The following is a 57671-nucleotide window of genomic DNA, read 5'->3' as shown; positions in this document are numbered from 1 at the left end:
GGCCATATCGTTAACATTGGTAGTATGGGAGGCTTTCAGGGCAGCGCTAAGTTCAAGGGGCTATCTGCCTACTCGGCAAGTAAGGCAGCTTTGCACAACTTTACAGAAACGCTGGCTATGGAACTTGCCGACCTTAAGATCAGCGTAAATTGCCTGGCATTAGGTTCGGCACAAACAGAAATGTTAGAGGCCGCCTTCCCGGGTTATCAATCGCCGGTAATGGCTTTTGAAATGGGTAAATATATCGCCGATTTCGCGGTAACCGGCCACAAATTCTTTAATGGTAAGATCCTACCTGTGGCTGTCACTACTCCTTAACCCGTCTTAATTAAAATCCAGGTTGAAGCTTTTTTGTAGTTCCAACAAATGCGGGTTACGCGATGCCATATGCTGAAATTTTTCCTGGTCTGTGTAAGGGCGCTTGGTAACAATAGTTTCGTCTATACGAGTAAAGATCTGTATATCGAAATTCTTAAGTTGAACCCTTAAAAAGTTAAGCAGGTCTGGCTTCTCGTCCCTAAAATTATTATCCTGTGCCTTATTGCTTACAACCACTTCAAAGTCATAGGGCTTTAGCATTACCGGGGCTTCCGTTGTAAAAATTGTGAACAAGCTCATCTTACTTTCCTTTTTGAGCTTGATGGCATACTCGTTCCATTTTTTCAGAAAATCGTCCATCGTAAACGGATTTTTATCTGTTCCCTTAATATAAGGGTCTTCTTCGTCCACAACATTAGAGTTACCTGTCGAAAGATCCTTTAATGAGGGAATAAATGTCGTTTTAGCCGGAATAACGATCTTAGGTTTCTCTGCCTGAGGCCGGGCCGGAGCAGGTGGACTGTCAACAGGCGCCGTTATTATAGCTTGCGGCTTTGATGGCTCTGATACCGGTGCAGCAATAGATGGCGCTGCATTATATTTTACTTCGGGTTCTTTGGTTAAATTATCAGGAGTCAAAGCAGCAGTAATGGTTGTAGTTTGAGGAGCTATGCTTGCGGCATCAGTTTTTTTTTTAACCTGGTCCTCAGTCGCGGGCAGATTAACCAAATTGAATGCCGCGTTAAGATGGCACATTTTAAGTAATGCCAATTCAACCTGCAAACGCTGGTTTTTGCTTAAACGATAGTTGATCTCACATTGGTTTGCGATGTTCAATGCAGAGAGTAAAAAGGATACCGGTGTTAGCTGAGACTGTTGCATATAACGCTGACGTACCCCTTCACTTACTTCCAACAGCTTAAGTGTAACCGAATCTTTGCCTACCAATAAATTACGTAAGTGGTGAGACATACCACTGATAAAATGGCTGCCGTCAAATCCTTTAGACAAGATTTCGTCGAACGTTAATAGTGTCTTGGATGTAGCCTGTTGCATCAGGCTATCAGTCAGGCTGAAATAGTAATCGTAATCAAGGATATTAAGGTTCTCGATAACAGTATGATAAGTAACATTCCCGCCGGAAAAGCTAACGATCTGATCAAACATCGATAGCGCATCGCGCAAACCACCATCTGCTTTTTGGGCAATGATGTGAAGTCCGTCATCCTCGTATGATATGCTTTCCTTTACCGCGATGGATGCCAGGTGAGCAGCCATATCTTCGACCTTAATGCGGTTAAAATCAAATATCTGGCATCGAGAAAGTATGGTTGGCAGTATCTTATGCTTTTCTGTAGTCGCTAGTATAAAGATGGCGTATGACGGTGGTTCTTCAAGCGTTTTCAGAAACGCGTTAAAAGCCGCCTGCGACAACATATGCACTTCATCAATGATATAAACTTTATATCTGCCGGCTTGTGGGGGTATACGTACCTGATCTATTAAATTACGGATGTCATCAACAGAGTTATTGGACGCGGCATCCAGTTCGTGCACGTTAAATGAGTTGCCATTTTGGAACGCTTTGCAAGAATCGCAGGTGCCGCAAGCCTCGCCGTTTGGCTGCAAATTGGTGCAATTAATAGTTTTGGCAAGTATACGCGCGCAAGTAGTTTTACCTACCCCGCGCGGGCCGCAGAACAAAAACGCCTGCGCAAGTTGGTTACTTTTGATCGCGTTTTTTAACGTGTTAGTCACATGTTGCTGACCTACAACGGTTTCAAAAGTGGCCGGGCGATATTTACGTGCCGAAACAATGAAATTATCCACAGCTACTAATTTAATAAGAAATGCCGTAGCCGGGAAATGAAACTCAAATTATAACCTTGCGCTGATGACCCTCGAATACTACTTAATTTTGAGAGTACTTACCGCCTTGTCAAATACGGGTTCGTATTTTTTGCCTAACTCGGGTACTGTGGTAGCTGTAACTACGTAAGCCGTATCATTTTTGCCAAAAACGTAAGATTTGACAGCTATCATGCGTTCTTTGGCGTTATAGATATATTTCAAATATTTTCCTGAAACACCGTTTGCTGTGAAATCTCCGCTGCTACCCATGGTAACAGGCATGGATTGCATTTTGGCAAGGCTTACCTTAATGTAGTCATCAAGGTTTTCGCCTTTCATCGGGTCCTTCAAAATATTGATATTGGTTTGATAGTTCATTTCCTTTGGCGCGGTAAGAAAGAATTTGGTCTGTCCGTTTAAAATAGGCTGATCATAATGCCAGCCATCAGGGATTTGTATTTCAAAATTTGAAGCTGATGCTATTTTAGCATCACCGGCCACGGCAGCCGCAGCGTCATTTGATGTAGTTTGTTTCGTGGTATCCGTTGTTGAAGATTGGTTTTTGTTGTTTTGACAAGCAGTAGCCAACGCCAAAATGCAAAGGCAAACAGGTTTCCAATAAGCTTTCATAAAATGGTTTTTAGTATAAGCTTTCTTGCGACGTTTTGTTTGCACGCCAAACATGCCTTCTTTACAATTCATACTTAGAAAGTCATTTATAATATTGCATTTTTGTTAACATTAATTCACAAGTAACTCAAAAATTTAATTTTTTACTTAATTTTTTGATAATAGTTTTAAATTTGGTGAATTAATACCTCAGTTTTAATGAAAAAAATTGCTCCTCTTATTTTTTTATTAATTGTCATAGCTCTTGGATTGATATTTCCATCAATTGATGTACAAAATGTTAAAAACAGTCAGATAAACTCGGGCGATACAGCGTGGATGTTAATGGCAACGGCCTTAGTTTTGATCATGACTCCGGGTTTGGCTTATTTTTATGGTGGAATGGTTACCCGAAAAAATGTTTTGTCAACCATGATGCAAAGTTTTGTTTGTATGGGCCTCATAACCATAATCTGGGTAGTTTTTGGATTCAGTTTGGCTTTCGGCGATTCTGTTGGAGGAGTAATTGGTAACCCGGCAACTTTTTTTATGATGAAGGGCATGCTTGGTAACGTTACCTGGAAACTAGCGCCAACAATCCCCTTAATACTTTTCGCAATGTTTCAATTGAAATTCGCAGTGATCACTCCGGCACTTATCACGGGAGCATTCGCGGAGCGTATTAAGTTCACCTCTTACCTTATTTTCATTTCGCTATTCATCATCATTATATATACTCCGTTGGCACATTCTGTTTGGCACCCGGACGGGTTACTTTATAAGGCCGGCGTGCTAGATTTTGCAGGCGGCACGGTTGTTCACATGTCCGCGGGCTGGGCGGCACTGGCTTCTGCGCTCTATTTAAAACAAAGGACAGATAAGGCACATAACCCTGCACGCATCAGCTACATTTTGCTGGGTACAGGTTTACTTTGGTTTGGCTGGTTCGGGTTCAATGCAGGGTCTGCATTAGGATCAGGCACGCTGGCGGCTACCGCATTAGCTACAACAACCACAGCCTCTGCCGCGGCTGCAATAGCGTGGATATTTTTTGAAATGTCGCGCGGCCATAAGCCAACAGTTATGGGTGCATGTATTGGTGCGGTTGTGGGGCTAGTTGCAGTTACCCCAGCCGCAGGTTATGTGAGCATCCCGCACTCGCTTATTATTGGCATTGTTGCAGCTATCGTGAGCAGCCTGGTAGTTGAGTGGCGGAGTAAAACATCTATTGATGATACGCTCGACGTTTTTCCTTGCCACGGCGTTGGGGGTATGGTAGGTATGCTGCTAACAGGCGTATTTGCCAACCAAAACATTAATCCTGCAAACACTACAGGCAACGGTTTATTTTTCGGCCAAACACATTTATTTTTCATTCACATAATCGCACTTGTTTGTGTGTCCATATTCGCGTTTTTCGGATCGTTATTGTTGTTAAAAGTAACAGACCTAATCAGCCCCTTACGTGTAAGTGTTGAAGAAGAAATTGCCGGCTTGGATGCAAGCCAGCATGGAGAAGAATTATAGGACTACCGGGACAATTATACCATTATACAGTTTGTCTTAAAGCCGTCTGACCGATGGCTTTTTTCTTTACAAAACATTTTGACCGTCAGTCACTTATTAAAGAAAAGTGCGACCTATGAAAAATCAGTTTTTAGCAACCGTAACTATAGAGATCAATGCTCCTGCATCAAAGGTTTGGCAAGCGATAACATCGCCGGATATTATTAAACAATATCTTTTCGGCACAAATGTCACGTCGCACTGGACAGAAGGCAGCCCCATAACTTATGAAGGGGAGTATAATGGCAAAGCGTACAAAGATAAGGGCACTATCTTAAAACTTGTTCCTAACAAAGTATTCGAAAGCACTTATTGGAGTTCAATGAGCGGTTTAGAAGACAAGCCCGAGAATTATGACAAAGTTACTTATGAGTTGGACGAGATCTGCGGTAAAACTAAAGTAACTTTAACTCAGGATAACATTGCTAATGAGGAAGCAAAACAGCATTCGACTGAAAATTGGAAAACTGTATTGAACCAACTAAAAGGCGTTGTCGAACAATAGGGCTCCATATTCTTCAGATTTTCTACAGATTTACGCAAAGGAGGCAAACAAAATATTGCAAAAACACATTACGGTATAAATCAGTACTAAAACTTTGCCTGACTTGCAATTACCATCTCGAAAAAACTCATTCTTAAGATATATCGTCCTTTTCTTGTTAACAATAACAGGAATGGATGTTAGTGCGCAAAAGCATACGTTAGGCGACAGTATTGTCCGCGCGGTAGAACCGGGTTATGACAGTGTCAGCAAAACGCACCGTAGATTTTTCGGCGAGAGTTACAGAAAGTTATGGGCAACTCCCGTAAAAATGAAAGTCTTTAGTTTTAAAGACTACGGCGGCTTAAAAATAGATGAGGAAGGCGGAGGCCGACAAACCAAATCTTTACACTTGGTAGATGCCTCCGGTCAAAAATGGACCCTGCGCACCATTCAAAAATATCCTGACAGTGTTTTACCCGAAGCGTTAAGAGGCACCCTTGCTGCAAGTATAGTTCAAGACCAAGTTACGGCAGAACACCCTTTTGGCGCTTTGGTAGTGCCAACGTTGGCACAGGCATTAGGCATTCCACATGCAAACCCTCAGGTAGTTTATGTAAGCGACGATCCTGCTTTAGGAAAATATCGCAAGGAATTTGCTAATAAGGTTTTCCTGTTTGAAGAGCGCGAACCAAGCGATGTAGATAAAACGGACAATAATGATAAGACACAGAAAAAGCTTGAGGCTGATAATGATAATCACGTTGACGCAAAATTGATATTACGGGCACGTTTGCTCGATTTTATTTTAGGGGACTGGGACCGCCACGGAGATCAATGGCGCTTTGAACAGATAGAAGACGGAAAAGGCACTTACTTTAAACCGATACCTAAAGACCGCGACCAGGTGTTTTACAACGGCACCGGCATTTTCCCGACGATATTATCTTTAAACGACAGCTTTGAAAAATTCCAAAACTATAATACCCGCATTCGGGCAATTGACTTCTGGAACCTGAATAATCAGGATTTTGACCGCTATTACTTATCACGCTTGGGCAAACAAGATTGGTTGGAGCAGATTGCCGATGCTCAAAAATTGCTGACAGACCAAGTGATCAGCGAGGCTGTAAAACGTATGCCGCCTGCTATTTACCGCTTGTCGGGCCCGCCAATCACAAATAAAATGATAGCCCGCAGAAACGGCTTAAAGGATCAGGCACTCACCTACTATAAATTCATCTCTCATTCTGTTGAAGTATTAGGGACTGCTAAAAAAGAATATGTTGATGTAACTAATAATGCCGATGGAAGCGTACATGTAAAGATCAACAAGATCAGCAAAGAAGGTAAAATAGAACAGGTAACATTTGAACGGACATTTGACCCGGCGGATACAAAGGATGTAAGAATTTTTGCGCTAGACGGTGATGATGTTTTCTCGATGCACGGCGTTGATAGGTCACCGATAAAGGTGCGGATGATCGGCGGCGATGGCGAAGATACATTTAACGTAGATAGCAGTATAAAGTCTCATGGTAACCGATATATTTATGACCGCAGCGACCAGAAAAACATTTTTCCAAACGCAGGCCAGGTAAAGCTTCGTACGGGCACAGATACGCTGGTTAACTACTATAAGCGTAAATATTTTAAGTACAGCTATTGGCAGCCCCTGCTTTTGGCAAGTTATAACCGCGATTATGGCTTTCAATTAATCCCGGAAGTTATTGTCGTTAAACAAGGGTTCCGTAAAGAGCCATTTGCGTCGAGGCAAACCTTTATAGCCAACTATGGCTTCGGCAACAATTCGCTTTATTTAGGTTATAAAGGCGAATTTACCAAAGCAATTGGCGGAAGCGACCTTGTGGTAAACGCTTTTTCAAAAGGCCCGAACTATAAATACAGCTTTTTTGGCACCGGCAACGAAAGTGTCTTCTTAAACAATGAGGATCAGGGAACTGATGTGTATTATTATCGCAATACTTATGATTACGTTGAAACAAACATTGGTTTAAGACAACGGCCGGGCAATTGGGCATTTACAGAAAGCCTTACCGGACAATATTACAATGGTGAAGGCGGCAAAAATCAAAGCAAGTTTATAAAGAACTACGCCGACCAGCATCCCGATGAGCGCGTGTTTGATACAAAATGGTATGCAGGTGTTACTGTCAACGCTAATTATGATACCCGTGACAAATCTTTAGTACCGCATCGCGGGGTAAATTGGAACACTACAATCAGCGGTATAACGGGCATAAAACAAAATGAACACAGTTACGGACAAATCAAGACCGAATTTAGTTTCTTCATTACACCTCCAAGTGATTCAACATTTGTTATCGCAAACCGAATAGGCGGTGGTACCACCATCGGCAATGCAGAGTACTTTCAACAGCTTACGCTTGGCGGCAATGTTAACTTGAGAGGTTATTACTTCCAGCGTTTTACGGGCAAAAGTTACGCTTATGATAATCTGGAAGTTCGCTTTAAATTGTTCGACTTTAACTCTTATGTGCTGCCCGGCACAGTTGGGGCGGTGGGATTCAATGATATAGGCAGGGTTTGGTCGCCCGGCGAAAATTCAAATGTTTGGCATGATGGTTTTGGCGGCGGTTTATATTTCACCCCTGCGCAATTGATACTGATTGAAGGTTTGGTAGGCTTTTCAAAAGAAGGCGCTTACCCATACTTTACAGTTGGTTTCAGGTTTTAACGGCTCAATCCTGATAGTGCAACGGCCGATCCAACCCCGATTGTCGCCCCGGCAGCAACATCTGTCGGAAAATGCTCTCCAAGGTACATACGCGAATAGCCCACAGTGCCGGCGTAAATAAATGCCGGAGCGATAACATACCATTTCGGGTAGGCAATGCTCAACGAACTAGCCAGAGCAAATGTGGTAGAAGTGTGGCCGGACGGGAAAGACGTGCTACCGGCCCTGTAAACGGGGATGAATGTTTTGTTTCGGATAAACGGCCTTGGGCGGCGCACAAAGTGTTTGATCAGCAAAGTTAAGCCCAGCGATATAGCGGTGCTGCTTGCAACGTATAATGAGTTTTCTCTCAGTTCTTTATCGTGGCCTAATACACCGCCAATAAACATTGCCGCCGGAACCCCTGCTTCAACATATTGTATGCTGTTAGTGACACCTAGCAGATAACGTGTCTTTTCAGGCGTACGGCTTTTAGCCAGGTTATCCATTATGTTATTATCAAACTTTTGTATCGGCGAGTCCTGAGGCGGCTTGATAACAACAGGTTCTTGCGCAAACCCTTTAACACTAATAAACAGGGTAGGTATTAAAATGAACAACTTTGCTTTTTTCAAGTCGGGCTGCGTTTTATGGGTTTTCGCAAATATAAATGAGAAACACAAAGCTACCAGTCAATGTTGTTTTAATTTTGAATATCAAGGCAATCATTGTTAGTTAAGATGGAAGAATATCGTTTTTTTAATCGCGATCTCAGCTGGCTGGGTTTCAATAGCCGCGTTTTAGAAGAAGCTGCCAATTCACGTAATCCGCTATTAGAACGGATAAAATTCCTTAGCATATTTTCATCAAACCTCGACGAGTTTTACCGCGTGCGTATGCCGGTTATCGCGGCCATGAAAAAGATAGGTAAGAAAAAAAGTGCTGATCTTGATGAAACAGAACACGCCGACATCTTTTACAATGTTACCGAAACCATAAATAACCAACTGAACCGTTTCGGTGAGATCTTTACGTTGCAATTACTGCCCGCGTTAACATCAGAGCACATCACGTTGCTGTACGAGCAGCCTGTTCCGGAGAAGTTGAAGGAAAATATCGACAGTTATTTTTTAGCGGAAGTTACGGCATTTCTGCAACCGGTATTGATCACCCGGGACACTGTTTTCTTTCCTGAGAACAATAAATTATACTTCCTGGTCGAAACGGCGGCAAGTACGGATACGAAGCTGTACATCTTGAATATCCCCTCTGATGTACTTGACAGGTTTATGTCTATAGATGATAAAGAAACCCTATACATTCTTTTCATAGATGATGTTATAAAACAGAATCTCAATAAAATATTCACAGGCAGTGAGATTAAAAACTGTTTTAGTTTTAAAGTAACCCGCGATGCCGAACTGGATCTCAAAGACGATTACTCAGGAGACCTGTCTAAGGAGATAGAAAAACAGCTACAGAAACGCGACCAGGGTTTAGCGACACGCTTCTTATATGACGGCGATATGCCTGATTATCTTTTAGAAGAATTAAAAAAGTTTCTGAACATCACTAAGGCTACATCTGTAGCAGGCGGTTGTTATCACAATTTGAAAGATTTGATGAACCTGCCCGCTCATCGCAAAGATCTTTCCAATACGCCATGGCCGGTAGTTGTTCCGCCCGGCTTACAAAATGACAGAACCATTGCAGATACCATTGCGACAAGGGACCTGATGATCCATCCGCCTTATAACAATTATGACGCTGTACTACGTTTTTTTAATGAGGCGTCAATTGATAAAGATGTTTCGGAGATATACGTCACGCTTTATCGCGTGGCCAGTCATTCGCTTATTGTAAACGCGCTTATCAGTGCGGCTAAAAATGGCAAATCGGTAACTGTGGTGGTAGAGTTAAAGGCGCGTTTTGATGAAGCTAACAACCTGCATTGGGCAAAGAAAATGATGGATGCCGGTGTGAAAATCATTTACAGCGTTACGGCGCTAAAGGTACACGCAAAAATAGCGCTTGTTAAAAAAAGACTTCAAGACAAGACATCATACTACGGCCTCTTGGCAACAGGCAATCTTAATGAAACTACAGCCAAATTTTATACAGACCATATCCTTTTTACAAGCAATAAAGCTTTGCTGCGCGAAATGGAACTGTTGTTTATCATTTTAGGCAAACGCGCAAAGCCCGGCAAATTTCTAACTGATGTGAGTTTTGAAAATTTACTTGTCGCTCAGTTTAATTTGAAAGACCGCTTTTTGGAATTGATCGACCGGGAAATTGCTAACAAAAAGCAAGGGTTACACTGCGGCATTATTATAAAACTAAATAATCTTGAAGAGGAAGCACTTATTGGTAAATTATATGAAGCCTCTAATGCCGGTGTTATAGTTCAACTCATCGTCCGGGGGATTTGCTGTCTTATTCCGGGCGTGCCGGGCATGAGCGAAAACATCACTGTCCGCCGGATAGTAGACCGCTACCTGGAACACGGGCGAGTTTTTATATTCGACAACAACGGCAACGAAGAAATTTACATGGGATCTGCCGACTGGATGAACCGTAACATTTACCACCGTATTGAGGTATGCTTCCCAATTTATGATGCAGAGATTAAAAAGCAAGTCCGCCGGATTATAGATCTTCAGTTGCAGGACAATACGCAAGCGGTGACAATCAACAGCTTATTGGAGAATGTGCCCATTATGCAAGGAGAAGTTGCTGTGGAATCGCAAAAAGAGATCTACGAGATGATCGCGTCTACCTCTCTTGCAACAAATTAAACCGTAACGATAATAGTACAAACCAACCTGCAAGAGCATCTGTTATGGGTTTATAAACTAACAAAGCCATGAAACATTTAAAATTTTTACTACTATTAGCAATCACTGCCTGCACATTTGCCAGCGCAGATGCACAAATCAGGGTGAGTATTGGTAAGGGCCGCTATTATCACAACGGTCGTCATTATCATCACCGTGCGCCTTATATGCGCAATCACCACAGATATTACCGTTACTGGTAATAACAAGAAAGCCCTTGAAAGATCAAGGGCTTTTTTGTCGGATCAAATTTCTTTCTTTAACACCTGCCAAACATTTGCTGCCAAAATTTTAGCGCCTGCAACGTTTGGATGTATACCATCCGCCTGGTTAAGTTTTGGGTCACCGCCAACACCCTGCAACAAAAAAGGCACCAAATCAATATGGTTCTTTTCTGCAAGGTCGGGAAACAGCTTTTTAAAGTCACCTACGTATTTTTGCCCCATACTTGGCGGCACCTGCATACCTAATAAGATAATCTTCGTATCAGGATATTTCGCTTTTACCTTATCAATTATTGTTTGCAGGTTGTGAATAGTCTCCGTAACTGTAGTACCGCGCAAGCCGTCGTTTGCGCCTAATTCAAGCAGAAAGATATCCGGTTCAGTTTTCAGCACCCAATCTATACGGCTGCGGCCACCGGCTGTAGTTTCGCCGCTAACACCGGAGTTGACAACAGTATAGTTTAGCTTTAAAGAATCTATATAATGCTGCAACACTCCGGGATACGCTGCTGATGGATCATCAAGGCCGTAGCCTGCTGTCAGACTATCCCCAAAAACTAAAATCGTTTTCCTCCCTGTTGCAGATGGTGCTTTACGTTTTACGTAGCTCGTATCGTCTGTATCTTTAACCTTGGGCGGATTGCTACAGCTAAAGGCAAGCAGCGCACATGCAAAAGCCAGGTATATTTTGGTCTTATTCATTTTATCAATCATCGCCTCTTAAAATTTCTAAAGGCGGCCTGTTCAAAATGCCACGACTATTTAACAAGCCTATCACGACGGTTAGCCCGGTAATGATCACAAAAATTACAGCGGCCGGTACAATGCTTACCGTAAATGGTATATCAAAACTAAACTTCGCTAAAAACCAGCTTCCTGTCATCGCTATCAATATCCCTGTCAAAGCTGATAACCCGCCAAGAAATATATACTCTAAAGCAGTAATGGTTAGTATTTGTTTACGGCTTGCGCCCATTGTGCGCAATAAAACACTTTCGCGTATGCGTTGATACTTGCTGATGCGTACTGAAGCAATCAAAACCACAATACCCGTAATGATGCTAAAAGCGCTCATGAATTTTATGATGTCACCTAATTTATCCAGCAACTCATCAAGCACACTTAGTAATTGCCCCAGATCTATGATAGAAATATTCGGAAACTGCTTAACCACTGTTTGCTGATACTTAGCAGATATTTTATCAGATCCAACATGTGTAAGCATAGCATAAAACTGTGGCGCATCTTCCAGAACCCCCTTTGGAAACACAACCAAAAAGTTGGTTTGCATTTTATTCCAGTTTACCTGGCGGATGCTGGTAACCACAGTTGGTATTGGTGAACCTTGAACGTTAAAGGCTATATGATCGCCTACCTTTAAATGGTTATGCTTCGCAAAACGGTCTTCTAAGGAAATAGCCACATCCTTTCCGGAAATTGCTTTGCCTGTCCAATCACCTTCGATGACTTTTTCTGTCGGTACAAGGGTGTCGCGGTAAGTGGCGCGATATTCGTTCGCAAAAATTCGCGCCGGAATTTTGAGGGTAGTGTCTTTTTTATAAATGGACTCTGTCTTACCATTTATGGTGGCCATTCGCATGGTCACTACCGGCACCTGTTGAATTACAGGTAAATGCTGGCTTTTGGTTGTAGCTGCCAATGCTTGCTTTTGTGCAGGCTGAATATCAAATAAGATCATATTGGCGCTGTTGCTTGTGGCAGAAAGGCTTACCTGCTTAACCAGTATATTTTGTATAAAAAATAACGTACAGATAAAAGTTGTACTAAGACCGATCGACACAATTAAAATAATGGTTTGATTATTAGGCCGGTAAAGATTAGCAAAACCTTGCCGCCATAAATAGCTCCACGAATTGCGTATGATCAGCCGGGCAAGTATCATTAACCCGCGTGCAATGAGTGTAAGGATGAAAAAGGCGATGAGAATCCCTATTGTGAAAGCGACACTGCCTTTCCAACTATCCAGCTGGAACTTGGTAAACAATACGATAAAACCGCCGATCAAAAGGTAAACCAACCAACGCAAAGGATCACGCATAAGGTTAATGTTATCATAAGACATGCGTAATGTGTTTAACGGCGAGATATTGCGGATAGCAATAAGCGGAAGCAAGGCAAACAGTACCGATATGATCATTCCTAACAATACACCCTGACCAATGGCCGCCCATGAAACCGCGGTAGATACCGTTAAAGGTAAAAAGTCTTTAAACACGTGCGGCATGGCATATTGTATAGCGCTGCCCAATGCTGCACCAATGACAGAACCAACAAGTCCAATGGCTAAAATCTGCATCAGGTATATAATGAACGCTTGTGCAGAGCGCACACCCAGGCAACGCATAATGGCAATTGATGCTATCTTTTCGCGGATGTAGATGTGCACCGCACTGGCAACGCCAACGCAGCCTAATAACAAAGCAATGAACCCAACTAACGATAAAAACTTTGTGAGGTCTTCAAAACTGCGGCCTGTATTTTCTTTGCGGGTATCTATAGTATCATAGCTAAGGTTGTTGCGCTCCAACTTGTCTTCCATTCCCTTCACCAGCTTGGTAACGTTTACATCATGGTCAAATTTGTAGTAAAACGTGTAGCCAATACGACTGCCTCTTTGCATCAGTCCGGTTGCCTCAAGGTACTGCAGCGGGATGTAAACTATTGGAGCAATGCCAGCCGCAATACCCGTTTGACCGGGTGCCTTATTTAATACACCCACGATCTGAAAAGTGAGGTTCCCCACTTTAATGGAGTCGTTTACGTGGGCATTGAATTGCAGCATTAATGTTTGGTCTACCAATGCGCGCCGACCGGTCCTAAAAGTTTGCGAAGCCGATGACGGCGTACTTTCAATAGCGCCATAGTAAGGAAACTCTCCCTGAAGTGCACGTATCTGCATTAACTTGGTATTACCTGTTTTTGGGAAAAACACCATTGACGCGAAGTTGCGCTCCTGCGATCGGCGGTCGCCTAATGAATCGAGCATCGGTTTTATAGACGCGTCGACCGGTTTGTTTGAGCTGATGGAAAGATCTGCGCCGATTAGGGTCGCTGCCTGGTTATCTACATCTTTTTTAATATTATAACCAAACGAGTATATCGCCACAATGGCTGCAATACCAAAAATGATAGACGAAATAAACAGCATCAACCGCGAGCGGTTTTTGCGGCTGTCGCGCCAGGCCATTTCAAAAAGCCAACCCAGCTTAAGTGGCTGCTTTTCTGTTTTTAACAGTTCAGACATTGGTGTCGGTTTTTACGTCTGATACCAGTTTGCCGCCTTTTATTCTGATGATGCGCTGCGTTTTAGCTGCCAGGTCAAGGTCATGTGTAACCAATACGAGCGTAGTACCGGCCTCTGTGTTCAGATCAAATATTAGTTTGATCACTTTTTCGCTTGTCTCGGCATCAAGGTTACCTGTAGGTTCATCGGCAAATAAGATCTTAGGCTGATTGCTGAATGCTCTTGCAAGCGATACCCGCTGCTGCTCACCTCCGGATAATTGCATCGGATAATGATGCCCACGTTCTGCCAAGCCAACTTTATCTAACAGGTCGAGTGCACGCGCTTTAATATTTTTTTCGCCGCGCAATTCAAGCGGCACCATCACATTCTCCAACGCGGTAAGGGTTGGCAGCAATTGAAAATTCTGAAATATAAAGCCTACATATTGGTTACGCACCTGCGCGCGTTTGTCTTCGCTAAGATTACCAAAACTAATTCCGTTTAGTTCAACAACCCCTGACGTTGCCCTGTCTAAACCCGCGCAGAGGCCAAGTAAAGTCGTCTTGCCACTGCCCGATGGGCCAACAATAGCGTTGGTTGAACCGGTAGGAACTGAGAAGTTAATATCATCGAGAACTGTTAACGTTCGGCCGGCACTTTGATACGTTTTATTAAGCCCGGCAATATGTAATATATTTTCCACCTAAGAGTTTTAGTGTTTGATGAGCGATAAGCGTTTTTGTTACGAATAATATGGTTTTAATAAAGATCCTCTTAGTGCGAGATTACTCCACCTATGATGACGTAAAGATTAACTAAACTATAACACAGCAAACTGATAACCTTGTTTAGACCAATGCCCGAGTGCCCGCGGTAAAACATATTTAAGGCGTTCAAAAGCTTTAAGGCTATCGTGAAAAACTATAATGGATCCGCTGCTCGTATGCTTTAAGACGTTTTTAAGGCAATTATCAGGTGATAGCTCTGTATCAAAGTCGCCGCTTAAAACATCCCACATCACTATTTGCATCTCTGGATAGATCTCATTTACGTGACTGATCTGGGATCTTTTCATGCGCCCGTATGGCGGGCGAAACAAGTTCGTACCTATCAACTCCTGACAAGCTTGCAGGTTCTTAATATACGCTGTATCATCTGTGGCCCAGCCACGAAGGTGATTAAAGGTGTGGTTGCCTATGGCGTGCCCTGCCTGTTTTACTTGTTCAAATATTTCGGGATGCTTTCGAATGTTATCTCCAATACAAAAAAATGTAGCTCTGGCATTGAAATCCGAGAGGGTGTCCAGTACAAAGGGGGTTACCTCCGGGATAGGGCCATCGTCAAAAGTTAGATAGATCTTACGCTCGTCCCGCGGCATATTCCATAGCAAACCGGGATAGAATTTTTTTAGCAACCATGGAGTTTTTACTAAATACATTTCGGGCGTTTTTTGCGTTAGCGATTGAAGCGGATACCGTCTGCAAGCAGACGTATGAGCGGAAAGCGTTCCCCCGACCTGTCGGGGGAACGCCTAAAGACTCTTACACAATTCTTTCTTGACTCCCCTTCCCGCAATAACAAAAGGGTATAACAGAAGTATAAATCTTCATTAGTTCTCTCACGCATTGACGAGTTTTATTACGCGCAAATTATAAATCTTAAGCGTAACCAATAAATGCATATTATTTTTTTATTTTGTGGTTGTTGCTTCTCTAACCTAAGGAAGTAAAATTTTATTTGATGGACGTTGAAAATAAGGTAGCGATTATTGGCGGAGGCAGCTGGGCTACGGCTAACCTTAAAATGCTCACTGACAATGCTGTGCCTAAAGAAATGTATTGGTGGATGCGTAACGCCCAGGCGGCGGAACACATTAAACAGTTTAAGCACAACCCCAATTATCTGAGTTCCGTTGAAATAAAGCTTCCTGCAAACAATATTTCTACCGATTTGAAGTGCATAGTCCGGAACTCTACCTTTATCCTTTTAAACGTACCTGCCGCCTTTTTAAAAGAAGCTCTGAGCGACATAAGCCCGGAAGATTTAAAAGGTAAGTACGTTGTGTCTGCAATAAAAGGTATAGTGCCCGATGAGAACCAGATCATTGGTGAGTTTTTGCATGAGCATTACAACGTGCCATTAGACCATTTCATCGTAATAAGCGGCCCTTGCCACGCTGAGGAGGTAGCTTTAGAAAAGCTGTCTTATTTAACCATCGCCTCAGCTGATTTAGAACTGGCTGCGCATTTTGCATCGCTCATCAATACGCGTTACATTCAAACTATCATTTCTGACGATATCTACGGTACCGAATGGGGCGCTGTACTTAAAAATATTTACGCAGTTGCCAGCGGCATCTGCCACGGAGTAGGTTATGGTGATAATTTCCAATCGGTCTTGATATCAAATGCCATCCGCGAATTAAAGCGTTTTGTTGATGCGGTGCACCCTATCAATCGCGACATTATGGAATCGGCTTACCTGGGCGACTTGTTAGTAACCGCTTATTCGCAATTTAGCCGCAATCGTACATTTGGTAATATGATAGGTAAAGGTTACACCGTAACATCTGCCCAACTGGAGATGAACATGATAGCAGAGGGTTATTATGCAGTAAATTGCCTACATCAGGTAAATAAAAACTACAAAGTACCTATGCCCATTTGTGAAGCTGTTTATGCGATACTATATCAGAAACGTCCTCCTGTAGCTCAAATGCAGCTTTTGGCATCACAATTGAATTAATACTCCTGATTAAAATATCAGGAACTATGAAAAAGTTATTTAAGCCGGTCCTCTTTGCGGCAGCACTATTCGGTGCAACTCAAGTACACGCACAAAGCGGAATTAAGAAAGCAGCCAAGAATGTTGGCCATGCAACATCAAAGGCTGCAAAAGACGTAGCACATTCAACTTCAGACGCGGCTAAAGATGTTGGCCATGCCGGAAAAAAAACCGGCCAAAAAACCGCAGAAATTGCCTCTAAAGGTGCATCTGCGGTAGCAGATAAACGCTTCGATGGTAAGTATGGCCCGGGCGGCGAAAAGATCTATATCAACAGCGACGCCAAATACTACTATGTAAATAAAAAAGGCGAGCATGTATTCGTAACCAAGGAGCAACTGCGCGATAATCCGCCAATGTAAAATATCTGTAACAAAGGGTGTTAGGTTTAAACTTAATACCCTTTACTTATGTCTATCTGCTACTTATGAAAAATTTCGCGTTGATTGCTATTCATGTTCTTTGTGGCACGGTCTTAATGTTTGCAGCATGCACGGGCAGTACCCAATCCAAACTAAAGGGTAACTGGCATTCTAAAGACGGCAGCATCAAATTAAAGATCACGAACAAACAAGTGATTACAAATAATGATACGTCTGCCGCGGAAGAATACATTCTAAAAGAAGATACGATACTCACCTCTTTTGAAGGCAACCGCCCATACACTAAATTGGTAATTCAAAAGCTAGACGGCGATGATATGCAACTGCTTTACCCCGATTCTGTGAGTATAGAGTTTAGCAAGTAAGAGCCCTACTTATCCCGATAATATCGGGACTTCAAAGTATAGGACTTTATAGTGGCATCATTCCTTTTGAGTAACACAGGAATGGCTAAAACAAAAGCCCCTCAGAAAACTGAGGGGCTTTGCCTAACTAACTAAACTAAAACTAAACTAAAACTATCTTATGCCATTCAAGCGCGGTTCTTGCGCTCTGAACGGTCTTCGCGGCGTTTACCGGAAAAATCCCTGAAACCGCCACCGCTATTATTTCTGTCTCTGTCGCGGTTGCCACCGTTGTAGCCGCCTTCGCGACGGTTGCCACCACCGTAGCCACCTTCTTTTCGGTAACCACCACCACCTTCGCGGCGTTTGTAACCATTAGACGCGCCACCGCGGCTTTCGTTACGCTCCTCGCTCGATATTTCTATACGAACAGGGCGGCCTTTATATTCAATCGATTTAAAAGCATCTGTAATGTGCTGCACATCGCCATGGCCAACTTCAAAGAATGAATAAACACCTTTAACATCTATCTTACCAACAGTTTTGCCGGCGATACCGGTATTGTTGCAGATATAGCCAAGCATTTCGCCGCGGCCAAATCCGTCAACAGAACCTAAGTTGATGAACAACCTGGTGTATTCGCCACGTGCGCCATTTCTTGGAAAACACTCGCCCGTATTATCGCGGTCACGGAAACGAGCCTCTTCAGGGGCATTCAAGTCGGGCGCATTCCGATAATAATCTAAGAAGCGATTAAACTCTAAAGACGCGAAACGCTTGATAATATCTTCTTTGCTCAGATCAGCAAACTCATCCATAATACGCGGAATGTATTGCTCTATCTGTTGCTCATTGACGGTAACATTGTGTACTTTATGTATTAGCGAGAACAATTGCTTTTCGCATACATCAAAGCCATTAGGCACTTCTGCCTTGATAAATTGTTTACCGATAACACGCTCTATCTGGCGTATCTTGCCTAACTCTTTAGAGTTGATGATAGCGATAGATACGCCTGTTTTACCCGCACGGGCTGTACGGCCGCTTCTGTGGGTGTAGTTCTCTATCTCGTCTGGCAGTGAATAATTAATAACGTGAGTTACATCATTCACATCTATACCACGTGCGGCAACGTCTGTAGCAATTAATAATTGCAAGCTGCGTTCGCGGTAACGTTTCATAACCTTATCGCGTTGTTGCTGCGAAAGGTCGCCGTGTAAAGAGTCGGCGTTGTAACCGTCTTTTATCAGCGCTTCTGCAATTTCCTGCGTTTCAATTTTGGTACGGCAAAATACGATACCAAAAATATCGGGGTTAAAATCTACTATACGTTTAAACGCGGCATACTTGTCGCGGGCACGTACTACATAATACTCGTGCTCGATGTTAGCGTTACCCGTGTTTTGCTTACCCATAGTAAGCTCATGCGGGTTGGTCATGTAGTTTTTAGCTATGCGGCGCACTTCGGGCGGCATAGTTGCACTAAACAACCAGGTTTTCTTTTCTTCGGGTGTTGTAGAAAGAATCTCGTTGATATCTTCCTGGAAACCCATGTTCAACATTTCGTCTGCTTCGTCTAAAACAACGTAGCGTATATCAGAAAAATCAATGGCGTTGCGGCCAATAATATCCAGCATACGGCCGGGCGTAGCTACTACAATATGTACACCGCGTTTAATTGCACGCAATTGATCCATAATGCTTGCGCCACCATAAACTGCGACAACATTTGCGTTGGGCAGGTTTTTGGCAAATTTTGTAAGGTCACTGGCAATTTGCAAACACAACTCACGTGTAGGGCAAAGCACCAGTGCCTGGGGGCGATTTTGCTTAAAATCGATAAGTTCTAATAGAGGCAGTCCGAAAGCAGCCGTTTTTCCGGTTCCCGTTTGGGCTAATCCGACAAAATCGTTGCTGCCAGACAATAGTACAGGTATAGAAGCTTCCTGTATGGGCGTAGGATTTTCAAATCCTAAGTCGCTAATGGCATTAACAATATCATGACGGATTCCCAGTTCAATAAATGGGTTCATGATTTAAAATAACGTATCTGGCTACATCGCCAAATCGGGCGCAAAGGTAAGAATACTTTTTAGATTTTTAAACCCTTATTTCAAAATGAGATTGGGGTGATAAAGAGACTGAAGTTTTTATGAAATAAACTAGCCCTAAAGTTTCACTCCAGAGCTAGTATACCATTATAAATCAAATGGTTAGTGCTGCTGTGGTGGGGTGGCTTGCACTCCACCCATTTTAACCGGCCTTAATAAAGTTGAAAATGTTAATGATCCCATTTTCCATTTGCCTGCTTCCTTAACGTAAACTTCTGTTACCATAAACGCGTGGACAACTTCGTTGACGCCAACTACTGCAAGCAAATCGATATCATTTAACAAAATTGCAGTGTTGCCAAAGACATTAACCGATGCGCCGTAAACTTCGGCTTTCTTGTACCAGATCATGCCCCCTTTTATAGTGTTAATCTCTTGCGTTTTGCCCCAGCTACCACCCATATGTACAAACACGCATTTTTCTGCAAAAAGGTTATCCAAGGCATCAACATTTTTATCGGCCATCCATTGCCATTTAGATCTGGATAGATTCAAAATTTCTTGTTCATCTTTGTTAGTTCCTACTGCACCAGATATAGGCAAGCTGGCCTGTGCATAGCTCATTTGTGCGCAACAAACGCACAGTAATGCCGCTATAAGGATTTTTCTCATGTCGTTACTTAATTATTTGTTCTTAGCGTTCTTATACTCATCATCAGTTACCCGTTGCAGCCAGATAGTTTTCCCTTTTTGGGCCGGAGTTACTGCTACATATGTAAAAGTGCTGCCGGGTGTAGAACCGTGCCAGTGTGCAACTCCGGGTGGGCATTTCACCACATCACCTTTATGAATGACTTTAGCAGGTTGTCCTTTTTCTTGGTAATAACCTTCACCTTCCGTAACCATCAGTATCTGGCCAGCAGGGTGTATGTGCCAATCCAATTTAGCGGACTTGTCATAAACGGCTTGTGCAACGCTGTAGTTAAAGGTGCTGTCTGGCATGCTCAGTTCGTTGAGCCATATCTTACCGGTGTGGTTATTAGTGGCCGACAGCTCGCCTTTTACAAATATCGGCGCGGTCTGGGCGTCAACCCTCGCAGCAATTACAATCAATATTTGGGTTAGTGCAAAAATTATTCTTTTCATGATTTAATATGATTAGCGATTTATCATTTTCTGGGCAGACTCTGAATAACGGTTACCTACAATTTCGATACCGGCCAAAGCATTATCTATTGCTTTAAGATCGGCATCAGTAAGCTGTATGTCTACCGCACCTAAGTTCTCTTCCAGGCGGTGCAGCTTTGTAGTGCCGGGGATAGGTACTATCCAAGGTTTTTGAGCCAGCAGCCAGGCCAATGCAATTTGCGCCGGAGTAGCATTTTTATCTTTGGCGATGTTGCCAAGTTGGTCTACCAAAGCTTGGTTAGCTTTACGGTTCTCTTCAGAAAAACGCGGAACGGAATTACGAAAATCGGTGCTGTCAAATTCAGTATCCGCGCTTATAGCCCCTGTTAAGAAACCCTTGCCCAACGGGCTAAATGGCACAAAGCCTATCCCCAATTCTTCCAGAACAGGCAATATATCCTGCTCGGGTTCGCGCCACCACATAGAATATTCGCTTTGCAGGGCAGTAACGGGCTGTACGGCGTGTGCCTTGCGTATGGCTTCAACCCCGGCTTCGGACATCCCGAAGTGTAATACCTTGCCTTCACTTATCAGGTCTTTTACCGTTCCGGCTACATCTTCCATAGGCACACCAGGGTCGACACGGTGCTGGTATAAAAGGTCTATGCGGTCTGTTCTTAAACGTTTTAGAGATGCCTCTGCAACTGCTCTTATATTTTTAGGCCGGCTGTCTACCCCTAGTGCAGGTTTACCTTCTTTAAAACCGAATTTAGTAGCGATGACCAGTTTATCACGGTGAGGCGCTAAAGCTTCGCCCAGTAATTCTTCGTTGTCATAAGGGCCATAAGCTTCTGCCGAATCAAAAAATGTGACACCTCGCTCAACGGCCGCATGCAGTAACTTTATAGCATCGCTTTTGTCCGTTGCGGGCCCGTAACCAAAACTTAGCCCCATGCAACCCAATCCCAGGGCTGATACTTCGAGTCCGCTTTTACCTAATTGTCTTGTTTTCATAATTTTATTAGCTGTTGTATTGCTCGTCTGTAACCTGTTCCATCCACACAACCGGCGACCCATTTTCTTTTTCCTGCACGGCAATGTGGCTCATAGCCGTAGTGGCGGTGGCACCATGCCAATGTTTTTCATTCGGTTCGAAATAGATCACATCACCCGGAAAGATATTTTCTCTTCCACTACCCTCTTTTTGGACCCAGCCCGTACCTTGCGTAACTATTAAGGTTTGACCGTAAGGATGCGTGTGCCAGGCAGTGCGCGCACCGGGTTCAAAAGTTACCAGCGCCATTGAAACGCGAGCAGGTTCCGGCGGTTCATTCAACGGATCGATGCGTACCGTCCCGGTAAAATAATCTGCGGGCCCTTTGGCAGATGGCCTTGACCCTATTCTTTTTATTTCCATAATGATTTAATTATTTAGTTTGCGTTCACCCAGCCACTTAACCATCTTGGGATCGCGGTGATCAAAGAAACTACTGGTGTTTGTATCCAAAGCTTTGATCTTATCCATTTCCTCCCCTGTTAACTCAAAATCAAGACTGTTAAGGTTCTCGGCCATACGTTCTTTACGCACAGATTTCGGGATCGCGACAATTCCTCTTTGGGTAAGCCAGCGCAACACAACCTGGGCTATGGTTTTATTGTATTTTTCGCCAATGTTCTTCAAGACGGTGTTACTGAAAATATCATTCTTGCCTTCTGCAAATGGCCCCCATGATTCTATTTGCACATTATTATCTAACATGAATTGATGTGCGTCCAGTTGTTGGTGAAAAGGATGTGTCTCCACCTGGTTAACAGCAGGCACAATATCATTATGGATAATCAGGTCCATCAACCTATCGGGCTGAAAATTGCTGACGCCTATAGCCTTAATTTTTCCTTCTTTGTACAACTCTTCCATTGCCCGCCATTCGCCATATACGTCGCCAAACGGCTGATGAATCAAGTACAGGTCTATATAATCTAGCTGCAATTTATTTAATGAATTTTCAAACGCTTTTTTCGCGCCGTCGTAACCCTTGGATTGTATCCATAATTTGGTAGTAATGAATATTTCGTCGCGCGGTATGCCACTTTTTTTAACAGCCTTACCTACCGCCTCTTCGTTACCGTAAGCCTGTGCAGTGTCAATAAGCCTGTAGCCCGTTTCAATAGCATCAACTACACTGCGTTCGCACTCTGCCAGGTCTGTTACCTGGTAAACTCCGAAACCAAGAATTGGCATCTTTACGCCATTGTTCAATTTCATACTTTGCATAATTTTCTTGTTTCTATTAACTGTACAAATGTCATACCCCTATTAGTCATTTATAGGATACAGATTACAGATGTTTGTACCATTATTACTGATGTTTAAATGGTCTAGCAGCAGGAATGAAATTTTGCATTACTTTCGATAAACAGATCATTAGGCCATGGAACAAATCAAGCGTTTCGATACTGTAAGCCAGTATAATGCATTTAATAAGAATGAGACTAAGCATCCGCTGGTAAGCATTGTGGACTTCTCTAAAGCCGACCCCAGGTCGGGCTCGCAAATGTATTTTGGTGTTTATACAGTGATCTTGAAAGATGTAGTATGCGGCGATTTGCGCTATGGCAAAAACACTTATGATTACCAGGAGGGCACGCTTGTTTTTATAGCTCCCGGGCAGGTAGCCGGTGTAAATAATAATGAAACTTTTCAGCCCAAAGGTTATGCGCTGACATTTCACCCCGACTTGTTACTCGGAACTTCTTTAGCTAAACAGATGCGCGACTATGGCTTTTTTGGCTATCAGTCAAACGAGGCGCTTCATATATCCGAACGCGAACGCAATACCGTTTTAGATTGCTTTGATAAAATAAATGATGAACTTGAACGTGGTGTAGATAAGCACAGCAAGAAGCTGATTGTAGCTAATATCGAATTGTTCTTAAATTACTGCATGCGCTTTTATGATCGCCAGTTTATCCTGAGGGATCATGTCAATCGTGGAATACTGGAACGTTTCGAAAATTTGTTGAATAATTATTTCGAATCTGATAAACCGGCCATAATTGGTCTGCCATCTATTGCATGGTGTGCCGGGCAATTAAATTTATCTGCCAACTATTTTGGCGACCTCGTAAAAAAAGAAACTGGTAAGACCGCGCAAGAATATGTTCAGGCAAAATTGATTGAGACCGCGAAAGAGAAAATATTCGATGGCAGCAAAACCATCAACCAGGTGGCCTATGAGTTAGGCTTCAAATATCCGCAGCACTTCTCAAGGATATTTAAACAAAAAGTAGGGCAAACGCCTGCGGAGTATCGCTCACTTAATTGAGCTGCAAAAAACCCCGCTTTAGCAGGGCTCTGGTGGAGAATATCGGAGTCGAACCGATGACCTCTTGCATGCCATGCAAGCGCTCTAGCCAGCTGAGCTAATCCCCCGTTTATAGGCAGCAAATATAGCCATTGGCAGGCACTTTATAAAATCTAACGCGGTTTAGTTACACCTTTCTCTTAGGAAAGTTGAACAGCATCGAGCTTAACACTGGCAAGAGAAATATTGCTACAGTGAATACCGAGACGAAGATATCGGTCTTTTCGCTGTCGAGAATTTTAGCGAAATCTGTTTCTGGATAAAAGTGTGTGTAGAGCGATGCGGTAAGTTTTAAACCTAAAACGCCAATAACCATAAAGGCGGCAGTCTCTAAAAAGGTAAACTTTTCCATCAGCCTTACAAAAGCCTGCGCCACAAAACGCATTGCCAGTATTCCTATAAAGACGCCCACATATATAAGAAAAACGTGGTCTGTAAAAGCAACAGCGGCAAACACATTGTCGATAGAAAAGGCCAGATCCATCAACTCTATCAGCGCTACGGTCGCCCAAAAGGTCCCAAGTAGGCCTACTGTTGCTTTATATAGCCAATTTTGGCTTTTATCTAGGTTTTCGTGGTGCTCTATTTTTTCACTCTCCTTAAAGAACTTAAAAGCAAGATACAGCAGGTAGATACCGCCTAAAGGTTTCAACCACCACACTTTTACCAGCCAGCTTGCCAGCAAAAGGCAGGCGCCGCGTAAAACATAAGCGCCTAAAAGTCCGTAACGCAGTGCTCTGCTCCGCTGCCTCGGTGGCAGGTCTACCACCATGGTTGCCAAAACCGCCGCATTGTCTACAGACAGCAAGCTCTCGATGACTACCAGGTTGAGGATAACCAGTAAGCCCGCTTTAATGTCGTTGCCCAGCAATGTATGTAGCAGATCATTCATATGCGCATTGCAAATTAACGTTTAATCGGCAATCCGGAATGTTTAAATGTTGAGAAAAACAAGTCTCTCATATTTCAAGGCAAGCTTTTATTAGTCTATCTTTCCGAATGAATGGCGCAACAGCTACATTTGCAAACTAAAAATATTAGCGTTACATGGCAGAAGTAAAGTATAGCGAAGACAGCATCAGATCATTAGATTGGAAAGAGCATATACGCCTGCGCCCGGGTATGTACATCGGGAAACTAGGCGACGGTTCTGCTTATGATGATGGCGTTTATGTATTGCTTAAAGAGATAGTAGACAACTCAATAGATGAGTTTGTGATGGGTGCCGGCCGCTCGATAGATATTAACATGAGCGACCATAAAGTTGCTGTGCGCGATTATGGCCGCGGCATTCCGCTGGGCAAAGTTATAGATTGCGTATCCAAGATCAATACTGGTGGAAAGTATGACAGCAATGCCTTCCAAAAATCTGTAGGGTTGAACGGTGTAGGTACAAAAGCCGTTAACGCACTGTCAACGTCTTTTACGGTCCAATCTTATCGCGATGGACGCACCAAAATTGCCGAATTTACCAAAGGTGAACTATTGCGGGACGAACCGGAGAAAGAGACTACACAACGTAACGGTACTGCCATAAATTTTATTCCCGACGAAAGCATTTTCCGCCATTACCGTTTTATCCCTGAGTTTGTAGAGAATATGATATGGAACTACGTGTTCCTTAACTCGGGATTGACGATCAATTTTAATAATCAGAAATATTTTTCGGAACAGGGGCTTTATGACCTGTTAACCCGTAACACAAATGTTGAGCACCTTCGTTACCCAATTATTCATTTAAAAGGCAATGATATTGAAATAGCCATGACGCACGGCCAGCAGTACGGCGAAGAATATTATTCGTTTGTTAACGGCCAGCATACCACACAAGGTGGCACACACCAGGCCGCCTTCCGCGAAGCGGTGGTAAAAACGGTTCGGGAATTCTACAAAAAAGAATTTGACGCATCAGACGTGCGTGCTTCCATTGTGGCGGCAATTGCCATTAAAGTGCAGGAGCCGGTATTCGAGTCGCAAACCAAAACCAAACTGGGTTCGCAAAACGTAGGGCCTGATGGGCCGACAGTGCGTGGCTATATAAACGATTTCGTAAAAACAGAATTAGACAATTACCTGCATAAAAATCCGGCGGCAGCAGATGCGCTATTAAAACGTATTATGCAGTCTGAGCGCGAGCGAAAGGACATTGCAGGCATCAAAAAATTGGCAAATGAGCGAGCTAAAAAGGCATCGCTTCACAACCGTAAACTGCGCGATTGTAAACTGCATTTTAGCGACAACCACGAACGTCGACAAGATACTACGTTATTTATCACAGAGGGTGACTCGGCCAGCGGATCTATTACCAAATCGCGCGATGTACAAACACAGGCAGTATTTAGTTTAAAAGGAAAGCCGTTGAATTGCTATGGACTGACTAAAAAGGTAGTGTATGAGAACGAAGAGTTTAACCTACTGCAACACGCTTTAAACATCGAAGATGGCATTGATGGCCTCCAATACAACAACATAGTAATTGCTACTGATGCCGATGTTGACGGCATGCACATCCGTTTGCTGATGATGACCTTCTTTTTGCAGTTCTTTCCGGATCTGGTGAAAGCCGGGCACGTATCCATTTTGCAAACCCCATTATTTCGGGTACGTAATAAAAAAGAAACCATTTACTGTTATAGTGATGAGGAACGGCGCGCGGCGATCGAGAAATTGGGTAACAAACCCGAGATCACACGCTTTAAAGGGCTGGGCGAAATATCTCCCGAAGAATTCGGGTTGTTTATCGGCAAGGACATCCGCCTCGACCCGGTGATCCTGAAAGACGCAAATATCAAAGGCCTTTTGGAGTATTTTATGGGTAAGAACACTCCTACCCGTCAGCAGCACATTGTGCAAAATTTAAGAGTGGAAAAAGACGACGAGACAGTAAACCCGCTTATTGCTGCAGATGAGCCCGAAATTAAGGAGGTTGCATAATCTTAGAAAGCCAATGAAGCGAAAACCTGAAGATGAACGCCTCCATGAAAATGAAGAAATCATCGGAGCAGACTACACTGTTATCCTGCAATGGATCATTTTAGTTGGAAGTACACTTTTTAGTTTATTCACAGGATATATATTGAGAGACACCCCCTTTAGTGGCAATCTTTTTCTTATTATATTTTGTGTGCTTGTCTTTTTTATTGTTTGTATATGGCGATTATTTTCGTTTGCCGATGTCTCTATCAGTTCTACACATATTATCTATCGTAAAATGACAGGCACACAACGGAGACTATTGACCGACATAAAATCAATCGAATCGGGAATAACCATCGGTAACTATTATATGGAATTTATCGACGGCTATAAAGTCTATTTTAGGCTTAAAAATTCAGAATTTCTTTCAACTTTCTTCAGCAATGATGCCCCCGCTACATTAGAACGTCTACGAAGAAAACTTAAAGTGATAGAGATATAGTTTAATTTCATTCGTTGCCCTGTAGCACGCGTGTCGCGTGTGCTTTAACTAAAACCAATGCATGAGTAAAATTTCAATTGTTTGATAACTGTAAGCACTTTGTAATCTAAGGACTCTTTAGGCAAAGGTATATTTGCATTTCAGCGATATATCAGTTATCTTGTTTGCCCCGCTTTTTTGTGGGGTCAGATAAATGGTTCCACATGAAATAAAGATCAGTTTCGATGAGTTTTCATCCGTAGCTGAATTGAATCCGGGAGATAGGCTCATTTGCATTGAAGCTATTAAAGCGCTGGCCGGATCCCACTCACCTTACTCAAAGTTCAAAGTTGGCGCAGCTTTAAAGTTGCAAAGCGGGCGTATAGTATATGGCAGCAATCAGGAGAATGTTGCTTACCCATCGGGCCTTTGCGCAGAGCGAGTTGCTTTGTTTAATTGGGGCGCTAACTATAGTGATGATCCTATCGAAAGCATTGCCATAACCGCTCACACAGACGATTTTAAAATTAGTCAACCGGTTACACCCTGCGGATCCTGTCTCCAGGTTTTAGCGGAGTATGAAAAAAAGCAGGAGCAAAAGATCAAGATTATCCTATTTATAGGAGACGGCCCCGTTTGGATTGTCAATGGCAGTGAAAGTTTCTTACCTTTTCTTTTCTTTGAAGAAAGATTAGCACAATCATAAACCAATGAAATTCAAATTTTTTCTATTAGCACTTGCAATCTCAACACTGAGTGCAAAGGCACAAACAGGTTTCCCGTTTGCAGATGAATTACGCGCTTATAAAACCGCGGATAGTTTGCACTTCCCGAAGCCGGGCAGCAACTTGTTTATTGGTAGCTCTTCGATAAGGATGTGGACAGATATAGCAGCCCGCTTTCCAGACAAAAGAGTGCTGGCCCGTGGCGTAGGCGGTTCTACCTTAGAACAGTGGGTAAAATATTATACCCCTTTTATTTTGTTCCCTTACAAGCCCGAGCGAGTGTTTGTATACGCGGGGGAAAACGATCTTAATGATGGCCAAACACCTCAGCAGGTGTATAATAACTTTGTTAAACTTTACGGTATGGTTCAGCAACAATTGTCGGGCAGTACCATCATCTGGATGTCGATCAAAAAAAGCCCCAGCCGTGCTATCCGTTACGCGCGTGTGGATTCGACTAATACGCTTGTCAAAAACTTTATCGATACCCATAAAGATGCCAAGTATGTCGATGTGAATACGGTGCTTTATGACAAAAAGACCAATTTGCCCGATAGTAGTTTATTTAAACCCGACTTACTGCATTTGAAGCTAGAGGGTTATGACCGTTGGCAAAAAGCATTAAAGAAATATGTACAATAACAAAGAAGGCCGCTATAGCGGCCTTCTTTGTTATTGCTGCCAGCAGCTTATTTGAAAATGCTATACACATCTGTGATCTTCCACTCTTTGCCATTGTTGGCTAAGGTGACATAATTGGTGCGGGTAAGGCCGGCATACTTCTGTTCAACCTTTATCACCGCCACATCATCGTTGCTGCTGACTACTTCTGTCGCAATTGTGCACTGTTGTTCACGCCCTTCGTTCTCTTTGAGATAAGAGATCATATCATCCTTAGTAAAACTTTGGATTTGATTATTGCGCAGTACTTTGAATTTTGCAGAGTTATCGGTTACACCGTCAAAGCCAGTTAAACGGCCACGGGTAATAGCGTCTACATAAGTATTAATTACTTTGTATTGGCCGGATGGGCTTACATCTTCTTTAGTGGCTGCGCCAACTGTTAAACTTGTGGTGAATAATGTTAATGCTATAAAAGCGATTTTTAATGTTTTCATGGTATTGTAAATTTGGTTTCATAAATAAGACCCCTCTGTTTTACAAAATGTTACAGCAGCTAAAATTTAATTTTTTATAATGGTGAAGTTTCAAACCGTATTACAACGGTTCGCCGAGCAGGGCGAGAAAACGGGCTGGACTTATATTGTTGTTACCTCTGACCTCGCAAACACGTTAAAGCCGAGTAACAAAAAATCTTTCAGAGTAAAGGGCTTTATCGATGACCTGCCCATTGCTGGTGTAGCGCTTATTCCATGGGGCGACGGCAGTTTTATAATGGCCATAAACGCCGTTATGCGCAAAGGCTTACATAAAAGTGCAGGGGCGATGGTATCTGTCGGCCTGGAAACGCACGACGATTTTGTAATTGAAATGCCCGAAGACATGGCCGAGGCCTTTAGCTATGAACAGCCTGAGGCATTAGATTTCTTTAACAGTTTACCACGCGGCCACCGCGATTATTTTATAAAATGGATCACCAGCGCGAAGACAGAACCCACCCGCGCCACCCGTATCGCAAACACTATAAATGCTGCTTCGCGACGCATTGGCTATTCAGAAATGATACGCGATATCAAAGCCAGAAAATAAAAAAAAGCCTCCCGAGTTCGGGAGGCTTTCCTTATTTATCATCAAAATATCTGATTAATAACCAGGGTTTTGTTGAGCCGCTAACACAGGGTTAGCATTGGTTTCAACAACCGGTATAGGCCAGATAAATTTATAGCTGGCAGCACCACCTGTATAAGGGATAGCAGCAACGCTACGCGCACCTGCATATGGTTTACCTATTGTGTAAGTCGCAAAGGTAGCATTTGCAGAACTTGGTTTAGATGGGATACCACCTGTGCTGAATACCGGATCGGTAACTAAGCGGTGGATATCAGACCAACGGCGGCCTTCACCCAAAAACTCAATACGACGCTCGTTCAAGATAGCTTGAGTCAGATCATTAGCTGTAGCAAAACTTGCGATAGATGCAAATCTGTCTGCAGCTGCAGTAACTGAACGGTTTCTTACAGCGTTTAACAGAGAGAACGCGTTAGCGCTCAAGGCAGCAGTACGAGAGTAAGCTTCAGCAACGTTTAACAATACCTCTGCGTAACGGATGATAGGGTTAGCATCTGTAAAGGTTGCAGGATCTTTGTATTTGCTGGTATACCAGTAACGGTTATCTGTTGTAGTTAACAACGTACGACGCAAATCATTTGCAGTCCAGAAAGGCGCATCATAAATGATTGGTGAGATAACCATCAATCCACGACCAGGCGCTTTAGTAAACATGGTACTTATAGAGCCGTTTGTGCCGGAGTTACGATTAGTGTTATTTTCGATAGAGAAAATAGACTCTGGATTGCTGTAGTTAGCACCAACGCTGGCGAAAGGACCGTCAGGAGATGCTGTCAACGCATAGCTACCTATTGGCGAAGTATAAGTTGCAGAAACTGTACCGGTACCCAATTTAGCACCTTCTGCAATTACGCCTGCCCAATCTTTCATATGCAGTTTTATACGGGTTTTTAACGCGATAGCTGCGCCCTTTGAAGCGTGAGTGATCTTGATAGCAGGAACTGCCGGAAGATTTGTCTCAGCGAAATCAAGGTCGGCTAAGATTTGCGTATAGCATTGAGCCACAGTGCTTCGTTGAACCTGAGATGCCGCCGGTACATCCGGTGAACCGGTTACCGCAGTTAATTGCAAAGGAACACCCAATGCAGATGGATCATCTGAATATGGCTTCGCGAAATGGATTAACAACTCGTGGTAAGCCAAAGCACGCAAAAAGCGGCATTCGCCTTCATAAGCAGCACCTACGGCAGCACTGATTGTACCCGCTGCTACAGCGCCTTGAACACCTTTTATCACAACGTTTGCCCTGTTGATACCGGCATAAAGGGTTGTCCACATGGCAGTGTTGTTGGCGGTGGTTGCATCATAATCTCCTTGATACGTAATCAGGAAAAATGATGGAACGGCTATAAAGTCTTCACCGCGCGCTTCACCCTGGCAAACGTTAGCAGCACCAAACGGATAACCACGGTTGGTACCGTCTGTATAAGCGCCTGCTTGCATGGCACTGTATACGCCAGTTACAGCCAAAGACACACGGTCTGCAGATGAAAAAGCAGAAGTTTCAGAGAATTGGTTATTTGGTTGCAGGTCTGTAAATTTCTTGCAAGATCCCGCTAACAGAAGCAACGCCAGCATAGGTGCGGCAATTGCCTTTTTATTTTTAAAGTATTTACTGTTCATTGTCTAAAATCTTTTTAATTAAAAGCCTACGTTAACGCCAAAAGTAAAGGTACGTGCTAATGGGTTACTGTTATAATCTATACCTGCACCGTTATTGTTAATTTCCGGGTCAAGACCTTTGTATTTAGTGATTACAAACACGTTTTGTGCAGAAGCATATAATCTAACACGGGCAACTTTTAGTTTGTTAACAATCTCGGCAGGTAGTTTGTAACCAATTGCTAAGTTGTCCATACGTAAGAAATCGCCATTTTCAACAAAACGAGAGTAAGCGGCAGCATCCTGGTTGATGAATGTAGCTTTACCAAACCATTGGCGAGGTGTTACACCGTCACCAGGGTTGGCAGCACTTTGCCAGCGACCAAGGATCTCTGTACCGTTATTCACAAAGTTTTGGTTCAAAAGATCTACACGTGTACGGTTGTAAACTTTGTTACCGCCAGACCAACGTAAAAATACGTTAAGATCAAAGCCTTTGTAAGTAAAGGTGTTATTAAAACCGCCAAAGTAAGATGGCAAAGTTTTACCTAATAATACGCGGTCATCAGAGCTTAGCGTTGCTGCGGTAGCTACCGATGTTGGGTTTGCCGGATCATAAGTAGCGTAAGTACTGGTTGTAACGTTACCCTGGATGATCTGGCCATTTGCTTTTACATATAACGGGTTACCGTTTGCAGCATTAACACCGGCATACTGATAGCCATACAAAGAGTTGATCGATTCTCCAACTCTGATGATATTCATGTTGTTTGAATTGATGATCTGTGTTTGGCCATTAACCAATGACAACACTACGTTTTTCTGTGTAGTGAAATTCAATGTGGTGTTCCAGGTAAAATCTTTGCTTCTGATCACGTCAGCATTAACTTGGAACTCAAAACCAGTGTTTCTAACAGCACCAACGTTTTGGTATATAAAGTTACCCGGTATACCCAAAGATGCAGGTGTTGGTGCTTGCAGGATAAGGTCTTTACTGTCTTGCTTGTAATAAGCAGCAGTAACGCTTATGCGGTTATTAAACAAGCCTAAATCGAAGCCAACATCTGTTTTGTTTTGTTTTTCCCAACGCAGATCGGCATTGCCTGACTGGCTAAAACCAATACCGTTTTGGTTACCGTACAGTGATGAGCTATACAAACCTAAATAAGGGAAAGTACCAATATCTGTATTACCAACTACAGCAAATGATCCGCGTAACCTAAAATCAGACACAACCTTGCTTAAAGCAGATTCCTTAAAGAAAGGTTCTTCAGACACACGGTAAGCAGCAGATACGCCAGGGAAATAACCTGTGCGGTTTGCAATTGGCAAGTTTGATAACTTGTCAGCCCTGATTGACCCACCAATATAATACCTGTTTTTGTAGTTGTAGTTTAAACGGCCAACATAAGACTCAATGCTGCGATATACTAAACTACCACCAGAGTTCTGGGTTGTAACAGTATTTGAGATAAGGCCCTGATTAAAGAAAATATCTGAAATACCGGTACCCGAAGCAGTGTACACTTGTCTTTTGCTTTTTTGAAGCTCTTGTACGGCAGTGAAGTCTATGTTATGTGCCTTAGCAATGCTTGTATTGTAAGTCAATATGTTTTGAACAGTGTAGCTTGGGGATGAAGTATAAGCCTGGAAAATTGAACCATTGCTACCAAAACCGTCACCAGAACGAGGATCGTTAAACTGGAAATCGTCAAGGTAGTTGTTGTCAATACCAATCAAAGATTTCAATTTTAAACCTTTATAAAGATCTAACTGTACAAAGAAGTTACCGTTAAGCCTGTAAGTTTGGCCACGACGGATGTTGTAAGTAGAAACGAATAATTGGTTAGGAATGTTATCTGAAATTGGGATCAAGTTAGCACCCTGGCCTAATGACCTTCTGTCTGCAGAAATATAAAAACCTGTAGGGTCATTAGGGTCATAAACAGGAACGTTAGGAAGCATACGGATACCACCAAAAATGTTGCCTGATAAAGCGTTACTACCAATTGTAGGGCCGTAATTGTCCTGATAAGTAGCACCTGCGGTTAAACCAACTGAAATCAGTTTGTTTACACGCTGGTCTAAGCTTGCCCTAAAAGTGTAACGTTTTAAGCTGTTAGCGATAATGATACCGTTTTGGTTGCTATAGCCTAAAGAGAAATAATACCTGCCGGCTTCTGAACCGCCCGAAGATGATACAACATGGTTTTGCTGTATACCTGTACGGAACAGATAATCTTGCCAGTTGGTATTGTAGTTACCACCATTTGGATTAGGTGTTTGGAAAGCCTGAGGCGCGTTACCTGCAGCTACCAAACGCTCATTGGCAACCTCAATAAACTGATCTGCATTTAAAAGATTGAATCTTTTAGCAACTTTAGACTCTGCAAAATAGCCGTCGTAAGTAAACTGCGGAGCGCCAATGCGGCCTCTTTTAGTTGTGATCAAGATTACACCGTTTGATGCACGTGAACCGTAGATCGCGGTAGCAGCACCGTCTTTCAATACTTCAAAGCTCGCAATGTCATTCGGGTTAAAATCCGCCAATGAGTTAGAGTTTGTAACCTGGCTTAAGTCGCCAACGTTACCAACGTTAACAGGCACACCATCAACAACATAGAGAGGGCCCTGACCGTTGTTAATTGAGTTAACACCACGGATACGGATCTGAGTAGGCTGGCCTAATAAACCAGAAGGCTGAATTACCTGAACACCTGTTGCTTTACCCGCAAGGTCTTTATCAAAAGACGGTATAGCACGGTCGGTAAAATCAGACCCTTTGATACTGGATACAGAACCGGTAACGTCTTTACGTAACTGGGTACCGTAACCAACTACCACTACTTCTGATAGTGAGCGCTTGTTAGATACAAGAGAAATGTTGCCTCTTTGGTCTGCACGTTGCTCATAGCTATCATAACCAACAAATGAGAATTGAAGCGTAGACTCTGATGACGGAACTACGATCGTATAACGTCCGTTTACGTCTGTTTGAGTGCCACGGGTTGTTCCTTTAATACGTACGGTTACACCCGGTAATGGTTGTCCGTCATCTTTACTGGTAACTAAACCCGTAACAGTGAGGGTTTGCGCATAAGCCATCTGGCTAAGCAGCAATATACCCGCAAAAATACTAAGTAAAATTTTTTTCATGCGTTATTAAATGAGTTAATTAGTTTGCTAAAATACGTTTTTCTTAACATTAACAAAATTTTTACACAGTTTATTAAACAATTTGAAAAACTCTGACATGAAAGCTACACTTTTTTGCAAAAATGATTTTTAACTAACTTGTTGCAAACAACAATTATTAAACTTTGTATCTCCCTCAAAACCAGTTGATTTCATGACGAATAAGTAGGGGATCTAGTATTTTTAAGCACCATAACTAGAATAACTAGTTAATATTTCCTTTACATTTCTATTACAATCGCCACTAGTCCGCTCACGTCTGTTATCCACATTAAAAGCTTTTTTTATAAGTTGTAATTATATTTACCTGATCAAAGGTTAAAATGGCTCAGGACACTCCTTCAGAAGGCACGGATATACCAAATAATTCAGGTAGCGACAACATTCACAACACCATCTCTTTGGATGGATTATATGAAAACTGGTTTTTAGATTACGCTTCGTATGTAATACTGGACCGTGCTGTACCCCACATCAATGACGGTTTAAAGCCGGTACAACGCCGCATCCTGCACTCGCTTAAAGAGATGGATGATGGCCGCTTTAACAAGGCTGCCAACGTTATAGGCAATACCATGAAGTATCACCCCCATGGTGATGCTTCCATTGGAGATGCCATGGTGCAGACCGGTCAGAAAAACCTGCTGATTGACTGCCAGGGTAACTGGGGGAACCCCGAGACCGGCGACTCGGCAGCGGCGCCACGTTATATTGAAGCCAGGCTATCTAAGTTTGCCAATGAGGTTGTCTTTAACCCCGATACTACAGACTGGCAGGCCAGTTATGACGGCCGTAACAAAGAGCCAATCACACTTCCGGTAAAATTCCCGCTGCTGCTGGCACAAGGCGCCGAAGGTATTGCCGTTGGTTTGGCTACCAAGATAATGCCCCACAATTTTGTGGAACTGATTGACGCGTCTATTGGCGTTCTGCGTGGTACGCGCGCTAACCTGATGCCCGATTTCTTTACCGGTGGCTTTGCAGATTGCAGCGCATACAATGAAGGCCAGCGTGGCGGCAAAGTTCGTGTGCGTGCACGGATCAATGAACGCGATAAAAAAACCCTGGTAATAACAGAGGTACCTTTTGGCACCACTACCGGCAGCCTTATAGATAGTGTCATCGCAGCCAATGATAAAGGCAAGATCAAGATCAAGAAGATAGAGGATAACACGGCCATGGATGTGGAGATAGTGATCCACCTGGCTGCAGGCATCTCGCCCGACGTTACCATCGATGCCCTCTACGCTTTTACAGATTGCGAAATATCCTTGTCGCCCAATACCTGTGTGATCAAAGGCGATAAGCCGCACTTTATGAGTGTGAATGACATCCTTGAAGAAAGCACGCTTGCCACAAAAAACCTGCTTAAGAGAGAACTCGAGATACGTTTAAAAGAACTGATGGAGAAGATCTTCTTCAGTTCGTTGCTGAAGATCTTTATCCAGGAGGGGATGTACAAAAACCCCGAGTATGAAAATTCGGGCAATTTTGAAGTAGTGGTTGAGGTTTTAAATAATTTGTTCCAACCATTTTTAGCGCAATTCTATAGACCAATAACTCCCGAGGACTATAAAAAGCTCATTGATAAACCTATGAGCAGTATAACCCGCTTCGACGTAAAAAAGGCGGATGAACAGATGAAGGCGCTCGAGGCCGAGATCAAAACAGTCAAGCATCACCTGAAACATCTTACCGACTATACCATCGCCTGGTTCGAGAAACTGAAGGAGAAATACGGCAAAGACCGGGGCCGCAAAACCGAACTGCGCACCTTTGACCGTGTTGAGGCTGCCCAGGTAGCGTTGGCAAACGTTAAACTATACGTAAACCGCGAAGATGGCTTTATTGGCACAGGCCTTAAAAAAGACGAATTTGTTTGCGATTGCTCTGATATTGATGAGATCATTGTTTTCCGCGAAGATGGTAAGTGTATCATCACCAAAGTACAGGACAAAGTATTTGTAGGGAAAGACATTTTGCACGCTGCCGTGTTTAAAAAGAATGATGAACGCACCATCTACAACATGATCTATAAGGATGGTCAGAGCGGCGTATCATACATTAAGCGCTTTGCCGTAGCGGGCGTAACCCGCGATAAGGAATATGATCTAACGAAAGGCAGTAAAGCGTCAAAGGTATTGTACTTCACTGCCAACCCTAACGGAGAGGCCGAAACCATCACTGTACAGCTTAAGCCACATGCCAAATTAAAGAAACTGCAGTTTGATGAAGACTTTGCAGCCCTGGCTATTAAAGGCCGCGGCAGCATTGGTAACATGGTGACGAAATACCCCGTAAAGAAAGTGGTGCTTAAATCTAAAGGCGTATCTACACTTGCCGGCCGTAAGATCTGGTACGATGATATTTTACGCCGACTCAACGCCGATGGGCGTGGTAAATACCTGGGCGAGTTTGATGGCGAAGACCGCATCCTTAACGTTTACGCAAACGGCACATATGAACTAACCGGCTTTGACCTCAACAACCATTTCGATGATAAGATGACGCTGATCGAAAAGTACGATGCCGGAAAGGTTTACTCGGTAGTACATTTCGACGGTAAATCTAAAAATTACATGGTTAAGCGTTTTACGTTTGAGAATACCGCCAACGGCAAGGTGACCAGCATTATTAGCGACGAGCCGGGTTCTAAATTGGTAATACTATCCGGTTCGGGGCAGCCTATCGTCAAGATAGAACAATTAAAGGGAAAAGCTGAAACTTTAGAATTAGCCGAATTGAACCTTGCCGACCTGATCGATGTAAAAGGCATGAAAGCCATGGGCAACCGGTTGTCGGCTCATTCTATACGCACCATCAGCCTTATTGCCGAACATGACGATGAGCAGGATGTACCCGACCCTGCACCTGATTCGGTAGAAGAAACTTTGCCCGATTTTGTAGATGAAAAGAAACCTGCAAAAGATGTAGTGCCCGAAAAAGCTGTAGAGCCTGTCGAGGAAATAAAACCAAAAGAACCAGAGCCTGTGGAGCCTGACCAGCCGAAACCTGTAAAGAACATCAGCTTTGAGATCACTAACCCCGATGATGTTAATATTGATGATAAAGGACAATTAGGGCTGTTTGGGGGATAGTTAAAGCTTCCTTTGCTTCATTTTTCTAAGCTCTTCTTCCAACTGGTTTATTTGGGTGGGTGACAGCTTGTACTCTTTAGCATAATTAATGGCAGACTGCTCATTACTTTCTGCATCCTGAAACAGAGATAGCCGATAAAGCAGATGTGCATACGTGTCATAAAAGGCATAGTTATTTGGTGAAAGAGTTATGGAACGCTTGCTCCACAACAAGGCTTTAAATAAATAATTACTATTTTTTGTACCTGTCAAATAAAACTCCCATGCCCCTGCATTTAAGCCGGACGCTATAGGGTCAACGGGTGCAGAGATGCCCGCCTCCCGCAGTGTGAAAACACTTTTTGTTTTAGTTGTATCTATACTCATAAGACTATTTACCCCACGTATGCCATTTTTAGCAATGTTTTCGCGTTGTTTAACTAAAAGCTTTTTAGCTGAATCTGCTGAAATTCTCATATAGTTGCCATCGTAAAAATACTCGGCTTCCCGCAGGTAATTTGTGGTATCATTCACAGATTTGTAATACAAAAGCATCTCGCGTTGGCTTTCAATAAACCCCTGCCTATAATTGGTCTTGCTCCAGATGTTTTGTATAAAATTGGATAGCTGCTGGGCCAAGACCTTATTTTTGGTAGCAATCGCCTCTGCCCTGGTGTTAACGATCATCCGGTTATTGATGTCTGATCTTAGTCGCGGCGTTTCTGTTTTGTAAATGCTATCTACAATTTTACGGTTATTGTAAATGAGCGAATACGTTTTGCCATATACATAAGGACCAGCTTCAAGCAAAAACAAAATAGTTTTATAGTCATTAAGTTCGCCTATTGTCAGGAAATCAACGTACTGGTCAACCAATTTTGCGTTATCATACACGCCAATATTTTCTCTCAAGGAGATATAGTCCTTTAAAGATTTAGCATCCGCTTTTCCCGTCTTAAACCTCTTTTCATAAGCAGTTATGGTGTTCCCGTTCTGATTAAGGTTGATTGCCTCTTTAGCCATGTCCATGTATTTAGACGCGAACGGAGAATTGCCGGTAGCTTTATACACCAAATTATTTTGCCCGTCTATAAATAAAAAGCACGGAAACGTGTTCCCAACCTGAAACTTGCGCAATTGCCGCATAGCAGCCGTATCAGTTATAACACAGGAGAAGCTTATAAAATTATCATTGTAATATTTGATGACATCAGGGTCATTTAGCCTGCTTTTCATGCCACTTGATGAAGCGAAAGAAGGCGGATTTACGGACACAAACAAAAGCTTATTGCTTTTATTTGCAGACGTTAGCCCTTGGGAAAAGGAATCTACATAACGAATTTGAGCATAACAAAAGCCCGTCAGAAGAACCGACAGAATAAGAAGGGGTATCTTTTTCATAATAAGGTTTAGCATTAATGTTGCTAACGCTATTATACGAAACCTTAAGCAACAATGTTACTGCTCGTAATAATTTTTAATAAATATCTAATTCCAGACGCTATCGTCATGCAAATTGATCACTGTCTCAAAATGTTGATGCGAAACCGGATCACTGTCTGACGATCCGAATATTAATATTTATGACGCTTGTCATATTTTATTGAAACACTGACAAAGTAGTGCTCGCAGGTAAACGCTACAACTGCTTGATAATCAACAACGAGCAACATCCTATCAGATACTTAAAAGTAGGGAACAGCTGTTTCAACTGTTTCAAGTGAAACAGTAAATAATAAAAAGAGTCATGCCGAACTTGTTTCGGCATCCCAAATGCAAATAAACTTTTTAGATACCGTCCTGTGAGATGCCGAAACAAGTTCGGCATGACTTACCTTTCTACACACTCACATAAAAGCTCGATTCAAAGACGTGCCCTTGTTCTACTTTCTGTATGCACTCTTTTTGCGAAATATCAACTTGTTTGCCTTCGGTATCTGCGCAGCCCAGCCAGGGCTCTATGCAAACAAAGTCGGCACCGGGTTTGGCCCAAATGCCCAGATAGTTAAAATGAGGAAACTCTACCGATAGTGATTGATCGTGCTTGTCGCTTTTAATAGTTACCTGTCGGGTGTTCAACTGCTTAAACACAAGGGCATCATTATCAAACAGCTGACGTGTTAAGCGCAGTTTGTTGCCGTTCATCTGCACGGGGTCTGTCTCGCCGTTGAAATAGCCTTCTGCAGACAAACGATGGGTTGCCAGGGCCTCAGTGGTTTCAAACTCCAGATAATAGTCCTCATAGCTTTCGCCCGCGTTAAATGGCACGTTAAAGGCAGGGTGCCCGCCCACTGAAAAGTAGACAGGCTTGCTCTCGAGGTTTATGACTTTATAGGTAACCCTAAGCGAGTTTTCTATGAGGTCGTAAATGATCTGGAATGTAAATTTATAAGGATAGACCTTTAGGGTCTCGTCATTATAATGCAGTGAAAACAACGCATGGGTTTTAGTAGTCTCGGCGGCCATTTTAAATTCGCTCTGGCGCGCGAAGCCGTGGCGTTTCATCGCATAGTTTTGACCGTCGACATGCAATTCATCATTGATCAATCCGCCAACAACCGGGAATAAGTTGGGCGCGTGCCACGGCCAAACATCGGGGTTAGCCTGCCATAGCTGCTCTACTCCTGTCTGTTTATTAAATACAGAATGCAATTCTGCACCCTGCGTGCTAATGGATACCCTTAAATATTCGTTCTCAATTACCGTCATAAATGCGATGTATAGTATTACAACAGCAATTTAAAAAAATTGTGCGGGAAAGATCTAATATCGCTAAGAGCCTGGTAAACAGGTGAGGGGTTAAAAGTATTGCTTAAAAAATGGCTGTATGTTTTATTTGGAAGTTCCCTTTCCCAATAATTATCGAATTGCGGGCTTACCATTACCATCCCTAAAGCAAGCATCTGCACATTTGCACATTTACTCATTCGCACATCCGCTCAATCGTCATCGTCTTTTTTCTTTTTCTTCTCCAGTATCACAAAAGCGCTGCGTTTTGGCGCGGGCATAATTGAGTTTTCGCCTTTTACATATTTCCAGATCACTTCATTAAGTTCAAGGTCGGGCACGGCATCTTCTTTGGCCAGCATAAACTTTTCTGAGCGGCGGCTGCTTTCGTTTACGGCGACATTGCGCTTGTTTAAGTCAACTTCCGCGGGTTTGACTTTGTATGGGGAGAAGTCCGGTTTGTTAGTAAAACATTCGAACATGGGCATGGCTGCAGCGTCATACTGGCTCATGGGCGGCAGACCCAATATCAACTCCATAGTACGCAGGACGCTTGATGTAGAATACATTTGGTGTACCACTGCATTGCGTTTTATATAAGGGCCAACCACATAAACAGGGGACCGGTGAGCATCCACATGGTCAGGTCCGTTTTGGGCATCATCTTCTAAAATAAACACCACAGATTCTTTCCAGATGGGGCTATGCGACAGGTGCTCAATGAACCTGCCTACCGCCAGGTCGTTATCGGCGACCGCCGCTATGGGCGAGATAGCACCTTTATGCTGACCGCTGGTATGATCGTTCGGGAGGTCCATATTATTAAAGCGTGGTACCTGGTTTACGGCAAGCAGCGAATCGAAATCGCGGATCCATACGTCAACCCGGTGCTGGTCGGGAATATTTAGATCAAATGGCGGGGATGGCGACATATGCCCTTTCAGCGCGGGGTATTTAGTTTGTCCGTACGAACCGAACTCGCCATAGCTGCGGTAGCTTAAACCCGCTCGCTTGCAATAATCCCAGATGTAACCATTTTTCGGATAAGCTATCGGGCGGGTGCCCTCAAAATCATACTCGCCGCCCCGGCTGCCATAACTGGTAGGCCAGGTTTTCTCCGTAAAATCTGTCGCGTAAGCACCCATGGTCCAGTTGTGACCGTCTGCGCTAACCTCGGCATCCACGTAAAAGTTATCGCACAAAACAAATTCACTGGTTATGGCATGCTGGTTAGGCGTAACGCGTTTGCCAAATATGCATAATGATGTATCTCCATTACCACCCGGCGCATCGCCCAAAACCTGGTCGTAAGTGCGGTTCTCTTTCATGATATAGAAGACGTACTTAATAGGCGAAACCTCTCCCCTTTTTCGCGGAATTGGATTGCCTGCCACACCGGCCGCCTCTGCCACTTTTTGGTTGTTAAAGGGCGTGTTGGCATAAACCTGTTTGGTATAGGTTTGCTGCTGATCTGCTGTGGGTGTTTCTATAAAAGATAATGTGCCTTTGAATAAACCACCGATGTACTGCTCGCGGCTGTTGATGGCACCTTTTTGAAAACTGCTGTTATCGGTCTTAAGCACAGGTTGCGGGCCTTTAGGGTTTGCCATAGAGCTGAAACCTTTACCGTTAGCTACCAATATCTTATTCCCAAGAGTTTTGATATTGGTCGGGTACCACCCCACCGGGATAAAGCCGCGGCTAAGGCTGTTGCCGGGCTTTGCTACATCGAAAACTGCCAGGCAATTGTTATCGGCATTGGCGATATACAAAGTCTTTTCGTTGGCGCTAAGCGCAAGACCGTTGCTGGTTGAGCCTGTGAGGTTTGTGGGAAACAACGCGGCAGAAATAGTCTCTATAACCTTCGAGGTAGCAGTGTTAATCACCGATACCGAATTATCGTTCGCATTGGCCACGTAAAGCAAGGTGCCTCTTTTATTCAGCAGCAACTCGTTGGGGTGGCTCTGTGTGGCTATCCTATGGCTGATCTGTTTGCTAACGGTATTATAGACCGCGACCTTGTTAGCGCCCCACAATGAAATATACAGTTGCTTCTCGTCGCGAGATAGCAAACAATCGTAGGCCTCCGCGCCGAGCGCAATTTTATTGATCACGCTACCTGTCGCCGGATCAATGGTATATAGTGTGTTGTCTTCTTTGGTTACAGCATATAGTATCGTATTCGCGTTATTAACCGCTAAGCCGGTTACGCAGATCTTGTCTTTTGGCCATGGCAATCCCAGTTTAATGGTATCAGGTTTGCTTAGCTTATTGTTGGTGACGTGGTAGGTAAGAATGATATTGTCGTTACCGCCGGCAGCGTAAAGTTTGCTTTCGTCATGACTGAAAGCCAGGCCATACCACGATTTACCGATAACCTGCTCATCAAGCAGTTTTTCATTTTTAGGGTCGATCAGTTGTATCGACTGTACACTCTGCCCGTTATTGGTCACTGCCAGCATCTTGCCCGATGGCGAGAGTTCCATATTTAGCGGCAAATCGCCCAAGTGTAAAGAGCGCCCTGCAGGGCTTAGCTTCCAACCATTAGACAATAGCACCTGGTTTGTAGCGGCTACTTTGCCCGGTGTTTGCGCCTGAGACAGATGCACAAAAAACAAAAAGATTAAAGACAGAATGACTAAGCGATGTTTCATAGCAGATTTTGACTATGACAAAGCTAACGATTGACCTTTGAGAATTAACTGCTTAACGCAAAGTTAATGTTACTGTGTTTTTACTTTCGCCCTTATTAAAGAGTCCTTTTGCCCGTTAGTCAATTTGCTCCTAAAATCATATAAGCCATTTTCCCAGTCGCCGTAGGATGGGTTCGGTATAACGATATATTTTTTTCCAAACTGTGCTTTTAACTTGTGCGTTACCTCAGCACGGCCTTCCTCACTTTTTGGGTTATCATACAATACGTCAAAATCGGGCAGGTTATCACCACATAACAACACAATATTGTACCTGGCCAATACTATTTGGCGCCTCGTTTCCTTACTCGAAACTTTGTCACGCAAAAAAAGATGTGCATCATCTGCAAAAGGCAAATCGTATAGCTGCAGGTTCTTTAAGGTAGCCGCACGTTCCTTCTCACCCCGGTTGGTGATATAAAAAACGGTCACATGCTTTTTAGCCGCGTATTTGAAAAACTCCGCCGCCCCGGGCACCGTATCCGCCACTGCACGCGCGGTCCACTCCTGCCATTTGGTGTTATTGAAACCTTCATTGGCATAACCGGCACGTGCACCCTCGGGACTATTATCTAACAGCGTCTCGTCAATGTCGGTCACCACCGCTAAGGGTTTGCCTTTCTTATGCAGCCGAACTGCCTCGTCCAGCCGCATCTTAGCGATGTTATACGCCTGGAAACATAAAGCTTTATATTCAGCCGCCCGTTGCTGATACGCCGCCGACCAAACTTTTCCGCTATTGCCAACGGACAAGTTATTTTGAGCAAATGCGGAAGTGGTTAAGAAAAGCAAAATTGCTAATGGAATGTTTTTCATAGGGTTATAATTCTTTAAAAGGAATCACATTGCCAGCGTTGACTTGAGCAATAGATTGGTCGAGATGCTTCTTATTGGCATTTGTAGATAATAGATGCTCCGTTTCCGTCAATTTGAACATTTTATCGATTTCAAGCTTGTTATAAAAATCTTGATAGCTGTACCTTGCAAGTTGTGCGGCTTGTTCAAAAGTCAATTTACTACTTCTATACAAACCGATTGCTAATGCAATCAAAATTTCATTTTCACTAATTTCGAAACCCTCAGGTAAGTTAATTGATATGGTCATGAAATAAAACTAAAGCATTAGTTACCTTTCTGCAAATTCCCTATAGTCTACCTACGCCCCCATAGCATAAACCACAATATTTACACCAAATTTGGTATTGTCTTCAGCAAGGAAACGCTTGTTACGAAAGTCGTAATCCCACTCGCAGCCGTAATCTTTATTACTGTATAGAACTGCAATGCGGCCGTTTATCTCTATGGCTTTAAGGTAGTCATGTATTAGATCGTCGCCCCAGCCATTTAACTCAAAGGATGTGTTTGGCGGGCCTTTCTCAAATGTGAAGAACGAATTATAAATGCGATGGTTATTTGGAATTTTCTTTAACGCGCCTGCGCCGAACAACGAAGCCATCTGCGTTTCGAACGATTTGGCAAATAAGCCGTCGATGTCGTGGTTGCAATCATCAACAAACACAAAACCTCCGTTTTGCAAGTACTTTTTAAAATTCGACCGTTCCTGCGCGTCAAACTGCACCAGTTTATGGCCGCTTAGATAGGTAAAAGGATAGTTGAAAATTTCCGGACTGCTTAGGGCTATAGTTTTCTCTTTCAGCTCGATAGGAATGGTGGTATACTCCAGCAGCGAGTTAAGAATGTTAGACGGCATGCGTTGGTCTGTATCCCAGTCGCCGGAGTGGTAGCTTAAACGCGCGAAAGTAAATTTTGGTGCTAAGGGCATTAATATCTAAACCCTAAAATTAGTACAATATTTTCGGCTAAAGCAGTTTTCAGTTATCGCCCTTGTAATTTTTTAGATACTTCTTTTAGTATTTTGCAATCATAATTGTAAAAGCCTTAAAAGGGCGATATATTGTGTCAGGAAATAAATATCCTATTAACACCCCTTTTATTTTGGAACTTACCGAGAATGATGTTAAAACGCTGCTGGCAAAACTGCCGCAGCTTAAAACAGAAATACAGAAAGTTATTGTTGGGCAGGACGCCATTTTAGATGAACTTTTGGTAGCGTTTTTAGCAGGCGGACACTGCCTTTTAGAAGGTGTGCCGGGCCTGGCCAAAACCCTGATCGTAAAAACCATGTCGCAGGCACTGCACTTGGCTTTCCGAAGGATACAATTTACGCCCGACTTGATGCCGACAGACATTGTGGGCACAGAGATTTTAGAAGAGGACCACGTAACGGGCAAGCGCTTCTTCAAGTTTAACAAAGGGCCGCTGTTTGCCAATATCATCCTTGCAGACGAGATCAACCGTACACCACCAAAAACACAATCTGCCTTATTGGAAGCTATGCAGGAGTTTGAGGTGACCTACGGCGGGCAAACCTATCCGCTCGACAAGCCGTTTTTTATACTCGCTACGCAGAACCCTATTGAGCAGGCGGGGACATATCCGTTGCCGGAAGCCCAACTCGACCGGTTTCTATTGCTGATAAAAATTGGTTATCCGACAGAGCAGGAAGAATTTGAGGTATTGAACCGCACTACAGGCACAAAGAAAGCAGAGGTGACCCCGGTTATCACTGCCGAAGAGATCCAGCAGGCGCAGGCTTTAGTACGCCAGGTAAGCATAAGCGAAGACTTGGTTAAATATGTGAGCAGCATTATTCGCGCCACCCGGCCGGACACTACTACGGTGGATTATGTTAAAGAGTGGGTACGCTGGGGTGCGGGTCCGCGTGCAGGCCAAGCCTTAATTTTAACAGCCAAAGCACGTGCATTGCTAAAAGGCCGCTACGCGGTTTTAATGGAAGACATCCACGCCATGGCTATACCCGTTTTACGCCATCGAATTTTGATGAATTTTAAAGCAGAAGCCGAAGGTATCACGTCTGACGTGGCGACGGCGGAACTTTTAAAACTGGTTACAAGGCCGAAGGCGATCTGATGAAAGTCCTCACCCAAACCCTCTCCAAAGGAGAGGGCATTAAAATCTTTGCACGTATTTGAAAGGCATTGGCAAAAACAAAGAAATTATTAATCTTTAAGTGTTAAAAAAAGATAAATCAAACAACCAAAAGCCCTCTCCTTTGGAGAGGGTGGGGTGAGGCTTATGCAATTAGACCCAAAAGTATTAACCACCATAAAGAATTTGCCCTTGCTGGCGAAAACGGTGATCGATGGCTTTATGAACGGGTATAATAAAAGTACTGTCAAAGGGCCGGGATTAGAGTTTAGCCAGTACCGCAGCTACCAGCCGGGCGACGATCTGCGCTGGCTGGATTGGCGCATGTTTGCCCGCAGCGACCGCTATTATATCCGCGAATCTGAAGTAGAAACGAGCATTTCCGTCCGCTTTTTAATAGACGCAAGCGCGTCTATGAACCACACAGATGGCGGAATAAAAAAGATAGATTATGCACGCTGGTTAGCGGCATCGCTTGCCTATCTGGTTACCCAACAGGGCGACGCGTCCGGTTTGTATATTTTCCGCGAGGGCGATCTTTTTACGCTCGCGTCTAAAAACGACCCGCAACATTTACAACGTATTTTTTATCAGCTGGATAACATTTCCCCGTCGGGTACATTTACTAAACCGGTAAATTACAAGGAACTTTTCGCGGGCGCCGGCCGCAAAGAAATGCTGGTTTTTATTACTGATATGTACCAGCACAATGATGAGATATTTAAACTTCTGGATTCGCTGTCGGCGTTGAAGCACGAAGTAATTGTGTTTCACCTGATGGGAAAGAATGAGATCGACTTTGATTTTGGCGGTTACTCTGCGCTTGAAGATCTGGAAACCGGTGAGACTGTCGAGATCGACACTATACAGGCGAAAAAAACTTATGCTGAGAGATTAATAGTGCATCTGCAGAACATCAAGTCGCAGTTGTTAAACAAGCGCATTTACTACCGCATGCTTGATACATCTCAACCGTTAGATATTGCATTACGTGATTTTTTGGTTCAAAGAAAAAAGGGGATATAAATGCAATTTTTAAATCCCATTTGGTTTTCCGCACTTGCTGCCCTGGCCATCCCGCTGGTTATTCACCTGTGGAATATCAAGCCAGGACGCGTGCTTAAGGTGGGCAGCATTTCTCTCATTTCAGAAGCGTCACGTAAAAGCAGCCGCAGTTTCAAATTGACCGATATACCGCTTTTAATGCTACGCTGTTTATTACTTGCCTTAATAGCTTTTCTTTTGGCGCAACCTTTCTTGCAGCAGCAGCTTAAAACTAAGAAACCTGCCGGGTGGGTACTATTTCCTAGGGAAGATTTTAAAGTGGGATACACCCAATTTAAAAAGCCCATAGACTCACTTTTACAAAAAGGATATGAGTTTCACTTTTTTAACGATAGTTTTCCAAAGGTTGATTTGGCAAACCTCATTAAACAAAAAGACACGAGTTTATCGAAACCAGGAAACGCCGCAGATAACTATTGGTCATTGATCAGGGAATTAGATGCTAAAGTAGCCGCTGATGTACCTATTTATCTTTATACTTCAAATGAGCGGAAACATTTTGCAGGTGACAAGCCCGAAGCAGATCTTAATCTTCACTGGCAAACTTATGCAACTGCTGATAGCAGCGCGCAGTGGGTACAAAGTGCCTGGTTTAGTAATGATAAGACAATTAGCGTAGTTAAGGGCAAAAGCAACCCGTCGGGAATTCGTTTTGATTACACTACCATTCAATCAGAAAAAGGCGATGACGAATACAAGGTAGATGTAAAAAACGGCAGGGCCGTGGTTAGTCTCAGTCAGCACCCGGCAACATCTTTTACGGTTGATACATCTGCGGTGCACATAGCCATTTATACCGACCATTTTCAGGACGATGCAAAGTATTTAAAAGCGGCGCTCGAGGCTGCAGGCCAATTTAGCAGGCGGCGGTATTCAATAAAGGTCTATGGTAACGGTTCACCAATTCCGTCTGAGCAAAACTGGGTATTCTGGTTATCCGAACAGGCTGTACCGACGAGGTTGTTTGATAGCAACGCAGACGTGTTTATCTACCAAAAAGGTAAGCAAAACCTTGCTGCAACCAATATGGTTAGCGCAAAAATGTACGCTTTGCCATCCGGCAACGAGCAAACCGCAATTTTTAAAACTATTAGTGTTAATCAGGGTGGCGAGGCGATATGGCGCGACGGCTATGGCAATGCGCTTTTATCTTCAATAAAAAAAGGCAACGCAATGCTTTATAAATTTCAGACGCGGTTTAGCCCGGCTTATAATGATCTGGTTTGGAGCAGCGTTTTCCCGCAACTAATGCTGCAATTGGTGTTTGGCGGCACCGCAGCCGACTTCTCTAAATTCGACAGGCGGAAGATGTCAGCCGATGAGATGATGCCGGTCAAGACGTCTCAAAAAACCGCAATTGCGAAAAAGTTCGCCATGCAAAAAGAGCTGGCCTTTTATTTCTGGATCGCGTTGGCGTTATTATTTTTTGCTGAACGATGGCTGGCAACATCAAATAAAGTGGTAGAAGCAAATGGCTGAGGGCGCAAATAAAATTGCAACTATACGGCGCCGATGGGTAATGAACCGCGTAAACGCGGACCTGATCCTGTGCTTTGCGATAGCCTTCGCGGTTGGCACTACTCTACACATCGTATTCGGACTTTCTTACTCGTATGCTATCCCTGTCTTCCTGTTTGCAGTTTTAATAGTCGGCTTAATTCACAGATTCTGGAAAGTGCAGACTAATCAGGTGCTTGCGTTCTTAGACCAAACTTATCCGCAATTAGAGGAAAGCAGCAGTTTAGCCCTTAAACCGGCCGACAGCCTTAGTTTGTTGGAGCGTTTACAGGTAAGCAAAGTACAAAACGCATTGCGCGATGTACCCAACGCGCCTGCCCAATTGCGCAGCACATTTAAAGTTTCCATCATCGCTTTATTTACGGCTGTGGTATTTTCTCAAATTTTGACTCATTTGCCCGTTAAATGGTATGCGGCGCTTCAAAATTTTGCAGCAACATCTACGTTAGGCGCCAAGAACCTTCCGCCTGAAAAGATTTTACCTGAGATAAGTTCTGCGGACATCAGGATCACGCCGCCTGCTTATACAGGCCGTTCGCTGCGCACGCAAAGCCGTTTTACAATAGACGCCGAAGAAGGGTCTACCATCAGCTGGAACTTAGAAACTAACCTCGACGTAAAAGATATCAAGCTCATTTTTGACGAAAAACAAGTTATAGCGATGCGCGCCGGTAAAGACAAACGGCATTGGTCGGCAGCAAAAGGGGTCACTGCCGGCGGTTCTTACCAGGTTAATATTGACGGTAAATTGTCAGACCTGTATGCTATCAATATCAATAAAGACGCCCCGCCTGTCATCAGGATCAAGACACCAAAGCAATATACCCACATTGAAGCCGGCAGGCAGCCTATTGTCAACATTGCTGTATCTGTTAATGACGACTATGGCGTTGCAGGCAGTATCATAGGTGCAACTGTGGCTACGGGCTCGGGCGAGGCTGTAAAATTCAAGGAGTATAAATTAAACTTCGATCAAAGTTTCAGCGGGCACGACAAAGATTATAGCTTATCCAAAACCCTTGATCTTTCCAAACTAGGCATGGCACCGGGCGACGAGTTGTATTTTTATATTCAAGCAGTAGATACGCATCAGCAGGTCAGCAAAACAGATGTTTACATTGTTTCTATCCAGGATACCGCGGCATTGTTAACTATGGACGGCATTGTATCCGGTGTAAACCTTAAACCCGAATTTTTCCGCAGCGAACGCCAGATCATTATTGACAGCCAGAATCTACTGCACGCCAGAGACAGCATCAGCAGAGCAGAATTTAATAAGCGTTCGAATGAACTGGCTACAGACCAAAAGCTGCTGCGCTTACGTTACGGCAAGTTTTTGGGCGAAGAAGACGAATCTAACATAGGCGAAGAAGCCGGAAGCGACCTGGGCAAAGCCGAGAATTTTAGCAATGCCGGAAAGATTATGGACGCCTATACCGATAAACATGACAACGCAGAAGATGCCACTTTCCTCGAACCTACCGCTAAAGCGCAGTTAAAGGCGACACTATCTGAAATGTGGAAAGCAGAATTGCAGCTTCGCTTATACAAACCGCAGGATGCACTGCCATTTGAATTTAAAGCATTAACCTTACTAAAGGACTTGCAGCAAAAGTCGAGGTCATACGTGGCCAAAACCGGTTACAAGACCACTCCGCTGAAACCGGAGAAACGACTTACCGGCGACCTTACTAAGATTGCACAGCCTGTTGCTCATGAAGACGCGCAACAGCAGCCCGATAAATATGCAGCCCTGCAAAAAGCTGTTGTGATATTAGAGCAATTGAAAACAGATGCTAACTTGAGCTCCGCTGATAAACATTCACTGCAAATTGCTGCCCAGCAAGTTGGCGCAAAAGCAAGCACAGATCCACGGGGGTATCTGCCCGCTGTAACGGCTTTTAAAAATATTCTTTCCGGTAAGTTGACCCCGGCCAATATCGCCCGTGCCGAAACGGGTATCCAAAAATTATTGCCTGCACGTCAGCAAATGCCGACCTCAACTTCGGGTACAGACTTTGGTCTAAGCCAGGGCTACTTTAAAAACTTAAGCAAGATTAACAGGTAATGAACCAAACTTATATCATTATCATCGTCTGTATTTTGCTTGCCATTTTTGCGGTGTGGCGGGAAATCATTCGTGCCAACAAGCGGAATCTGTGGCTGCGCTTAGCGGCCGTGCTTTTTGCTATCGGTGCCTTAGCGTGTATCATACTGCCTGTAAGCTATTCATCAATAACCGACAGCGTTAATGGCAAACAGGCTGTTTTGCTTACCGATGGTTTTAACGCGGATAGCATTTCACGAAACGACACCGTTGTAACCCTCAGTAAATCGATCGCAAAGACCTACCCCAAGGCAAAATTGATAAACGGCTTACAGGATATCACAAACGCAAAGCCAGCCTATGTTTCCGTTAAAATACTAGGTTTCGGACTGGGCGAGGATGAGCTTAAGCAACTGGACAGTCTGCCGGTAGATTTTAATTCTCCTAAACCGCCGCAGGGCATACCTTCTGTAAACTGGAACACACGGTTAAAGGCGGGTGAAACTTTAACAGTGCAGGGCAGGTACAACAACCCATCCAATAACGTTATTAATTTGGTGCTGAAAGGTTTAGGCACTACGCTCGATTCCGCCACAATACCTACAGGCGGTGCAACAACTTTCGACTTAAAGGCCAAACCCAAAAACATTGGCCGCGCCGTTTACAGGTTACTTGCCATAAGCGGTAAGGATACTATTAGTAACGACGGCATACCCCTGGAAGTGTTGGACACCAGGCCGCTTAACGTGCTGATCCTTGCCAACACGCCCGATTTTGAAAATAAGTTTCTTAAGGATTGGCTTACAGTAAATCATTATGGTGTGGCACTGCGCTCCATGATCAGTAAAGACAAGTACAGCCAGGAATTTGCCAATGTACCGCAGCAGTCCTTGGGTACGCTTACTTCTGCCCTGCTCAGCAAATTCGATGCGGTGTTTGCGACATTGGATGTCTTGAAAACCCTAAAACCCGCAGAAGCCGGCGCGCTAAAGCAACAGGTGCTGCAAAAGGGAACGGGCGTAATTGTCCGTGCAGACAGTACCACACATTCAGGTCATTGGCTACAGCAAAACTTTTCGCTTGGCAGGTCTGCAAATACCGGCCAGGTAGCTACAGCATTCAAAATACAGGGCGGGAATAATCTTACTTCTAAACTACTGGTCGATCCATACTTTATCGCTGCAAAGAATGATATCCAGCCTTTACTCACAGATCCGCAAGGGCGGTTAATTGCAGGTGTTACCTTACAAGGTGCGGGCAGGGAAATATTTACGGTGCTAAACAATACCCATAACTGGATGCTAAGCGGCAATGAAAAAGATTATACAGCATACTGGTCGTTGCTAATTAGTAAAGCTGCTAAAGTTGTCCCGGTTAATTCGCAATGGGTTGTGAAAACTGCCGTGCCATATGTGAACGGGCACGTTAAGGTTCAATTATCTACATCGGTGGCAAACCCACAGCTTAAAATAAATGCCGAAAAGGTTTCTGTTATACAGCAGCCCGACATGCCGTTTCAATATATTGCAGACTATTGGCCCGCCCATGCCGGCTGGCAGCAGGTTCAGCAGGGAAGTGATGCACCTCAGTGGTTTTATATTTACCCGCAAACCGAATGGCAGAGTTTAAAACGGTTGAACTTAAGCGATGATACATGGCAATATGCTATGCAGCATCGTCCAAAATCTGTAACAAAACAAATACAACATAAGGTAGCAATTGCCGTATCTAAAACATACTTTTATGTCTTGCTGCTTTTGGCCTTCAGCTATTTATGGGCAGAGGCAAAGTTTTCTCGCTGATATTTCACATCCCGTCATTTCGACGAGGCACGAGGAGAAATCTTCTGAGATAAGAAATAAAAAAAGCAGAGAATATCTCCCGTCTGACGACGGTTCGAGATGACAAAAAGGGGTTTTTACTTTAACAACAAGACTAACTAAATAATTTATAACTAAGCAAAAGGAGATTAAACCTTGAAACGCAGAGACTTCATTTATTTATCCGGGGCCGCGGGCGCCGGTGCAATGGTGCTGCCGGGCTTTATGGCAATGGGCAAACCCATTGAACAGGAAGAGGCGCTCAATTATGTTGACGTGCGCATTAAAAAAGAGCTTGCAGACGTAGCCCTTAACACGGCGAAATCTAAGGGCGCAACTTATGCCGATATGCGCATCGGCCGTTACTTAAGCCAGGCAGTAATCACCCGCGAGAACCGCGTACAAAACGTAGGCAACTCAGAATCTTACGGTGTAGGCATACGGGTAATCGCCAATGGCTGCTGGGGTTTTGCCGCCGGCAACGCGGTAACAAAAGATGGCGTAGCAAAAATTGCAGAACGCGCGGTTGCTGTTGCCAAAGCAAACGCTAAGATAGGTGGTAAACCTGTTCAATTAGCGCCGCAAAAAGGCTATGGCGAAGTAAGCTGGAAAACGCCTATCGAAAAAAATGCTTTCGAGGTGCCTATTAAAGAAAAGATAGACCTTTTGCTTACCGCAAACGGGGAAGCCATGAAAGGCGGGGCAAGCTTTGTAAACTCCATGATCTTCGCCATAAACGAGCAGAAGTATTTCGCTTCTACCGATGGTTCTTATATCGACCAGGACATACACCGCATCTATCCTAACTTCTCTGTTACCAAGCGGGACGTTGAGATTGGCGGTTTTGAATCGCGTGCGGCGCTAAGCATGCCTTGCGGTATGGGTTATGAATACCTTACCCCGGTCGAATCAGAGAAAGTACACGGCGTGGTAACCCGGTACAAAAAGCGTTACGACATCATCGAAGACATTAAGAACGCCACCAAGAACGCGGGCGAGAAGCTGATGTCTAAATCTGTAGAGCCGGGCAAATATGACCTGGTGCTAGATCCGTCTCACTTGTGGCTTACTATCCACGAATCTGTAGCCCACCCTACTGAGCTTGACCGAGTATTGGGTTATGAGGCTAACTACGCAGGTACCAGCTTCCTGTCGGTTGATAAACTAAAATCGGGCAACTTCCACTTCGGCAGCAAAAACATGAACATTGTTGCAGACAGGGACCAGGCCGGTTCTTTGGGCGCGGTTGGATATGACGACGAAGGTGTTAAACCAACAAACTTCCAGATAGTAAAGGATGGCGTCTTAAGCAATTTCCAAACCATCCGCGACCAGGCGCACATTATTGGTTTAGACCACTCGCAAGGCTGCTGCTATGCACAATCTTGGGACGACGTACAATTCCAGCGTATGCCTAACGTATCACTGGCTCCGGGCAAAACGCCGTTAAGCGTTGATGATATGATCAAAGGTGTTGAGAAAGGCATTTACATTGTGGGTAACGGCTCATTCTCTATTGACCAGCAGCGTTATAACTTCCAGTTTGGCGGTCAGTTGTTCTATGAGATCAAGAACGGCAAAATTGTAGGTATGCTTAATGATGTGGCTTACCAGGCAACAAACCAGGAATTCTGGAACTCATTAGTTGCTGTTTGCGACGAGCGGGATTACCGTTTGGGCGGCGCTTTCAATGACGGTAAAGGCCAGCCAAGCCAGTCTAACGCTGTGTCTCATGGTTCATCAACCGCGCGCTTTAATGGAGTTAATGTAATAAATACTAAACGTAAAATTGGATAATAGACATGCCTATATATAGTAGAGAAGAAGCACAGGCTTTATTAAAGAAGGTGCTTAGTTATTCAAAAGCCGACGAATGTGAAGTAAGCCTTCGCGGTAACGACGGCGGCAACATACGTACTGCCTTAAACGCGGTGTCAACCGCGGGCGATATCAGTACGGTTGGCCTGGCTGTAAGCTCTGTTTACGGTAAAAAAGCAGGTTCTGCAACTATTAATGAGTTTGACGATGCCTCTTTAGAAAAAGTGGTCCGCCGTTCTGAAGAGCTGGCACAGTTAGCGCCCGAAAACCCCGAGCGCATGCCGATGCTTGGCCCGTCAACCTTTAAAGACTCGATAGAGTATAACCCTAAAACCGCGGCCATTACCCCTGACCAGCGCGCAGACCTTACTGCCAAATGTTTAGACGTAACCAAAGCAGCAGGTTTACAAGCTGCAGGGTTTTTGGAAAACACCACCCGCTTTGAAGCAGTAGCAAACAGCAAAGGTTTATTTGCTTATGATAAATCTACAGACGTAATATTCTCTGTGACCACTCGTGATGCCGCGGGTACTATCTCTGGCTATGCAGCACGTGGTTTTACTGATGTAAGCAAACTGGACACCGCAAGTGCAACCAGGATAGCTACACAAAAGGCATTAAGCTCTAAAAACGCGCGCGCCATTGAGCCTGGTAAATACACCGTGATATTGGAGCCGGTTGCGGGCACTTATATGCTTGAAAACATGTTCCGTTTTGACGCGCGCAGCGCCGACGAAGGCCGCAGCTTCTTAAGTAAAAAAGGCGGCGGTACCCGTTTGGGCGAAAAATTGGTAGATGACAAAGTAAGCATCTACTCAGATCCTTTTAATACCGAGCTGCCGGGTTCTACCTGGAATGGTGAAGGCCAGCCCCTAGAAAAGATAGACTGGATACGTAATGGTGTAGTTAAAAACCTAAGCTACTCGCGTTACTGGGCGCAAAAGAAAAATGTAGCCCCGGTTCCCGGGCCAAGTAATATCATTATGGAAGGCGGCGACATGAGCCTGGAAGATATGATCAAAAGCACCGAGCGGGGCATCTTAGTTTCGCGCCTTTGGTACATCCGTATGGTAGACCCGCAGTCGCTGCTGTTAACGGGCCTTACCCGCGACGGTACTTTTTATATCGAGAACGGCCAGATCAAATTCCCGATAAAGAATATGCGCTTTAACGAAAGCCCGGTAATTATGCTGAACAATGTGGAAGCTTTGGGTAAACCCGAGCGCAGCATCAGCGTTGAAAGCTACCGCAGCTATCTGATCCCGCCAATGAAGATCCGCGACTTTACATTTACATCGCTGTCAGACGCGGTATAATCCGACCTCACCCCAACCCCTTTCCGAAGGAGAGGGGCTTTAGAAATACTAAGCCTGCGAAATTCGCAGGCTTTTTTTTGTTGCCATATTACGTATGCCCGAAATTAAAATTCTGATTATCGACAATTATTGCCGTTAAAACAAACTGTGACTTGTCCTGAAATAAGTTTACAGAAAAGTAGAGGAACAAGATGGACAAATGGAAAGCGGAGCGTATCATACATGAGCGTGAGATCATGGGTAAGAGTTTGCGTACCTTAGCAAAAAAGTACGGCGTATCACCCACAACTATTTCCCGCATAGTGAACAAGGACAAGTTAAACGAAAAGGCATTGAGAAGTTCGAAGAAGACAGTTCTTCCCGATGATGTGTCTTTATTGAAAGCGATGTTACGGACAGAGCAGCTAAAGAATGAGCTGCTGAATAACATCATAGATATAGCAGATAAGGAGCTGGGTACCAACATCAGAAAAAAGTCTGGCACCAGGCAGTCGGAGTAAGCATGCAAAAACGCAGCCGCGGGCTGCGCGAGTTATGCAGACTGCTTGGTTACAGTTCACAAGCCTATTACCAGCATCACCGGTCCACAGAAATGCGGACTTTTAAACAAGAAGAAATCATTCAGCAAGTAATGGCACACCGTCGCCGCCAGCCGCGGCTGGGTGCAAGGAAACTGCTTGAACTGATACGGCCCGGCATAGGGCGGGATGCATTCTTTGAGCTTTTGAGAGAAAACGGCTTGCTGGTGCGCAGGAAAATATACCGTACGCGTACCACCTTTTCCTGCCACCGCTTTAAGAAATACCCCGACCTGACGGGCGGCCTGGTGCCTGCAGCGCCGGGGCGGCTGTGGGTGAGCGATATCACTTACATCCGCGTGGGGCAGGGCTTTGCTTACCTGAGCCTGGTCACGGATGCTTACAGCCGAAAGATCATTGGCTTCTGTCTGAGCCATGATCTTTCTACCGGCAGCTGCCTTACAGCACTTGAAATGGCCTTATCACAAAAGCAACCCGACACCCCGCTGATCCATCATTCGGATCGCGGCACGCAATATTGCAGCGGTACCTATACAGCACTTTTGATCAAAGAAGGCATTGGTATCAGTATGACCCAAAGCGGGAACCCGCGTGATAATGCCATTGCAGAACGTGTAAACGGTATACTTAAACTTGAACTGTTAAATGAGGCTTACAAAAACCTGAGCGGTGCAACACGTGCGGTACGCAGCGCTATAAATACTTACAACAACTTAAGGCCGCACAGCAGTATAGATATGATGACACCACAGGCAGCACACCGGGAATCCGGACCCCTCAGGCGGCGATGGCGAAACTATTATCCCAATCATCAACAAATAACAGAGCAAGTGTAAACCCCTTTAAGGACTAAAATAAAAAGTGTAAATTCAATTCAGTATTAACAATTAAAAGTGTCAACTTTTTTTAGGACAGGTCACTGTCACACCCTGTGACAATATGTGACAGTTTTTGAGAAAAAAAGGCAAACCTGAAACACTGACACTATTGTGCATCATTGATACACAATTAGTTATAACGCTGACATGATCGTGTCAAATACTAATAAGTCAGTATTACCAGAGAAACTGTCACATGTTACACCTTGCGATACTACACCAACGTGCTTGCGCCAAGTATAGCAGCGTCGTTCTGCGCCAGCTGACTAAACTCCAGTCTTACCGCGTCTTTAAATTCGGTTAGCAAGTGCTTTTCCAATACCTTTTTGGTAGGCTTCATGATCAGGTCGCCGGCAGCGGTAACACCACCGAAAAGGATGATCGCCTCGGGCGAAGAAAACATTACAAAGTTAGCCAGCGCTTCACCCAGTACTGTACCCGTAAATTTGAATACATCCCGCGCAAGTTTATCGCCTTTCATGGCGCAATCATAAATCGCTTTTGCGGTAAGGTCCTTTCTTTTATACTTTTTGAGCAGGCTTTTACCCTTGTATTTTTTCCGCAGTTCTAACGCGGTGAGCACCATGCCGGTGGCAGAGCAATATGCTTCCAATGTTCCCTTCAACCCGGTCGACCAGTGTAAGCG

Annotated in this window: 49 protein-coding genes, 1 tRNA gene and 1 pseudogene (2 of these 51 running past the window's edge); 25 read left to right on the top strand and 26 right to left on the bottom strand. The window is 43.9% G+C overall.

Annotated features, from left to right (window positions below):
• On the top strand, nucleotides 1-318 hold the 3' end of the coding sequence (locus GO620_RS17085) for an SDR family NAD(P)-dependent oxidoreductase (RefSeq protein ID WP_157523436.1). It extends 387 nt beyond the left edge of the window; the window shows 318 of its 705 coding nt (coding positions 388-705); the start codon falls outside the window, past its left edge; it ends in the stop codon at nucleotides 316-318.
• A 6-nt stretch (nucleotides 319-324) separates the two neighbouring features.
• Here GO620_RS17085 and GO620_RS17080 read toward each other — a convergent pair whose 3' ends face one another.
• Together GO620_RS17080 and GO620_RS17075 are read right to left on the bottom strand one after the other, a co-directional pair.
• On the bottom strand, nucleotides 325-2148 hold the full coding sequence (locus tag GO620_RS17080) for a DNA polymerase III subunit gamma/tau (protein ID WP_200230432.1): 1824 nt from the start codon (nucleotides 2146-2148) through the stop codon (nucleotides 325-327).
• 78 nt (nucleotides 2149-2226) lie between these two features.
• The gene (locus GO620_RS17075) at nucleotides 2227-2871 is read right to left on the bottom strand and encodes a hypothetical protein (protein ID WP_157523437.1); all 645 of its coding nucleotides are present in this window, start codon (nucleotides 2869-2871) and stop codon (nucleotides 2227-2229) included.
• Between the two features lie 126 nt (nucleotides 2872-2997).
• Between GO620_RS17075 and GO620_RS17070 the strand changes: the two genes are divergently transcribed.
• The 3 genes from GO620_RS17070 (at nucleotide 2998) to GO620_RS17060 (ending at nucleotide 7547) form a co-directional block, all read left to right on the top strand.
• On the top strand, nucleotides 2998-4305 hold the full coding sequence (locus tag GO620_RS17070) for an ammonium transporter (RefSeq protein WP_157523438.1): 1308 nt from the start codon (nucleotides 2998-3000) through the stop codon (nucleotides 4303-4305).
• A gap of 115 nt (nucleotides 4306-4420) precedes the next feature.
• Complete coding sequence (locus tag GO620_RS17065) at nucleotides 4421-4849, top strand: SRPBCC family protein (RefSeq protein ID WP_157523439.1); 429 nt, start codon at nucleotides 4421-4423, stop codon at nucleotides 4847-4849.
• Between the two features lie 172 nt (nucleotides 4850-5021).
• Nucleotides 5022-7547 carry a BamA/TamA family outer membrane protein gene (locus GO620_RS17060; protein WP_244139437.1) on the top strand — a complete coding sequence of 842 codons (2526 nt, stop codon included), beginning with the start codon at nucleotides 5022-5024 and terminating at the stop codon, nucleotides 7545-7547.
• On the opposite strand, the gene GO620_RS17055 is transcribed toward GO620_RS17060, so the two are convergent.
• The gene (locus tag GO620_RS17055) at nucleotides 7544-8161 is read right to left on the bottom strand and encodes a phosphatase PAP2 family protein (RefSeq protein WP_244139436.1); all 618 of its coding nucleotides are present in this window, start codon (nucleotides 8159-8161) and stop codon (nucleotides 7544-7546) included. The genes GO620_RS17060 and GO620_RS17055 overlap by 4 nt on opposite strands.
• A 105-nt stretch (nucleotides 8162-8266) precedes the next feature.
• Between GO620_RS17055 and ppk1 the strand changes: the two genes are divergently transcribed.
• Both ppk1 and GO620_RS17045 read left to right on the top strand, forming a co-directional pair.
• The gene (gene ppk1 / locus GO620_RS17050) at nucleotides 8267-10324 is read left to right on the top strand and encodes a polyphosphate kinase 1 (RefSeq protein WP_157523441.1); all 2058 of its coding nucleotides are present in this window, start codon (nucleotides 8267-8269) and stop codon (nucleotides 10322-10324) included.
• A gap of 68 nt (nucleotides 10325-10392) precedes the next feature.
• Nucleotides 10393-10566: a hypothetical protein gene (locus tag GO620_RS17045; RefSeq protein ID WP_157523442.1), complete on the top strand. Its 174-nt coding sequence runs from the start codon at nucleotides 10393-10395 to the stop codon at nucleotides 10564-10566.
• A 42-nt stretch (nucleotides 10567-10608) separates the two neighbouring features.
• Here GO620_RS17045 and GO620_RS17040 read toward each other — a convergent pair whose 3' ends face one another.
• From GO620_RS17040 to GO620_RS17025, 5 genes and pseudogenes are all read right to left on the bottom strand, one after another.
• On the bottom strand, nucleotides 10609-11289 hold the full coding sequence (locus GO620_RS17040; protein ID WP_157523443.1) for an arylesterase: 681 nt from the start codon (nucleotides 11287-11289) through the stop codon (nucleotides 10609-10611).
• Nucleotides 11290-11293: 4 nt separating this feature from the next.
• Entirely contained in the window at nucleotides 11294-12994 is a 1701-nt protein-coding gene (locus GO620_RS17035; protein WP_394368564.1) for an ABC transporter permease, read from the bottom strand.
• A gap of 207 nt (nucleotides 12995-13201) precedes the next feature.
• A pseudogene (locus GO620_RS17515) lies at nucleotides 13202-13756 on the bottom strand (ABC transporter permease); the annotation flags it as partial.
• Between the two features lie 88 nt (nucleotides 13757-13844).
• On the bottom strand, nucleotides 13845-14537 hold the full coding sequence (locus tag GO620_RS17030) for an ABC transporter ATP-binding protein (RefSeq protein WP_200230409.1): 693 nt from the start codon (nucleotides 14535-14537) through the stop codon (nucleotides 13845-13847).
• Nucleotides 14538-14654: 117 nt separating this feature from the next.
• Nucleotides 14655-15272 carry a polysaccharide deacetylase family protein gene (locus GO620_RS17025; protein ID WP_157523444.1) on the bottom strand — a complete coding sequence of 206 codons (618 nt, stop codon included), beginning with the start codon at nucleotides 15270-15272 and terminating at the stop codon, nucleotides 14655-14657.
• A 302-nt stretch (nucleotides 15273-15574) separates the two neighbouring features.
• On the opposite strand from GO620_RS17025, the gene GO620_RS17020 reads away from it, so the two are divergent.
• The 3 genes from GO620_RS17020 (at nucleotide 15575) to GO620_RS17010 (ending at nucleotide 17366) form a co-directional block, all read left to right on the top strand.
• On the top strand, nucleotides 15575-16579 hold the full coding sequence (locus GO620_RS17020) for an NAD(P)H-dependent glycerol-3-phosphate dehydrogenase (RefSeq protein ID WP_157523445.1): 1005 nt from the start codon (nucleotides 15575-15577) through the stop codon (nucleotides 16577-16579).
• 26 nt (nucleotides 16580-16605) lie between these two features.
• On the top strand, nucleotides 16606-16980 hold the full coding sequence (locus GO620_RS17015) for a hypothetical protein (RefSeq protein WP_157523446.1): 375 nt from the start codon (nucleotides 16606-16608) through the stop codon (nucleotides 16978-16980).
• Nucleotides 16981-17045: 65 nt separating this feature from the next.
• Nucleotides 17046-17366, top strand: a complete 321-nt coding sequence (locus GO620_RS17010) for a hypothetical protein (RefSeq protein WP_157523447.1) — start codon at nucleotides 17046-17048, stop codon at nucleotides 17364-17366.
• Between the two features lie 167 nt (nucleotides 17367-17533).
• Here GO620_RS17010 and GO620_RS17005 read toward each other — a convergent pair whose 3' ends face one another.
• The 6 genes from GO620_RS17005 to GO620_RS16980 all read right to left on the bottom strand — a co-directional run bounded on the left by GO620_RS17005 (nucleotide 17534) and on the right by GO620_RS16980 (nucleotide 22799).
• Nucleotides 17534-19378: a DEAD/DEAH box helicase gene (locus GO620_RS17005; RefSeq protein WP_157523448.1), complete on the bottom strand. Its 1845-nt coding sequence runs from the start codon at nucleotides 19376-19378 to the stop codon at nucleotides 17534-17536.
• Nucleotides 19379-19558: 180 nt separating this feature from the next.
• Complete coding sequence (locus GO620_RS17000) at nucleotides 19559-20068, bottom strand: nuclear transport factor 2 family protein (RefSeq protein WP_157523449.1); 510 nt, start codon at nucleotides 20066-20068, stop codon at nucleotides 19559-19561.
• A gap of 12 nt (nucleotides 20069-20080) precedes the next feature.
• Nucleotides 20081-20542 carry a cupin domain-containing protein gene (locus tag GO620_RS16995; protein ID WP_157523450.1) on the bottom strand — a complete coding sequence of 154 codons (462 nt, stop codon included), beginning with the start codon at nucleotides 20540-20542 and terminating at the stop codon, nucleotides 20081-20083.
• A 12-nt stretch (nucleotides 20543-20554) separates the two neighbouring features.
• A complete protein-coding gene (locus GO620_RS16990; protein ID WP_157523451.1) occupies nucleotides 20555-21538 on the bottom strand; it encodes an aldo/keto reductase in 984 nt (327 codons plus the stop codon).
• 7 nt (nucleotides 21539-21545) lie between these two features.
• The gene (locus GO620_RS16985; protein WP_157523452.1) at nucleotides 21546-21941 is read right to left on the bottom strand and encodes a (R)-mandelonitrile lyase; all 396 of its coding nucleotides are present in this window, start codon (nucleotides 21939-21941) and stop codon (nucleotides 21546-21548) included.
• 6 nt (nucleotides 21942-21947) lie between these two features.
• Nucleotides 21948-22799: an aldo/keto reductase gene (locus GO620_RS16980; protein WP_157523453.1), complete on the bottom strand. Its 852-nt coding sequence runs from the start codon at nucleotides 22797-22799 to the stop codon at nucleotides 21948-21950.
• A 157-nt stretch (nucleotides 22800-22956) separates the two neighbouring features.
• Here GO620_RS16980 and GO620_RS16975 point away from each other — a divergent pair, with 157 nt between their 5' ends.
• Nucleotides 22957-23850 (top strand): helix-turn-helix domain-containing protein, encoded by an 894-nt coding sequence (locus GO620_RS16975; protein WP_157523454.1) that lies wholly within the window; start codon nucleotides 22957-22959, stop codon nucleotides 23848-23850.
• A gap of 30 nt (nucleotides 23851-23880) precedes the next feature.
• Here GO620_RS16975 and GO620_RS16970 read toward each other — a convergent pair.
• A tRNA-Ala gene (locus GO620_RS16970) sits at nucleotides 23881-23957 on the bottom strand.
• Between the two features lie 59 nt (nucleotides 23958-24016).
• Nucleotides 24017-24781 (bottom strand): TerC family protein, encoded by a 765-nt coding sequence (locus GO620_RS16965; protein ID WP_157523455.1) that lies wholly within the window; start codon nucleotides 24779-24781, stop codon nucleotides 24017-24019.
• 155 nt (nucleotides 24782-24936) lie between these two features.
• Here GO620_RS16965 and GO620_RS16960 point away from each other — a divergent pair, with 155 nt between their 5' ends.
• The 4 genes from GO620_RS16960 to GO620_RS16945 all read left to right on the top strand — a co-directional run bounded on the left by GO620_RS16960 (nucleotide 24937) and on the right by GO620_RS16945 (nucleotide 28653).
• Nucleotides 24937-26823 carry a DNA topoisomerase IV subunit B gene (locus tag GO620_RS16960; RefSeq protein WP_157523456.1) on the top strand — a complete coding sequence of 629 codons (1887 nt, stop codon included), beginning with the start codon at nucleotides 24937-24939 and terminating at the stop codon, nucleotides 26821-26823.
• A gap of 13 nt (nucleotides 26824-26836) precedes the next feature.
• A complete protein-coding gene (locus GO620_RS16955) occupies nucleotides 26837-27307 on the top strand; it encodes a hypothetical protein (RefSeq protein ID WP_157523457.1) in 471 nt (156 codons plus the stop codon).
• Nucleotides 27308-27500: 193 nt separating this feature from the next.
• Nucleotides 27501-27992: a cytidine deaminase gene (locus tag GO620_RS16950; RefSeq protein WP_157523458.1), complete on the top strand. Its 492-nt coding sequence runs from the start codon at nucleotides 27501-27503 to the stop codon at nucleotides 27990-27992.
• A 4-nt stretch (nucleotides 27993-27996) separates the two neighbouring features.
• A complete protein-coding gene (locus tag GO620_RS16945) occupies nucleotides 27997-28653 on the top strand; it encodes a GDSL-type esterase/lipase family protein (RefSeq protein ID WP_157523459.1) in 657 nt (218 codons plus the stop codon).
• Nucleotides 28654-28700: 47 nt separating this feature from the next.
• Here GO620_RS16945 and GO620_RS16940 read toward each other — a convergent pair whose 3' ends face one another.
• Nucleotides 28701-29129 carry a nuclear transport factor 2 family protein gene (locus GO620_RS16940; protein WP_157523460.1) on the bottom strand — a complete coding sequence of 143 codons (429 nt, stop codon included), beginning with the start codon at nucleotides 29127-29129 and terminating at the stop codon, nucleotides 28701-28703.
• Nucleotides 29130-29208: 79 nt separating this feature from the next.
• Between GO620_RS16940 and GO620_RS16935 the strand changes: the two genes are divergently transcribed.
• Nucleotides 29209-29721 (top strand): YdeI/OmpD-associated family protein, encoded by a 513-nt coding sequence (locus GO620_RS16935; RefSeq protein WP_157523461.1) that lies wholly within the window; start codon nucleotides 29209-29211, stop codon nucleotides 29719-29721.
• A gap of 54 nt (nucleotides 29722-29775) precedes the next feature.
• On the opposite strand, the gene GO620_RS16930 is transcribed toward GO620_RS16935, so the two are convergent.
• Both GO620_RS16930 and GO620_RS16925 read right to left on the bottom strand, forming a co-directional pair.
• Entirely contained in the window at nucleotides 29776-31383 is a 1608-nt protein-coding gene (locus GO620_RS16930; protein WP_198173503.1) for a RagB/SusD family nutrient uptake outer membrane protein, read from the bottom strand.
• 18 nt (nucleotides 31384-31401) lie between these two features.
• A complete protein-coding gene (locus tag GO620_RS16925) occupies nucleotides 31402-34518 on the bottom strand; it encodes a SusC/RagA family TonB-linked outer membrane protein (protein WP_157523462.1) in 3117 nt (1038 codons plus the stop codon).
• Nucleotides 34519-34880: 362 nt separating this feature from the next.
• On the opposite strand from GO620_RS16925, the gene GO620_RS16920 reads away from it, so the two are divergent.
• Nucleotides 34881-37655, top strand: a complete 2775-nt coding sequence (locus GO620_RS16920) for a DNA gyrase/topoisomerase IV subunit A (RefSeq protein WP_157523463.1) — start codon at nucleotides 34881-34883, stop codon at nucleotides 37653-37655.
• Here GO620_RS16920 and GO620_RS16915 read toward each other — a convergent pair whose 3' ends face one another.
• From GO620_RS16915 to GO620_RS16890, 6 genes are all read right to left on the bottom strand, one after another.
• Entirely contained in the window at nucleotides 37656-38870 is a 1215-nt protein-coding gene (locus tag GO620_RS16915) for a hypothetical protein (protein ID WP_157523464.1), read from the bottom strand. It abuts the gene before it with no gap.
• Nucleotides 38871-39473: 603 nt separating this feature from the next.
• On the bottom strand, nucleotides 39474-40343 hold the full coding sequence (locus tag GO620_RS16910; RefSeq protein WP_157523465.1) for an aldose 1-epimerase family protein: 870 nt from the start codon (nucleotides 40341-40343) through the stop codon (nucleotides 39474-39476).
• A 230-nt stretch (nucleotides 40344-40573) separates the two neighbouring features.
• The gene (locus GO620_RS16905; RefSeq protein WP_157523466.1) at nucleotides 40574-43015 is read right to left on the bottom strand and encodes a bifunctional YncE family protein/alkaline phosphatase family protein; all 2442 of its coding nucleotides are present in this window, start codon (nucleotides 43013-43015) and stop codon (nucleotides 40574-40576) included.
• 69 nt (nucleotides 43016-43084) lie between these two features.
• Nucleotides 43085-43870: a 5'-nucleotidase, lipoprotein e(P4) family gene (locus GO620_RS16900; protein WP_157523467.1), complete on the bottom strand. Its 786-nt coding sequence runs from the start codon at nucleotides 43868-43870 to the stop codon at nucleotides 43085-43087.
• Between the two features lie 4 nt (nucleotides 43871-43874).
• On the bottom strand, nucleotides 43875-44159 hold the full coding sequence (locus GO620_RS16895; protein WP_157523468.1) for a UPF0175 family protein: 285 nt from the start codon (nucleotides 44157-44159) through the stop codon (nucleotides 43875-43877).
• 51 nt (nucleotides 44160-44210) lie between these two features.
• Nucleotides 44211-44837, bottom strand: a complete 627-nt coding sequence (locus GO620_RS16890) for a DUF4159 domain-containing protein (protein WP_157523469.1) — start codon at nucleotides 44835-44837, stop codon at nucleotides 44211-44213.
• Between the two features lie 173 nt (nucleotides 44838-45010).
• Between GO620_RS16890 and GO620_RS16885 the strand changes: the two genes are divergently transcribed.
• The 9 genes from GO620_RS16885 (at nucleotide 45011) to GO620_RS16845 (ending at nucleotide 56983) form a co-directional block, all read left to right on the top strand.
• Complete coding sequence (locus tag GO620_RS16885) at nucleotides 45011-46006, top strand: AAA family ATPase (protein WP_157523470.1); 996 nt, start codon at nucleotides 45011-45013, stop codon at nucleotides 46004-46006.
• Between the two features lie 165 nt (nucleotides 46007-46171).
• Nucleotides 46172-47050: a DUF58 domain-containing protein gene (locus tag GO620_RS16880; protein ID WP_157523471.1), complete on the top strand. Its 879-nt coding sequence runs from the start codon at nucleotides 46172-46174 to the stop codon at nucleotides 47048-47050.
• The gene (locus GO620_RS16875; protein ID WP_157523472.1) at nucleotides 47051-48568 is read left to right on the top strand and encodes a BatA domain-containing protein; all 1518 of its coding nucleotides are present in this window, start codon (nucleotides 47051-47053) and stop codon (nucleotides 48566-48568) included.
• A complete protein-coding gene (locus tag GO620_RS16870; protein WP_157523473.1) occupies nucleotides 48561-50675 on the top strand; it encodes a DUF4175 family protein in 2115 nt (704 codons plus the stop codon). The genes GO620_RS16875 and GO620_RS16870 overlap by 8 nt, the downstream gene beginning before the upstream one ends.
• The gene (locus tag GO620_RS16865) at nucleotides 50675-52456 is read left to right on the top strand and encodes a hypothetical protein (RefSeq protein WP_157523474.1); all 1782 of its coding nucleotides are present in this window, start codon (nucleotides 50675-50677) and stop codon (nucleotides 52454-52456) included. Before GO620_RS16870 ends, GO620_RS16865 begins: the two co-directional genes overlap by 1 nt.
• Nucleotides 52457-52630: 174 nt before the next feature.
• On the top strand, nucleotides 52631-54271 hold the full coding sequence (locus GO620_RS16860; RefSeq protein ID WP_157523475.1) for a TldD/PmbA family protein: 1641 nt from the start codon (nucleotides 52631-52633) through the stop codon (nucleotides 54269-54271).
• 5 nt (nucleotides 54272-54276) lie between these two features.
• Nucleotides 54277-55608, top strand: coding sequence for a TldD/PmbA family protein (locus tag GO620_RS16855; RefSeq protein ID WP_157523476.1), 1332 nt, complete (start codon nucleotides 54277-54279; stop codon nucleotides 55606-55608).
• A 191-nt stretch (nucleotides 55609-55799) separates the two neighbouring features.
• On the top strand, nucleotides 55800-56108 hold the full coding sequence (locus GO620_RS16850) for a helix-turn-helix domain-containing protein (RefSeq protein WP_200229806.1): 309 nt from the start codon (nucleotides 55800-55802) through the stop codon (nucleotides 56106-56108).
• A gap of 2 nt (nucleotides 56109-56110) precedes the next feature.
• Nucleotides 56111-56983 carry an IS3 family transposase gene (locus GO620_RS16845; protein ID WP_157527017.1) on the top strand — a complete coding sequence of 291 codons (873 nt, stop codon included), beginning with the start codon at nucleotides 56111-56113 and terminating at the stop codon, nucleotides 56981-56983.
• Between the two features lie 256 nt (nucleotides 56984-57239).
• Here the strand turns inward: GO620_RS16845 and GO620_RS16840 are convergent, their stop codons facing one another.
• On the bottom strand, nucleotides 57240-57671 hold the 3' end of the coding sequence (locus GO620_RS16840; protein ID WP_157525109.1) for an ROK family protein. Its footprint extends 519 nt past the window's final position; only the last 432 of its 951 coding nucleotides appear in the window; the start codon falls outside the window, past its right edge; it ends in the stop codon at nucleotides 57240-57242.

The sequence above is a fragment of the Mucilaginibacter ginkgonis genome (assembly GCF_009754905.2).
Taxonomy (GTDB): Bacteria; Bacteroidota; Bacteroidia; order Sphingobacteriales; family Sphingobacteriaceae; genus Mucilaginibacter; species Mucilaginibacter ginkgonis.
The sequence above is the reverse complement of the archived record's forward strand: the minus strand, read 5'-3'. Positions and strand labels throughout refer to the sequence as shown.

Excerpts from the sequence above, each read along its gene's own strand:
- GO620_RS17075 (WP_157523437.1), bottom strand. The coding sequence starts at position 2,871 with ATGAATTGTAAAGAAGGCATGTTTGGCGTGCAAACAAAACGTCGCAAG.
- GO620_RS17070 (WP_157523438.1), top strand. The coding sequence starts at position 2,998 with ATGAAAAAAATTGCTCCTCTTATTTTTTTATTAATTGTCATAGCTCTT.
- GO620_RS17065 (WP_157523439.1), top strand. The coding sequence starts at position 4,421 with ATGAAAAATCAGTTTTTAGCAACCGTAACTATAGAGATCAATGCTCCT.
- GO620_RS17060 (WP_244139437.1), top strand. The coding sequence starts at position 5,022 with ATGGATGTTAGTGCGCAAAAGCATACGTTAGGCGACAGTATTGTCCGC.
- ppk1 (WP_157523441.1), top strand. The coding sequence starts at position 8,267 with ATGGAAGAATATCGTTTTTTTAATCGCGATCTCAGCTGGCTGGGTTTC.
- GO620_RS17045 (WP_157523442.1), top strand. The coding sequence starts at position 10,393 with ATGAAACATTTAAAATTTTTACTACTATTAGCAATCACTGCCTGCACA.
- GO620_RS17040 (WP_157523443.1), bottom strand. The coding sequence starts at position 11,289 with ATGAATAAGACCAAAATATACCTGGCTTTTGCATGTGCGCTGCTTGCC.
- GO620_RS17025 (WP_157523444.1), bottom strand. The coding sequence starts at position 15,272 with ATGTATTTAGTAAAAACTCCATGGTTGCTAAAAAAATTCTATCCCGGT.
- GO620_RS17020 (WP_157523445.1), top strand. The coding sequence starts at position 15,575 with ATGGACGTTGAAAATAAGGTAGCGATTATTGGCGGAGGCAGCTGGGCT.
- GO620_RS17015 (WP_157523446.1), top strand. The coding sequence starts at position 16,606 with ATGAAAAAGTTATTTAAGCCGGTCCTCTTTGCGGCAGCACTATTCGGT.
- GO620_RS17010 (WP_157523447.1), top strand. The coding sequence starts at position 17,046 with ATGAAAAATTTCGCGTTGATTGCTATTCATGTTCTTTGTGGCACGGTC.
- GO620_RS17005 (WP_157523448.1), bottom strand. The coding sequence starts at position 19,378 with ATGAACCCATTTATTGAACTGGGAATCCGTCATGATATTGTTAATGCC.
- GO620_RS17000 (WP_157523449.1), bottom strand. The coding sequence starts at position 20,068 with ATGAGAAAAATCCTTATAGCGGCATTACTGTGCGTTTGTTGCGCACAA.
- GO620_RS16995 (WP_157523450.1), bottom strand. The coding sequence starts at position 20,542 with ATGAAAAGAATAATTTTTGCACTAACCCAAATATTGATTGTAATTGCT.
- GO620_RS16990 (WP_157523451.1), bottom strand. The coding sequence starts at position 21,538 with ATGAAAACAAGACAATTAGGTAAAAGCGGACTCGAAGTATCAGCCCTG.
- GO620_RS16985 (WP_157523452.1), bottom strand. The coding sequence starts at position 21,941 with ATGGAAATAAAAAGAATAGGGTCAAGGCCATCTGCCAAAGGGCCCGCA.
- GO620_RS16980 (WP_157523453.1), bottom strand. The coding sequence starts at position 22,799 with ATGCAAAGTATGAAATTGAACAATGGCGTAAAGATGCCAATTCTTGGT.
- GO620_RS16975 (WP_157523454.1), top strand. The coding sequence starts at position 22,957 with ATGGAACAAATCAAGCGTTTCGATACTGTAAGCCAGTATAATGCATTT.
- GO620_RS16965 (WP_157523455.1), bottom strand. The coding sequence starts at position 24,781 with ATGAATGATCTGCTACATACATTGCTGGGCAACGACATTAAAGCGGGC.
- GO620_RS16960 (WP_157523456.1), top strand. The coding sequence starts at position 24,937 with ATGGCAGAAGTAAAGTATAGCGAAGACAGCATCAGATCATTAGATTGG.
- GO620_RS16955 (WP_157523457.1), top strand. The coding sequence starts at position 26,837 with ATGAAGCGAAAACCTGAAGATGAACGCCTCCATGAAAATGAAGAAATC.
- GO620_RS16950 (WP_157523458.1), top strand. The coding sequence starts at position 27,501 with ATGGTTCCACATGAAATAAAGATCAGTTTCGATGAGTTTTCATCCGTA.
- GO620_RS16945 (WP_157523459.1), top strand. The coding sequence starts at position 27,997 with ATGAAATTCAAATTTTTTCTATTAGCACTTGCAATCTCAACACTGAGT.
- GO620_RS16940 (WP_157523460.1), bottom strand. The coding sequence starts at position 29,129 with ATGAAAACATTAAAAATCGCTTTTATAGCATTAACATTATTCACCACA.
- GO620_RS16935 (WP_157523461.1), top strand. The coding sequence starts at position 29,209 with ATGGTGAAGTTTCAAACCGTATTACAACGGTTCGCCGAGCAGGGCGAG.
- GO620_RS16930 (WP_198173503.1), bottom strand. The coding sequence starts at position 31,383 with ATGAACAGTAAATACTTTAAAAATAAAAAGGCAATTGCCGCACCTATG.
- GO620_RS16925 (WP_157523462.1), bottom strand. The coding sequence starts at position 34,518 with ATGAAAAAAATTTTACTTAGTATTTTTGCGGGTATATTGCTGCTTAGC.
- GO620_RS16920 (WP_157523463.1), top strand. The coding sequence starts at position 34,881 with ATGGCTCAGGACACTCCTTCAGAAGGCACGGATATACCAAATAATTCA.
- GO620_RS16915 (WP_157523464.1), bottom strand. The coding sequence starts at position 38,870 with ATGAAAAGCAGGCTAAATGACCCTGATGTCATCAAATATTACAATGAT.
- GO620_RS16910 (WP_157523465.1), bottom strand. The coding sequence starts at position 40,343 with ATGACGGTAATTGAGAACGAATATTTAAGGGTATCCATTAGCACGCAG.
- GO620_RS16905 (WP_157523466.1), bottom strand. The coding sequence starts at position 43,015 with ATGAAACATCGCTTAGTCATTCTGTCTTTAATCTTTTTGTTTTTTGTG.
- GO620_RS16900 (WP_157523467.1), bottom strand. The coding sequence starts at position 43,870 with ATGAAAAACATTCCATTAGCAATTTTGCTTTTCTTAACCACTTCCGCA.
- GO620_RS16895 (WP_157523468.1), bottom strand. The coding sequence starts at position 44,159 with ATGACCATATCAATTAACTTACCTGAGGGTTTCGAAATTAGTGAAAAT.
- GO620_RS16890 (WP_157523469.1), bottom strand. The coding sequence starts at position 44,837 with ATGCCCTTAGCACCAAAATTTACTTTCGCGCGTTTAAGCTACCACTCC.
- GO620_RS16880 (WP_157523471.1), top strand. The coding sequence starts at position 46,172 with ATGCAATTAGACCCAAAAGTATTAACCACCATAAAGAATTTGCCCTTG.
- GO620_RS16875 (WP_157523472.1), top strand. The coding sequence starts at position 47,051 with ATGCAATTTTTAAATCCCATTTGGTTTTCCGCACTTGCTGCCCTGGCC.
- GO620_RS16870 (WP_157523473.1), top strand. The coding sequence starts at position 48,561 with ATGGCTGAGGGCGCAAATAAAATTGCAACTATACGGCGCCGATGGGTA.
- GO620_RS16865 (WP_157523474.1), top strand. The coding sequence starts at position 50,675 with ATGAACCAAACTTATATCATTATCATCGTCTGTATTTTGCTTGCCATT.
- GO620_RS16855 (WP_157523476.1), top strand. The coding sequence starts at position 54,277 with ATGCCTATATATAGTAGAGAAGAAGCACAGGCTTTATTAAAGAAGGTG.
- GO620_RS16850 (WP_200229806.1), top strand. The coding sequence starts at position 55,800 with ATGGACAAATGGAAAGCGGAGCGTATCATACATGAGCGTGAGATCATG.
- GO620_RS16845 (WP_157527017.1), top strand. The coding sequence starts at position 56,111 with ATGCAAAAACGCAGCCGCGGGCTGCGCGAGTTATGCAGACTGCTTGGT.